The 57,671-nt window shown below is 44.3% G+C and carries 54 protein-coding genes and 2 pseudogenes; 2 read left to right on the top strand and 54 right to left on the bottom strand.

Annotated elements, in window-relative coordinates:
- Positions 1 to 184: 184 nt before the first annotated feature.
- The 44 genes from BMZ58_RS14110 to rpoE form a co-directional block, all read right to left on the bottom strand.
- Positions 185 to 523 carry a DNA-directed RNA polymerase subunit beta gene (locus BMZ58_RS14110; RefSeq protein ID WP_075037205.1) on the bottom strand — a complete coding sequence of 113 codons (339 nt, stop codon included), beginning with the start codon at positions 521 to 523 and terminating at the stop codon, positions 185 to 187.
- A 20-nt stretch (positions 524 to 543) separates the two neighbouring features.
- Positions 544 to 1,365 (bottom strand): flagellar hook-basal body protein, encoded by an 822-nt coding sequence (locus BMZ58_RS14105; RefSeq protein WP_075037318.1) that lies wholly within the window; start codon positions 1,363 to 1,365, stop codon positions 544 to 546.
- Positions 1,366 to 1,382: 17 nt separating this feature from the next.
- A complete protein-coding gene (locus tag BMZ58_RS14100; protein ID WP_075037204.1) occupies positions 1,383 to 2,210 on the bottom strand; it encodes a flagellar hook-basal body protein in 828 nt (275 codons plus the stop codon).
- 33 nt (positions 2,211 to 2,243) lie between these two features.
- On the bottom strand, positions 2,244 to 3,242 hold the full coding sequence (mreB, locus tag BMZ58_RS14095) for a rod shape-determining protein (protein ID WP_075037203.1): 999 nt from the start codon (positions 3,240 to 3,242) through the stop codon (positions 2,244 to 2,246).
- 253 nt (positions 3,243 to 3,495) lie between these two features.
- Entirely contained in the window at positions 3,496 to 3,777 is a 282-nt protein-coding gene (gene spoIIID / locus BMZ58_RS14090; RefSeq protein WP_075037202.1) for a sporulation transcriptional regulator SpoIIID, read from the bottom strand.
- A gap of 526 nt (positions 3,778 to 4,303) precedes the next feature.
- The gene (gene spoIIQ / locus BMZ58_RS14085) at positions 4,304 to 5,206 is read right to left on the bottom strand and encodes a stage II sporulation protein SpoIIQ (protein ID WP_244151586.1); all 903 of its coding nucleotides are present in this window, start codon (positions 5,204 to 5,206) and stop codon (positions 4,304 to 4,306) included.
- Between the two features lie 365 nt (positions 5,207 to 5,571).
- Entirely contained in the window at positions 5,572 to 6,558 is a 987-nt protein-coding gene (spoIID, locus tag BMZ58_RS14080) for a stage II sporulation protein D (protein ID WP_244151584.1), read from the bottom strand.
- A 149-nt stretch (positions 6,559 to 6,707) separates the two neighbouring features.
- On the bottom strand, positions 6,708 to 8,018 hold the full coding sequence (gene murA, locus BMZ58_RS14075; RefSeq protein WP_075037200.1) for a UDP-N-acetylglucosamine 1-carboxyvinyltransferase: 1,311 nt from the start codon (positions 8,016 to 8,018) through the stop codon (positions 6,708 to 6,710).
- A 34-nt stretch (positions 8,019 to 8,052) separates the two neighbouring features.
- On the bottom strand, positions 8,053 to 8,760 hold the full coding sequence (locus tag BMZ58_RS14070; RefSeq protein ID WP_075037199.1) for a YwmB family TATA-box binding protein: 708 nt from the start codon (positions 8,758 to 8,760) through the stop codon (positions 8,053 to 8,055).
- A gap of 101 nt (positions 8,761 to 8,861) precedes the next feature.
- The gene (locus BMZ58_RS14065; protein ID WP_075037198.1) at positions 8,862 to 9,095 is read right to left on the bottom strand and encodes a DUF1146 family protein; all 234 of its coding nucleotides are present in this window, start codon (positions 9,093 to 9,095) and stop codon (positions 8,862 to 8,864) included.
- Positions 9,096 to 9,404: 309 nt separating this feature from the next.
- A complete protein-coding gene (locus tag BMZ58_RS14060; RefSeq protein ID WP_075037197.1) occupies positions 9,405 to 9,809 on the bottom strand; it encodes a F0F1 ATP synthase subunit epsilon in 405 nt (134 codons plus the stop codon).
- A gap of 79 nt (positions 9,810 to 9,888) precedes the next feature.
- Positions 9,889 to 11,301: a F0F1 ATP synthase subunit beta gene (atpD, locus tag BMZ58_RS14055; RefSeq protein WP_075037196.1), complete on the bottom strand. Its 1,413-nt coding sequence runs from the start codon at positions 11,299 to 11,301 to the stop codon at positions 9,889 to 9,891.
- Between the two features lie 42 nt (positions 11,302 to 11,343).
- Complete coding sequence (locus tag BMZ58_RS14050; protein WP_075037195.1) at positions 11,344 to 12,207, bottom strand: F0F1 ATP synthase subunit gamma; 864 nt, start codon at positions 12,205 to 12,207, stop codon at positions 11,344 to 11,346.
- Between the two features lie 33 nt (positions 12,208 to 12,240).
- Entirely contained in the window at positions 12,241 to 13,749 is a 1,509-nt protein-coding gene (gene atpA, locus BMZ58_RS14045) for a F0F1 ATP synthase subunit alpha (RefSeq protein ID WP_075037194.1), read from the bottom strand.
- Between the two features lie 15 nt (positions 13,750 to 13,764).
- Positions 13,765 to 14,313, bottom strand: coding sequence for a F0F1 ATP synthase subunit delta (locus BMZ58_RS14040; protein WP_075037193.1), 549 nt, complete (start codon positions 14,311 to 14,313; stop codon positions 13,765 to 13,767).
- Complete coding sequence (gene atpF, locus BMZ58_RS14035; protein ID WP_075037192.1) at positions 14,310 to 14,831, bottom strand: F0F1 ATP synthase subunit B; 522 nt, start codon at positions 14,829 to 14,831, stop codon at positions 14,310 to 14,312. The genes BMZ58_RS14040 and atpF overlap by 4 nt, the downstream gene beginning before the upstream one ends.
- Positions 14,832 to 15,062: 231 nt before the next feature.
- Positions 15,063 to 15,275, bottom strand: coding sequence for a F0F1 ATP synthase subunit C (gene atpE, locus BMZ58_RS14030; RefSeq protein WP_014644824.1), 213 nt, complete (start codon positions 15,273 to 15,275; stop codon positions 15,063 to 15,065).
- A gap of 50 nt (positions 15,276 to 15,325) precedes the next feature.
- Positions 15,326 to 16,048: a F0F1 ATP synthase subunit A gene (gene atpB / locus BMZ58_RS14025; protein WP_075037191.1), complete on the bottom strand. Its 723-nt coding sequence runs from the start codon at positions 16,046 to 16,048 to the stop codon at positions 15,326 to 15,328.
- Positions 16,049 to 16,072: 24 nt separating this feature from the next.
- Positions 16,073 to 16,441 carry an ATP synthase subunit I gene (locus BMZ58_RS14020; RefSeq protein WP_075037190.1) on the bottom strand — a complete coding sequence of 123 codons (369 nt, stop codon included), beginning with the start codon at positions 16,439 to 16,441 and terminating at the stop codon, positions 16,073 to 16,075.
- 1 nt (position 16,442) lies between these two features.
- On the bottom strand, positions 16,443 to 16,661 hold the full coding sequence (locus tag BMZ58_RS14015; RefSeq protein WP_075037189.1) for an AtpZ/AtpI family protein: 219 nt from the start codon (positions 16,659 to 16,661) through the stop codon (positions 16,443 to 16,445).
- A 267-nt stretch (positions 16,662 to 16,928) separates the two neighbouring features.
- Positions 16,929 to 19,091, bottom strand: a complete 2,163-nt coding sequence (locus tag BMZ58_RS14010) for a S8 family serine peptidase (RefSeq protein WP_075037188.1) — start codon at positions 19,089 to 19,091, stop codon at positions 16,929 to 16,931.
- Positions 19,092 to 19,769: 678 nt separating this feature from the next.
- Positions 19,770 to 20,918 carry a non-hydrolyzing UDP-N-acetylglucosamine 2-epimerase gene (gene wecB, locus BMZ58_RS14005; RefSeq protein WP_075037187.1) on the bottom strand — a complete coding sequence of 383 codons (1,149 nt, stop codon included), beginning with the start codon at positions 20,916 to 20,918 and terminating at the stop codon, positions 19,770 to 19,772.
- Positions 20,919 to 20,947: 29 nt separating this feature from the next.
- Positions 20,948 to 21,580 (bottom strand): uracil phosphoribosyltransferase, encoded by a 633-nt coding sequence (gene upp, locus BMZ58_RS14000; RefSeq protein WP_075037186.1) that lies wholly within the window; start codon positions 21,578 to 21,580, stop codon positions 20,948 to 20,950.
- 659 nt (positions 21,581 to 22,239) lie between these two features.
- Positions 22,240 to 23,496 (bottom strand): serine hydroxymethyltransferase, encoded by a 1,257-nt coding sequence (locus BMZ58_RS13995; RefSeq protein WP_075037185.1) that lies wholly within the window; start codon positions 23,494 to 23,496, stop codon positions 22,240 to 22,242.
- Positions 23,497 to 23,519: 23 nt separating this feature from the next.
- Positions 23,520 to 24,083 (bottom strand): TIGR01440 family protein, encoded by a 564-nt coding sequence (locus tag BMZ58_RS13990; RefSeq protein ID WP_075037316.1) that lies wholly within the window; start codon positions 24,081 to 24,083, stop codon positions 23,520 to 23,522.
- Between the two features lie 329 nt (positions 24,084 to 24,412).
- The gene (rpiB, locus tag BMZ58_RS13985; RefSeq protein WP_075037184.1) at positions 24,413 to 24,853 is read right to left on the bottom strand and encodes a ribose 5-phosphate isomerase B; all 441 of its coding nucleotides are present in this window, start codon (positions 24,851 to 24,853) and stop codon (positions 24,413 to 24,415) included.
- Between the two features lie 302 nt (positions 24,854 to 25,155).
- On the bottom strand, positions 25,156 to 25,764 hold the full coding sequence (locus tag BMZ58_RS13980) for a low molecular weight protein arginine phosphatase (RefSeq protein WP_075037183.1): 609 nt from the start codon (positions 25,762 to 25,764) through the stop codon (positions 25,156 to 25,158).
- Between the two features lie 71 nt (positions 25,765 to 25,835).
- Positions 25,836 to 26,363: a manganese efflux pump MntP gene (locus tag BMZ58_RS13975; RefSeq protein ID WP_244151600.1), complete on the bottom strand. Its 528-nt coding sequence runs from the start codon at positions 26,361 to 26,363 to the stop codon at positions 25,836 to 25,838.
- Between the two features lie 69 nt (positions 26,364 to 26,432).
- Entirely contained in the window at positions 26,433 to 27,473 is a 1,041-nt protein-coding gene (locus tag BMZ58_RS13970; protein WP_139207347.1) for an L-threonylcarbamoyladenylate synthase, read from the bottom strand.
- A 222-nt stretch (positions 27,474 to 27,695) separates the two neighbouring features.
- Positions 27,696 to 28,007, bottom strand: a complete 312-nt coding sequence (locus BMZ58_RS13965) for a hypothetical protein (protein WP_075037181.1) — start codon at positions 28,005 to 28,007, stop codon at positions 27,696 to 27,698.
- A gap of 55 nt (positions 28,008 to 28,062) precedes the next feature.
- Positions 28,063 to 28,668, bottom strand: coding sequence for a stage II sporulation protein R (gene spoIIR / locus BMZ58_RS13960; RefSeq protein ID WP_075037180.1), 606 nt, complete (start codon positions 28,666 to 28,668; stop codon positions 28,063 to 28,065).
- Between the two features lie 83 nt (positions 28,669 to 28,751).
- The gene (gene prmC, locus BMZ58_RS13955; RefSeq protein WP_075037179.1) at positions 28,752 to 29,615 is read right to left on the bottom strand and encodes a peptide chain release factor N(5)-glutamine methyltransferase; all 864 of its coding nucleotides are present in this window, start codon (positions 29,613 to 29,615) and stop codon (positions 28,752 to 28,754) included.
- A gap of 1 nt (position 29,616) precedes the next feature.
- The gene (prfA, locus tag BMZ58_RS13950) at positions 29,617 to 30,687 is read right to left on the bottom strand and encodes a peptide chain release factor 1 (protein ID WP_075037178.1); all 1,071 of its coding nucleotides are present in this window, start codon (positions 30,685 to 30,687) and stop codon (positions 29,617 to 29,619) included.
- Between the two features lie 168 nt (positions 30,688 to 30,855).
- The gene (locus tag BMZ58_RS13945; protein WP_075037177.1) at positions 30,856 to 31,257 is read right to left on the bottom strand and encodes a hypothetical protein; all 402 of its coding nucleotides are present in this window, start codon (positions 31,255 to 31,257) and stop codon (positions 30,856 to 30,858) included.
- 447 nt (positions 31,258 to 31,704) lie between these two features.
- On the bottom strand, positions 31,705 to 31,872 hold the full coding sequence (locus BMZ58_RS21185; protein ID WP_167360087.1) for a hypothetical protein: 168 nt from the start codon (positions 31,870 to 31,872) through the stop codon (positions 31,705 to 31,707).
- A gap of 313 nt (positions 31,873 to 32,185) precedes the next feature.
- Complete coding sequence (locus BMZ58_RS13940) at positions 32,186 to 32,809, bottom strand: thymidine kinase (protein ID WP_075037314.1); 624 nt, start codon at positions 32,807 to 32,809, stop codon at positions 32,186 to 32,188.
- 300 nt (positions 32,810 to 33,109) lie between these two features.
- Positions 33,110 to 33,355: a type B 50S ribosomal protein L31 gene (locus BMZ58_RS13935; RefSeq protein WP_008632303.1), complete on the bottom strand. Its 246-nt coding sequence runs from the start codon at positions 33,353 to 33,355 to the stop codon at positions 33,110 to 33,112.
- Between the two features lie 182 nt (positions 33,356 to 33,537).
- Positions 33,538 to 34,824 carry a transcription termination factor Rho gene (rho, locus tag BMZ58_RS13930; RefSeq protein WP_075037176.1) on the bottom strand — a complete coding sequence of 429 codons (1,287 nt, stop codon included), beginning with the start codon at positions 34,822 to 34,824 and terminating at the stop codon, positions 33,538 to 33,540.
- A gap of 536 nt (positions 34,825 to 35,360) precedes the next feature.
- Positions 35,361 to 36,647 (bottom strand): UDP-N-acetylglucosamine 1-carboxyvinyltransferase, encoded by a 1,287-nt coding sequence (locus tag BMZ58_RS13925; protein ID WP_075037175.1) that lies wholly within the window; start codon positions 36,645 to 36,647, stop codon positions 35,361 to 35,363.
- Positions 36,648 to 36,715: 68 nt separating this feature from the next.
- Entirely contained in the window at positions 36,716 to 37,357 is a 642-nt protein-coding gene (gene fsa / locus BMZ58_RS13920) for a fructose-6-phosphate aldolase (protein ID WP_075037174.1), read from the bottom strand.
- 123 nt (positions 37,358 to 37,480) lie between these two features.
- A complete protein-coding gene (fba, locus tag BMZ58_RS13915) occupies positions 37,481 to 38,344 on the bottom strand; it encodes a class II fructose-1,6-bisphosphate aldolase (protein ID WP_075037173.1) in 864 nt (287 codons plus the stop codon).
- 158 nt (positions 38,345 to 38,502) lie between these two features.
- Complete coding sequence (locus BMZ58_RS13910) at positions 38,503 to 38,874, bottom strand: response regulator (protein WP_075037172.1); 372 nt, start codon at positions 38,872 to 38,874, stop codon at positions 38,503 to 38,505.
- A gap of 1,013 nt (positions 38,875 to 39,887) precedes the next feature.
- Positions 39,888 to 41,492: a CTP synthase gene (locus tag BMZ58_RS13905; RefSeq protein WP_075037171.1), complete on the bottom strand. Its 1,605-nt coding sequence runs from the start codon at positions 41,490 to 41,492 to the stop codon at positions 39,888 to 39,890.
- 292 nt (positions 41,493 to 41,784) lie between these two features.
- A complete protein-coding gene (gene rpoE, locus BMZ58_RS13900; RefSeq protein WP_075037170.1) occupies positions 41,785 to 42,324 on the bottom strand; it encodes a DNA-directed RNA polymerase subunit delta in 540 nt (179 codons plus the stop codon).
- Positions 42,325 to 42,578: 254 nt separating this feature from the next.
- Here rpoE and BMZ58_RS13895 point away from each other — a divergent pair, with 254 nt between their 5' ends.
- Complete coding sequence (locus BMZ58_RS13895; protein ID WP_075037169.1) at positions 42,579 to 42,893, top strand: hypothetical protein; 315 nt, start codon at positions 42,579 to 42,581, stop codon at positions 42,891 to 42,893.
- Between the two features lie 219 nt (positions 42,894 to 43,112).
- Here the strand turns inward: BMZ58_RS13895 and icmF are convergent, their stop codons facing one another.
- From icmF to BMZ58_RS13850, 8 genes and pseudogenes are all read right to left on the bottom strand, one after another.
- Complete coding sequence (icmF, locus tag BMZ58_RS13890; protein WP_075037168.1) at positions 43,113 to 46,358, bottom strand: fused isobutyryl-CoA mutase/GTPase IcmF; 3,246 nt, start codon at positions 46,356 to 46,358, stop codon at positions 43,113 to 43,115.
- 15 nt (positions 46,359 to 46,373) lie between these two features.
- On the bottom strand, positions 46,374 to 47,006 hold the full coding sequence (locus BMZ58_RS13885; RefSeq protein WP_075037313.1) for a TetR/AcrR family transcriptional regulator: 633 nt from the start codon (positions 47,004 to 47,006) through the stop codon (positions 46,374 to 46,376).
- A gap of 2 nt (positions 47,007 to 47,008) precedes the next feature.
- A complete protein-coding gene (gene meaB, locus BMZ58_RS13880; RefSeq protein ID WP_075037167.1) occupies positions 47,009 to 47,947 on the bottom strand; it encodes a methylmalonyl Co-A mutase-associated GTPase MeaB in 939 nt (312 codons plus the stop codon).
- 12 nt (positions 47,948 to 47,959) lie between these two features.
- A complete protein-coding gene (locus BMZ58_RS13875; RefSeq protein ID WP_075037166.1) occupies positions 47,960 to 49,099 on the bottom strand; it encodes an acyl-CoA dehydrogenase in 1,140 nt (379 codons plus the stop codon).
- A 13-nt stretch (positions 49,100 to 49,112) separates the two neighbouring features.
- Positions 49,113 to 50,259: pseudogene (locus BMZ58_RS13870) on the bottom strand (acyl-CoA dehydrogenase).
- Positions 50,260 to 50,280: 21 nt separating this feature from the next.
- Positions 50,281 to 51,132, bottom strand: coding sequence for a 3-hydroxybutyryl-CoA dehydrogenase (locus tag BMZ58_RS13865; RefSeq protein WP_075037165.1), 852 nt, complete (start codon positions 51,130 to 51,132; stop codon positions 50,281 to 50,283).
- Between the two features lie 13 nt (positions 51,133 to 51,145).
- Positions 51,146 to 52,333, bottom strand: coding sequence for an acetyl-CoA C-acetyltransferase (locus tag BMZ58_RS13860; RefSeq protein WP_075037164.1), 1,188 nt, complete (start codon positions 52,331 to 52,333; stop codon positions 51,146 to 51,148).
- A 605-nt stretch (positions 52,334 to 52,938) separates the two neighbouring features.
- A complete protein-coding gene (locus BMZ58_RS13850) occupies positions 52,939 to 55,071 on the bottom strand; it encodes a 4Fe-4S dicluster domain-containing protein (protein ID WP_075037162.1) in 2,133 nt (710 codons plus the stop codon).
- Between the two features lie 214 nt (positions 55,072 to 55,285).
- Here BMZ58_RS13850 and cls point away from each other — a divergent pair, with 214 nt between their 5' ends.
- A complete protein-coding gene (gene cls, locus BMZ58_RS13845; RefSeq protein ID WP_075037161.1) occupies positions 55,286 to 56,473 on the top strand; it encodes a cardiolipin synthase in 1,188 nt (395 codons plus the stop codon).
- A 135-nt stretch (positions 56,474 to 56,608) separates the two neighbouring features.
- On the opposite strand, the gene BMZ58_RS13840 is transcribed toward cls, so the two are convergent.
- Together BMZ58_RS13840 and BMZ58_RS13835 are read right to left on the bottom strand one after the other, a co-directional pair.
- Positions 56,609 to 56,788 (bottom strand): XapX domain-containing protein, encoded by a 180-nt coding sequence (locus BMZ58_RS13840; RefSeq protein WP_075037160.1) that lies wholly within the window; start codon positions 56,786 to 56,788, stop codon positions 56,609 to 56,611.
- 672 nt (positions 56,789 to 57,460) lie between these two features.
- Positions 57,461 to 57,671, bottom strand: a pseudogene (locus BMZ58_RS13835) (transposase); the annotation flags it as partial.

Genomic DNA, 57,671 nt, shown 5'->3' with positions numbered 1-57,671 from the left:
CGGGAGGGGACCAGGTACACTTTCTTACGGATTTAATTCCATTCATGGCAGGAAGTTTTAGCACCAGACTGTTTGGTCCTTCATAAAGAGAAAAAAGCGCACAAAAAAACACGGACCAACCTGGCTCGTGTTTTGCATATAGAAGATGTTTGCACATAGAATGAAGTACAAGCATCCATCCGTTTTATTCGTTTTTCATAACGATATCCCAAATATGGCGCCATGTTTCCATCTCAAGCGCATCTGTCGGATTACCATCACCAATGACGCCGTAACCGATCATCAATCCTATCACCAAGGCAGCCACACTGAAAAGAAGGACAAGAATAATCCGTAACCATATCGGCAGAATTCGGCGACGCCCTTTTTTCGGAGCTTTTTCTTTCTTCTCGCTGCTCTGTTCTTTAGATGAGGATTTTTTGGCAGGTTTCTGCTTTGTGGCTTCATCTAGAGCTTGCCGTTTTTTCTCTCTTTCTTTATCTTTATTTGGCTTTTTGCCTTTAGAATTAGGATCTGTTGCCATGGTCGTCAAACTCCTTACGTTTATGATCTAAGTTGACTCACAAGCCCCATCATCTGATCTCCTGTGGAAATAGATTTGGCATTAAATTGATAGGCACGCTGAGCCATCAGCATTTCTGTCATTTGTTTTGAAATGTCCACATTGGAACTTTCCAGTGTCTTCGCTTGTAAGTGAACGTCACCCTGTTGTACACCTTCCAGCACCCCTTGAGGATCCATCCCATCAGGCATACGGAATCGATTGTCCCCCACGGATTCCAACATACGTGGACGGACGGCTTCCGTAACATTCAACCGGCCTTCGACGAATTGTTCCTCCCCACGAGTCACAAGGATCGCTCCTTGACTGTCGATGGAAATATGCTGCATATTATCTTCAAGTAAGATATTTTCCCCATCTTCCCCCAATACAGGGTGGCCGTTGGCATCTGTCAGCATCAATCGTCCATCATTCACTGGGTTCAAATAAAAGTTTCCGGCTCTTGTATAATGGGTCTCTTCCCCTGCTTCTGTTGTAACACGCAGTTCAAACAGGTGGTTATCCTCCAGAAGAGCTACATCAAGGTCTCTTCCCGTATTCTGCAGACTTCCTTGTGTCAAGTCAATGTTTGTATGTCCAAGTCTTGCTCCTGAACCGATGCGAATCCCTTCCGGAGTGCTGCGACCAGTTTCCGCCGCTTGGTGCGACTGGTTGTCTATTTGTTGATAGAGTAATGAGGAGAAATCAGCGTTTCGACTCTTGTAACCTGTCGTTTCACTGTTGGACAAGTTATTTCCGATCACGTCCAATTTCTTTTGTAATTGTCCCATCGTTACCGCTGACTGGATCATTGATCGATTCATCACGATTAGCTCTCCTCCTAAGTTACTCTTCCGATTTCTGTTACTGCTTTTTGCATACTTTGATCATAGGCCTTCAATACACGTTGATTCATTTCAAAAGAACGATATGTATTCATCATTTCTGTCATCGTACGGTTTGCATCAACGTTCGATCGCTCCAGGTGTTCTTGTTGGATGGAAAAAGAGATAGCATCGTTTCCCCTTGCATTTTCTAACGGAGCTCCTTCTTCAGAAAGGCGGAAAAGATCGTTCCCTTCCTTCACCATATCCCCAGCATCAGGGCTGTAGGATAAACCGAGCGTAAAGGTTTGTCCATTCTCTACAGACAGGATACCGTCTGCAGTTACAGCAAACTCCAGCCCTCCTGTGTTTACGGGGTCACCATTTTCATCCAACACATAGTTCCCCTGGTTGGTCGTCAAAAACCCTTCCCCGTCCACCGTGAAATTCCCGTTCCTTGTATATCGATCTTCTCCTCCATCATCTTGTACGTGGAAAAAGAGAAAACCTGTCTCATCAGGTACAGCATTTTGTACAAGCGCCAAATCTGTCCCGATACCTGTTTCCTTCAAGTCTCCTTGTTTGAATGAAGGAATGGACTCTTGCATATATACACCCGTGTTAAGGGACCCTACATGACCACCATCAGGTATTTTGAACCCACTTGTGGTAGGGATATTTTTGCTTCCCATCTGCTGTATCAACAGCTCCGGAAAAGCCCGCATTGTCCCCTGGTCGGCCTTGTATCCTGGTGTGTTCGCGTTCGACATATTATTTGACAATGTTTCCTGCATTCGCTGGTTAGCCATCATACCGGCTGCGGCTGTGTAAAATCCTCTTAACAAGGTGTATTCACTCCTCCCATTCGAACCTCTCTATTAAAGCTTCGTAGAAATCCGCTTGTCGATATTTTCAAGCATAATACCTGTCCCTGTCGCTACACAATCCATCGGTGATTCAGCTACTAGGACAGGAACTTTCAACTCATCTGCCAGCAATTGGTCGATACCGTGAAGCAGAGCTCCTCCGCCTGTCATGATAACACCACGATCGATGATATCTGCAGAAAGTTCAGGTGGGGTACGTTCCAGCACTTGCTTAGCTGCTTGAATAATGACTTGAACAGATTCACGCAGTGATTTTTCAATTTCCGTAGAGTTGACTGAAATCGTACGTGGAAGACCGGACACCATGTCTCGTCCGCGGATTTCAATTTCCTCATTCCTTGAACCTGGGAAAACAGTCGCTACACTTATTTTTATATCTTCAGCCGTTCGTTCTCCAATCAGGAGTTTATATTCTTTCTTAATGTACTGGAGAATCTCATGATCGAATTTGTCCCCCGCCATTTTTATTGAGGAAGCAGTAACGATATCCCCCATCGATAAAACAGCGACATCTGTTGTACCTCCACCGATATCGACAACCATGTTTCCACTCGGTTGGAAAATATCCATGCCAGCACCAATCGCTGCTACTTTAGGCTCTTCTTCCAGGTACACTTTTTTACCACCGGATTTCTCCGCCGCTTCTTTGATCGCTTTTTGTTCCACTTTCGTGATATTCGTAGGACAGCAAATCAGCATGCGCGGTTTAGATAAGAAACCTCTTACATTTGTTTTTTGAATAAAATGTTTGAGCATCGCTTCCGTTACATCAAAGTCTGCAATAACCCCATCTTTGAGCGGGCGGATAGCTTCAATGTTTCCCGGCGTACGTCCAACCATTCGGCGGGCTTCTTCACCCACCTCAAGAACCTTACCAGTATTCCGGTCCATGGCAACCACAGACGGCTCGTTCAAAACTATACCTTTACCTTTTACGCGGATCAGCACATTGGCTGTACCAAGATCAATCCCTATATCTCTCGCAAACATGTTCTGTAGATCCTCCCTATTGTAAAAAGCATAATTACCCTAAAACGCAAAAAGACCCTCGTAATCCGTTACGTTGCAAGGCAATGGAGTAAACTCCTTTTACTTATGTTTCCCTATTGTTTCACGTAATATTTTAAATAAATCAAACACATCTAGTACTATATTCTATCACAAAATTACGACATCCGTCTCTTGAGAGATGAAAAAAGTTACCAAATATCGAGGAAATGTGACAAAGGGAGGAAAACAGAGTTCATGCCAGGGGCTGGACAGGTTGATCATCCACCAATTGCGACTTGTATTTTTTACGTGTCGCTTCCCCACCTCTTAAATGGCGGATTTCTTTGTGGTGTTCAAGGATTTTCTTCACTTCCTTAGCAAGTTCCGGGTTCACCTCTGGAAGTCTCTCCGTTAAATCCTTGTGTACAGTACTTTTCGAAACACCAAATTCTTTAGCGATGACTCTTACCGTTTTTTTCGTTTCAATAATGTGCTCTCCAATCTTGATAGTCCTCTCTTTGATGTAATCATGCACTCCACTCGCCTCCTGTGATTGACTATCCAAGGGGGTGGGATCATTAGGAAAGCGCTTATTATGTTATGGATGGGTGTTTGCTCTGGAAGTTCATTCATGATGGATCACCCTGGATGTTACCGAGTGCTCGGTTATCCTCATTGTATTAATAAAAGTTCTAAGATATGTCATACGATGCATGACCTGCCTAAGATTTCTGTAATTTTATGCACAAAATTCAAAGGATATTAAGAAACATCCATTGTTATGAAGATATTCAAGTTCACATAGTACTACTTCCCCTATAGGAATGGATCAAGTTCTAAATGGATGGAAGAACCTCTAAGAGATATGTTTTATGTAACCTTCCCATGTGTTGAATTAAGTTCTGATGTCATCAGGGCAAAGGGCATGTCATTGCTCCTTACTAGCATGCACTGTTTGATCAACATACGGTTGTCGTCCTATTTCAAGGGAAAGGCTGCTTGCAAATTTGGAGTTTTAGAATTTTTAGACAACAAAAAAATGAGGGCAGAACCCTCATTTTTTATGCTTGTGTATTAGAGATGGAAGAGGCACTATCTTCATCTGGTGTTTGCTCTCCATCCTCTGAACCAGCTGGATCTTCATCCGTATTTAATTCTTCTTCCTCTGATGGCTGCTCCGCATCTTCCTGAGGCTCCTCTGATGGTACTTCTTCACTTTCCCCTGCATCATCTAGTGGAGCTTCTTCTTCCTGCGCTTTATCTACTGAAGCTTTATCTTCAGCTTTTTCGAGGATTTTACTCATCGGCTGACCGAAGAAATCTTCTGGGTTAACAGGTTGGCCATCACTACGAACTTCGAAGTGTACGTGGACCCCACTTGCTTGCCCGAAAGAATTTTTTCCAGCAGCACCAAGAACATCGCCTTGAGAAACATCAGATCCTGCTAGAACTTCGACATCTTCTAGACTAGCATACACAGTTGTGACATCTTCGTCATGTGTGATTTCAATTACATTGCCGTATAGCGGATCTTCTTTCACTTCTGTGACTGTTCCTGACAGAGCTGCTGTGACTTCGAAAGCTTCTCCATCTTCTCTAGTAATATCTACGCCTTCACTTTGGTAGTATTTATTGTTGTATAGGACCAGTGCACTTTCTTGGTCTTGCTCGGAAGCGTCGTAATCATAGAATTTAGTGACAATGGATGCGGCTTTTTCGTCAGCCACAGGCATTTGCAAGTTTTCCTGATGTTCCATTACTGGGGCAGTTTCCTTCTCGTTATCTGCTGTCAAAAATTCATCTTGAACTTCAGACTCGGGCTGTTCAGCGATTTGATCTTCTAAATCACTTGACCCCTGCTGATACCAGAACACTCCGACTAGAACCAATGCAGCTACTGACAAATACAATGCTGGATACAACCATTTCTTGCGCATCAAGCGTTTGAACTTTAATTTAGTCACGCTTTTCTTACCTTCCTCTTTCATGTTCATCACCTCAAAAACCATTCTGAACACTTCTGTGGGATTATATACATCCAGAGGAAAAAATTATAATATTTAAAGACTATATGAACAGTTTCGGTGCCATGTGAAGCTTAATGGGAGTTTGGAAACGATGAGGCTCCTGTGGAATCTGCGGGACAGATGAGACCCCAGGAGACGGAGCCTGAGGAGGCTCAGCGCAAGCCCCACGGAAAGCGAATCGTTTCCCGAAGCTCCTAACACATATTAACATTACGGAAGCGTATCATCTGTTTACCTGCTCTAGAGTTGATGATGATAAAAAAACTAAAGAGCTGCTTTGGGCAGCTCTTTAGTTTATGGATTCATCCTTCAGTATTTAGAGAGGCTGTTTGTGTGCTGACTGGTGCGATTTCTGTGTTTTGATAGTAGTGATGGATAATATCTTTATAACCCTTCCCTGCTTTCGCCATGCCGTTCGCTCCATATTGGCTCATTCCGACCCCATGCCCGTAACCTTTCGTTGTAAAGATGACATGATCTCCTTTTTGTTGAATGGAAAAGTCACTGGAAGGTAAAGCGAATTTTTCCCGGATTTCTCTACCTGAGAAAGACTGTTCACCAAAATGAACTTCATCCACACGGTTTCCTTCTGTTTTCGTCATCGTCATTCTTTGAATATTATCACCAATGGACACACCTAACGTTTGTTCAAGCTCCGTGAGCGTAATGATTTTCTGATCAGAGAATTTAGGGGAGTCTTGATCCCATGGGCTTTCTACACTTTTAAGGTATGGGATATCCTGTTCCCAATAATCACCTGCATTTTCTGTGTAGCCATTACTTGTGGAAAAGAAAGCAGCTGTAATCGGCTCATGATCGTAAGTAATAATTTCACCCTGCGTTGCCTTCACAGCTTCCGTTATTTTGCTCATATTTTCTTCATAAGCATCTTTCCAGAGGTTTCGGAGTTCTTTCTCACTCTTATACACTTGATGGTTCACCGTATCCGTCACATCAGCCTCAGCAGAGACTTTTTGATCTCCCATCATGTGTTGAGCAATATAGGTCCTCGCTGCTAAAGCTTGAGCTTTCAATGCTTCCACCTCAAAGTTAACAGGCATTTCCGATGCCACAACACGTGCTACATAAGTTTCTAGTGGAACTTCTTCCACCTGCTCTGTCGCACTTCTTAACACCTTCACTGAAAATGGTGACTCTGTTACTGACGCGACTTGCTCTGTTCGGGGAGTCTCCTCCACTTTCTCAGCATCATCGGAATTTGTAAACGGGACGACAATCACAGTAGGTAGTATGAGTATAGTTACAAATAATCCACATGCAGCAATCAAGCCAATTCCATTGTTTTTTTCATCCGCATCCTCCTGGTCACAAAGTAGATCCCTCTACTAAAATGTATCCATAAATGAAAGATGATAGAACAAAAAAAGCTTGCCTATTTCAAAAATATTGAAACAGGCAAGCCATGATGATGTATATATTATAATGTCGATACAGATTCGCTTGGTTCGTGATCTTCAGAATAAATTTCTTCTTCTTTGACACGTTCAATATCTGCGCCAATGCCGGCTAATTTTTCCGTAAAATTCACATAGCCGCGATCCAAATGCTTAAGCTCCGTTACTCTTGTGTAGCCTTCCGCAACTAAACCAGCAAGAATCAAAGCTGCACCTGCTCGCAAATCCGTTGCAGCAACTTCAGCACCTTGTAAGGAGGAAGGCCCTTCCACAATCACACTACGACCTTCAATCTTCAAGTTTGCATTCATGCGACGGAATTCTTCGACATGCATAAAACGATTTTCAAATACTGTTTCTGTAATGACACTTGTACCTGTAGCACTAAGCATAAGAGCCATCATTTGCGATTGCATGTCTGTCGGGAATCCCGGGTGTGGCATCGTTTTAAGATCTGTTGCTTTCAAGATATCAGGACCAATGACTCGTAGACCCGTTTCTTCCTCTTGAATAATTACACCCATTTCCTCCATCTTAGACACTAGAGAGCGCAAATGTTCATGCATAGCACCTTGCACGAGTACGTTACCTCCGGTTATAGCAGCGGCTACCATGAAGGTACCTGCTTCAATTCGGTCTGGAATGATAGTATGAGTTGCTCCGATAAGTTTCTCTACTCCTTCAATCCGAATTGTCTCTGTTCCGGCACCGACAATTTTCGCACCCATCTTATTCAGGTAATTGGCAAGGTCTACAATTTCCGGTTCCTTCGCACAATTTTCAAGCACGGTTTTCCCATCTGCAAGGGCTGCTGCCATCATTACATTTTCTGTGGCTCCTACGCTCGGAACATCAAAATAGATTTTTGCTCCGTGCAGACGCCCGTTAACTTCAGCCTCCACATAGCCATTGCCAACAGTTACTTGTGCTCCCATTGCTTCGAAGCCTTTCAAATGTTGATCAATCGGACGTGATCCGATTGCACATCCCCCTGGCATAGCCACCTTAGCATGGCCATACCGGGCCAAAAGTGGTCCCAATACGAGGACAGAGGCACGCATTTTTCTGACATATTCGATTGGAGCTTCCGTTTCCAAATCGCTGGAAGCGTCCACTGTGACAGTATTACCCACCATATTGACATCTGCATTCATATGTCGAATTACTTCATTTATTGTATATACATCAGCTAAAGCGGGTACTTCGTGTAATACACTTTTTCCTTCACTTGCGATAATACTTGCTGCGATGACAGGCAGTACGGCATTCTTGGCACCTTCAGCTTTCACTGTACCATTCAGCTGCCTCCCACCACGGACGATGATTTTTTCCAAGGTTCATTCTCCTCCGCGTCCATATTCACTATTATTAATATTCAGCAGTTATAATGGGTGTGCCAATAGTGATGTTTGTCTTACCGCCCAAAGTTCGGGTAGCAAACTGACTATTCATCAATCGATCCTTCGTAGGTATAGATTGGTCCCATTCTTTTGTGTATCCGGTTCTGCTAGTCCAACCGTTCTCGTCGATTACATCTATTGTTACTACGTCGAAAGCTTTTTCGAATTTTTCATACACTAAAACATCATCAATGATACCATTATACGTTGTTTTAATACAAGTGAAAATAGTGACATTTTTTGAGAAAAATCGACGAGTTTCTTCGTTTAATTCTTTTTGATTCAACTTGTTTAAAGAAGGTTTTCCCTGTCCTTCAACGGTATAAACCATTTCTACATCGCTGAGCTTATTTTCGGGAAAAATCATGCTATAGGTTTCGGCAATATCTTTGTTTTTCTGACTGTCTGAGATGGTATATTTTTCAGCATTCATTGTCGTTTCGTTGATAATGACAGGATCATTAAAGTATTTCTGCAGTTTTTGTTTCATGCGATCGGCTTCGTTTCTTGTTATTTTTTCTTTCATCGTAATCGTCCAGCCATTCACTTCCAGCTGCTTATCCGCAGCAAATGACGCGAACTGCATCAATGTAGCTTGAGCGCCTGTCATTTCCTGTGGATAAGCACCCGTCCCTATAATAAGTAAAGCAATGATTCCAGCAAAAACACTCTTCATATTTAAATGCCTCCCCAAGCATTGTATTACTATAAGTTTGACCTAGGAAGACACCATTCATACGAAACAATTCCTTACAACATTAGACATTTAACAAATCATTAAAATAAATAGACAAGACTGTTCGACCAAGTGATGAAATCAAGGAAAAAGTTACTCACTGTTGTCCCTAAAGCAATGGTGATCATAATCAACAATGCTCTAGCTTCAAACACACGATTCTTCTTAAAAAACGCATCAAAGTTGACAGCCTGTAAAACTCTCCATGTAATCACGATGAAAATCAGATGCGAAGTCATGCTGAGAATCGCTTCTTCAGCAAAATATTGTTCCATTTGTGTAACCCCTTCCTTCTTCTACTGTCGAATAGTGCTTTTAAAAACAGGCAAACTGACATAAAACAGGAATATTTCGTTCTATTTCCCGGGTAATAACAAACATTCCCCTTGGATAGCCTATTTTACGTAGCATTCGTCACTCGAAACAAGTCGCTGATGTTCATTATTCTTTCCTGCCTTACACAGGAAATGTTAGCGGCAGATGATCAGTGACTTCACGCAAGACGAATTTCTTTGACGTTTGGAACTGGACGCTGTCGGGTTCACCTTACCAACAAAAAAACTGCTCTCGTGAAAGAAAGCAGTTTAAAAGTTGTTCTCATAAACGTCCAAACGATTGATGGCTCGCTTGAGTGCCATTTCAGCCCGTTGGAAATCAATATCGGCTTGTTTATCTTGTAGGCGACGTTCCGCACGTTCTTTGGCCATCCGGGCACGATCAATATCGATATCAGCAGGCTTTTCTGCTGATTGGGCGAGAATCGTCACTTTTTCAGGACGAACTTCTAAAAACCCTCCGCTTACGGCGATTCGATCGGATTTCCCTTCGCCTTTAAGACGAACAGCGCTGATCGTTAGTGGGGCTACCATCGGAATGTGTCCCGGAAGAATTCCCAGTTCTCCACTTTCCGCCTTACAACTAACCATTTCAAATGCATCTTCCAACACCGGGCCATCAGGAGTGACTACACTCACCGTCAGTGTGCTCATACGTATTCCTCCTTGGCTGATCATGAAGGAGGAAGAGGTGCTGCCCTAGTGGATGAACACCTCATTCCTTCAGACCTGTTTATTGCATTTGTTTTGATTTTTCAACAACTTCTTCGATTCGTCCGACGAGACGGAACGCATCTTCAGGAAGGTCGTCATATTTGCCGTCAAGGATTTCCTTGAAGCCTTTAACCGTTTCTGATACAGGCACATAAGAACCAGGCTGGCCAGTGAACTGTTCAGCAACGTGGAAGTTCTGAGATAGGAAGAATTGAACACGACGTGCACGGGATACAGTCAATTTGTCCTCATCAGAAAGTTCATCCATACCTAAGATAGCAATGATATCTTGAAGTTCTTTGTAGCGTTGAAGCGTACGTTGAACTTCACGTGCCACTTCATAGTGCTCGTCCCCAACAATTTCAGGGTCCAAAGCTCGGGAAGTGGAAGCAAGTGGATCTACGGCTGGATAGATTCCCTGCTCTGAAAGTTTACGTTCAAGGTTCGTTGTTGCATCCAAGTGCGCGAAAGTCGTCGCAGGAGCCGGGTCTGTGTAGTCATCGGCAGGGACATAAATAGCCTGGATGGAAGTTACAGAACCTTTGTCCGTTGACGTAATTCGCTCTTGCAGTTGTCCCATCTCTGTAGCCAATGTAGGCTGGTAACCTACGGCTGATGGCATACGACCAAGAAGGGCCGATACTTCAAGACCACCTTGGGTGAAACGGAAAATGTTATCGATAAAGAATAGTACGTCTTGTCCTTCTTCATCACGGAAGTATTCTGCCATCGTCAGTCCAGAAAGTGCCACACGCATACGTGCTCCAGGTGGCTCGTTCATTTGGCCAAATACCATGGCTGTCTTCTTGATAACTCCAGAATCAGTCATTTCATAGTACAAGTCGTTACCTTCACGTGTACGTTCTCCTACCCCTGCGAACACGGAAATACCACCGTGCTCCTGGGCGATGTTATTGATCAATTCCTGGATCAATACCGTTTTACCTACACCAGCACCACCGAACAAACCGATCTTACCACCTTTAACATAAGGGGCAAGAAGGTCTACGACTTTGATTCCTGTTTCCAGGATCTCTGTCTCTGTTGCCAGGTTCTCAAATTTAGGAGCCTCACGGTGAATCGGGTCACGACGTACATCATCACCTAGCGGCTCATCAAGATCGATGTTCTTACCTTCTACGTTAAATACTCGCCCTAAAGTCACATCACCAACGGGTACAGAGATCGGCTTACCTGTATCTGTAACCTGAGTACCACGCATAACACCTTCTGTGGATGACATGGCAACAGTACGAACGGTATTATCACCCAGATGTAAGGCAACTTCTAATGTAAGATCGACGCTATTTTCGTTTTCATTTTTCGCTTCGTAGCTTACGTGCAATGCGTTATTAAGATCAGGGAGCTGTCCATCATCGAACGTTACGTCAACAACGGGCCCCATGATTTGGGTCACGCGTCCATTACTCATCGATTTCCCTCCTAACTTACTGTTCAAAAAATCCGAGGATTCCTATTCTAGGGCAGCTGCACCGCCGACAATTTCGGTAATCTCCTGGGTAATAGCAGCTTGACGTGCACGGTTATAAGATAGAGTAAGATCACCGATGAGATCATCAGCGTTATCTGTCGCACTCTTCATGGCCGTCATACGTGCTGCGTGCTCACTAGCTTTACTGTCCAGTAAAGCTCCGTAAATCAAGCTCTCTGCGTATTGAGGAAGCAAGACTTCTAAAATCTCTTCTTGGTTCGGCTCATACTCATATGAACTTTGGCTCGCTTTACCTTCTGTATTAAAATCAGTCAGTGGAAGAATCTTCTTCTCTGTCACTTCTTGAGTGATCGCACTAACGTAATGGTTGTAATAGATGTAAAGCTGGTCGATTCTTTCATCCGTATATAACTGGATCGTATCGGCAGCGATATCTTTGATGTCCGCAAAATCCGGCTGATCTGATATACCAGTAATGTCCATATCGACAGGCATGTTACGTTTACGGAAGAAATCACGTCCGATCCGACCGATCGTGATCAATGTGTATTCTTCTGCTGACGTATGATGCTTAAGGATTTCCTGATAAACCTTACGGAGAACGCTACTGTTAAAGGCTCCTGCTAGACCACGATCAGAAGTGATGACAAGATAGCCTGTCTTTTTGACCTCACGGGCTTCAAGCATCGGATGACTCGCATCACCGCCACCTTGGGCGATGCTGGCCACCACTTCCTGGATCTTCTCGCTGTAAGGAACAAATTGCTTTGCATTCTGTTCAGCACGGTTCAGCTTAGATGCTGACACCATCTCCATCGCTTTCGTGATTTGTTTCGTCTTTTTCGTTGACGTAATCCGACCTTTAATATCTCTAAGGGATGCCACGCTGTTTCACCACCCTTTCTAGCTATGATCTAATTATTCAGAAACGACAAAAGTCTTCTTGAATTCTTTCACAGCACCACTCATGTCTTCATCTTCACCGAGCTTACCTGTCTCACGGATTTGAGATAGAAGCTCTTTGCGGTTGTTATCCAACCAGTTGTGGAATTCAGACTCGAAACGAGTAACATCTTCAACTGGAATATCATCTAAGAAACCTTTAGTCAGGGCATAAATGATCATAACTTGTTTCTCTACGGCTAGTGGTTGGTGAAGACCTTGTTTCAGTACTTCAACCGTACGAGCACCACGATTCAGCTTCGCCTGTGTAGATTTATCCAAATCAGAACCGAACTGAGCGAATGCTTCTAGTTCACGGTAGGAGGCAAGGTCTAGTCTTAGAGTACCGGCTACTTTCTTCATTGCCTTGATTTGTGCTGATCCTCCAACACGGGATACGGATAAACCAGCGTTAATCGCCGGTCGTACACCAGAGAAGAACAAATCAGATTGCAAGAAGATCTGACCATCTGTAATGGAAATAACGTTTGTCGGGATGTATGCAGAGATATCACCTGCTTGTGTTTCAACGAAAGGTAGTGCAGTCAATGAGCCGCCACCTTTGGCATCACTAAGCTTCGCTGCACGCTCAAGCAAACGAGAGTGTAGGTAGAAAACGTCTCCTGGGAAGGCTTCACGGCCTGGTGGACGACGAAGTAGTAAAGAAAGTTCACGGTAGGCTGCTGCCTGTTTAGACAAGTCATCATAAACTACAAGCACGTGCTTGCCGTTATACATGAAGTCTTCACCCAGTGATACACCTGCGTATGGAGCAAGGTATAGAAGTGGGGCAGGTTGAGAAGCACTCGCCGTTACAACGATCGTGTAATCCAGTGCACCATGGCGACGTAGAGTTTCTACTGTTCCACGTACGGTAGATTCTTTTTGTCCGATCGCTACATAAATACAAATCATATCCTGATCGTGCTGGTTCAAAATCGCATCGATTGCAACAGACGTCTTACCTGTCTGACGGTCACCGATGATCAATTCACGTTGTCCACGTCCGATTGGTACAAGGGCATCGATCGCCTTGATTCCTGTTTGAAGTGGTTCATCTACGGATTTACGGTCCATAACACCTGGGGCAGGAGATTCGATCGGGCGTGTTCTCGTCGTTTCAATCGGTCCACGTCCATCGACTGGTTGTCCGAGCGGGTTCACGACACGTCCCAACATTTCTTCTCCGACAGGCACTTGCATAATCCGTCCTGTACGGCGAACTTCATCGCCTTCTTTAATATCTGTATATGGTCCTAGAATGACAAGACCCACGTTGCTTTCTTCCAAGTTCTGTGCCAATCCCATGACACCGTTAGCGAATTCAACGAGCTCTCCAGCCATGACATTATCAAGACCATGAGCACGGGCAATACCGTCACCAACTTCGATTACGGTTCCCACATCATTGACTTCTATATCTGACTCATAGTTTTCAATTTGCTGTTTAATCAGCGCACTGATTTCTTCAGCTTTGATGCTCATGCCATTTCACCCCTATCATCTATTGTTCGCAGAAACTAACTGCCGCTCTATGCGTCGAAGTTTTCCACTGACAGAACCATCGAATATGCGATTACCTACCCTCAAACGGAGTCCGCCGAGAATCGAAGGGTCTACGATATTCGTGAGGTTCAAGGATTGTTTACCGACCTTAGGTGCGAAGGTTTCTGAAATGCGCTGTTTTTCAGCTTCAGAAAGTTCACGTACGGAGTAAACATCCGCATTTGCAATTCCTTTAGCATCATTGAGCATTTCGATATAATCATCGATCATATCAACAATGATATCTTCCCGGTGTCTTTCCACGATCAGCTTCAAAGTGTTGACGATTTCTACAGAAAAAGACTGGAAAGAATCGCCGACCAACTTTTTTTTCTGTTCGATGGAAAAGCGTGGGTGCTTAAGGAATGTATTTATTTCCTTATTGCTGCGATATACATCACGTAATATTTGCAATTCGGATTCAAACTGTTCTAATTTTGATTTTTCTTTTCCAAGTTGAAAAAGAGCGTCCGCATAGCGTTTTGCAATGATGGATTGGCTCATCGCTCTTCGCCTGCCTCATCAATATATTGGTTGATCAATGCTTCTTGATCTTTTTGAGAAAGTTCTTTTTCGATTACTTTGGATGCAATCATGACTGACATTGTAGCCACTTGATCTTTAAGAGCTTGGACAGCCTTTTCTTTCTCCTGTTCAATTTCTTGACGAGCAGATTCTTTCATACGTTCTGCCTCTGCACGCGCCGATTCCAGAATATCTCTTTCTTGCTGGCCTGCCGTTTTACGAGCATCCTCGATGATATTCTGTGCATCTTGACGAGTTGCTTTCAATTCTTCAGAAGCTTCCCGCTGCATGCGTTGTGCTTCTTCACGGCTTTTTTCTGCCGTGTTAATTTCATTTGCTACGTAATCTTCACGTTCTTTCATCATGTTCATCAATGGTCCCCATGCGAACTTACCTAAAAGAGCAAGTAGACCAAGGAAGAAAACAAGCTGAATGATCATATCACCTATGTTAAGTCCTCCGGCTCCGAGGACTAGACTCTCTGTGAATCCTTGCACAGTTTTCACTCCTCTCCACACCATCTCGTAACAGGTTATTACTTCAAAGATTCCGCATTTTCACTATATAGCGTTACGGCTAGACAAGCGAAAAACCCGGCTTCAGCTGAAAACAGCATCCGTCGAAGTTTTCTTACCATGACTTGCGGGTATAAACTTTTCGTAAGGTATAAAGGAAAGGCGAAGATCGATGGAGTTGAACTTCGCCAAAAGCGTATATGCTCGTCCTAATTATTGACCCATTACGATAAATGCGATAACAACGCCGATGATAGGAATCGCCTCTACTAGGGCAACACCGATGAACATTGTTGTTTGAAGTGCACTGCGCAATTCTGGTTGACGCGCAATCCCTTCTACTGTACGACTTACAATCAGACCGTTACCAATACCAGCACCTAGTGCCGCTAAACCTACTGCAATTGCAGCTGCTAAAAGACCCATAATGAAAATCCTCCTCAATATTTTTAAAAAATTATTTATAATGCTTTATATTAATGGTCTTCGCTCACCTTGTGAGACAAGTAAACCATCGTTAACATAACAAAAATAAATGCCTGGATGAAACCAATGAAAGTACTAAAGCCCATCCATGCTATCATCGGAACTGTTGCTCCAATGAAACCTCCAACGCCTGTCGCTGCAAGACCAACGAGCAGACTCAGCAAAATTTCACCTGCGTAGATGTTCCCGTAAAGACGTAGACCAAGAGTCAACGTATTCGAGAATTCTTCAATGATCTTAAATGGTAATAAGAATGGCAATGGACGTACAAATCCTTTTGCATACTCCTTACCGCCTCTCAACTTCACTCCATAATAGTGGGACAGAACAACAACTAGTGTTGCTAGTGTCAAAGTGATCCCTGGATCGGCTGTCGGTGATTTCCACCAAAGGGTATGTCCAACAACGCCATTGGTAATAACCCCAAGCATGTTCGCTACGAAAATGTAGGCGAATAATGTTAGTCCCAAAGGCAAGAATAACCTACCTGTTCTCCAATCCATATTGGATCCTATGATCCCTTTGATAAAGTCGATCAGCCACTCCATGAAGTTCTGAAAACCTGTCGGATATCGCTGCATGTTCCTTGTCGCCGCTACGCCGAGGATGAATACGATCAATGACGCGACAAACATCATCAATACGTTCGATAAGTTGAAATCCAACCAAGAAATTCCAAACGCATCCTCCCACATCGGTGCTTCGTGATTCAAACTGTTCACCTACCTTCCATCATGCTAAACTGTTGATTTATTGAACAGATAATCTATTAAAATGACAAAATAGGCTGCCATTAAGCCCAAAACTACTGAAATTAAATGGAAATATTCTTCAAACTGAAGGGCAATGACTACGGCTAGTGCGCCAGAAGCCAATCGCGTAAAAGTACCTATCCCTCTTACAGAGCGGTTCTCTGCAGAAGCTTCGCCAAGCTTGCGGATTTTTCTTTGCATGAGCCAGAGGTTGTAAAAGCTCAGTGCACTTCCTAGCAGAAGTCCGAGGAAAATCGGTTCCCAAGGGGTGATGCCCCAACCAAGTACCAATAAAGCCAGAAGGTAGAACATCCATTTGCGTTGACGGGCCATCATTTGTTGATATACTTGCATGTCAATCGTCTCCCGTGTACGTCCGTACTAAATGAATAGTTCCATATGTACCTGCACCTAATCCAAGGAATAATCCTATGATTAAGAATATGGGTTCAGTGGAAAAACGCTCGTCGACCCATTTCCCGAGGAACACGCCTGCGAGTGGACCGCCTGCGAGTTGGGAAACGATACTACTGGTTAAAGCCATAGCTTTGAAAGGGGATTCGTTATGTTTCATAAACCTTTCCTCCATATCAAATCAGCTGGCTGAAAACCTATGTCAACTCCTATGAAAACCTTATCATTCCACACTATGTAAGAATACAATAGGGGTAGTTTGATGTCAATGAGTTTGTGACCAAAAATACAAATGAGCGACATGTTTCGATCACATTTTCGTCACAATTGTGCCACATTTATACAGCCCGCAAATAAAAGGGCGAAGATCCTGTTTATTGATAATAAAATAAGCGTCGCAATTGATGATTTGCGACGCTGTCAACCTCTACTCTATTCCTTCTATATAAACAGGAAATGGATAGCTTGCTTCCCCTGCTTCTGTTTCAACACTTACTATTGCTATATAATTTCCCTCTAACGCTTTCCCTGTCAGGTCTATTTCTCCTTCTATCAACCCTGCTTCTACCTCTTCTCCCTTCCACTCTAGTATGGTTCCGGCACTCAACATTGTTCCAGCGCGGTATAGGTCGACCCTCCCCTTTTCTACTTTTTCGGCTAAATGAAATCTGTATGCCGCATTACGGGCCCCTTGCCAGGATTGTGTTAATTCAAAGCCCGAAACCTTCTGATAATCCGATTGTTCTTTCACATATACGTATGGGATGGAATATTGCTCCTCCCCCGCTTGTAAGGATAGATAACCCTCATGAACTCCATCGTCTAGAAACGCTGTAGAAACACGTAACTCTACAAACATCTCTTTTTCACTTTGGGCCGGTATTTCAAAAGGCATCGGAATCGTCCATGATTCTCCTGTTATCCGCTCAGGTTTCTCCACCGTGATTTTCAAGGGTTCCTTTGAAAGATTTTTGATAGTTAATGGTAGTTCTTTTCTAAACGATCGATCCTCTGTCTTACCAAAACTAAGCGAGCTTTTGTCAATCATTAAAGAGGGAGTGAGGGCCCCGTTCATGTCGACAAAACCCGCTCCTTGTTCTGTAGGCGGAAAAGGCTTTTCTCCATTTTTAACAGGGTCCGCTGTACTCGTGATCGCCTGTTTAATATCAGAAGGTCCCCAATCCGGATGAGCTTCTTTCATTAACGCAGCTATGCCAGCAACGTGAGGAGCAGCCATGCTCGTTCCTTGAAGTGACTCATAACCACCAGGTACTGTGCTGTATATGTCTACACCTGGTGCAAGGACATCAGGTTTTATTTGCCAGTTTGTTGTCACTGGTCCTCTGGAACTGAACGGGGCTACTTGATCACCTAATGAGAGATTTACTGTTTCTACCCATTGGTTTTCTTGAATGGCTTCAGTTTTCAGCCACTCCCCTGCTTTTTTAGATATAGAAGCTACAGGGATCGGCATATTAACCCCGTCCATGCCTCCTTGAAAAGCTCCTTCTTCGTTATTATAGATGAGCACAGCTACTGCGCCCTGCTGGTAGGCTTTTAGTGCCTTATGGCTGAAAGGAATGCCCCCTCTTTCAAAAAGCGCTATTTTCCCCTTTAGATCACCAATCTCCTTTTCCCCGGTTCCGACATATTGGACAGGATATTTTTTATTTAAATCCCACTCCTTTGATCCCGCCATGAGCAGAATCCCTATTCTTTCTTTCACTCCTGCCACTTGTAAAAAAGGAGTATTCATATCCAACGCTGAAGCTCCGACAGTGATTGCATCTGTAGATGTTGCTGGAGAACCGATCGTCCAGGCATCAGGACCAGAGTTACCTGCCGCTACCACAACAGTCGATCCTAGTTCAATGGCTTTGTTTACTGCATGGGTCGTAGGCCAGTCTGGACCGTTCACATCGTTTCCTAAAGATAGGTTGATCACATCCATTCCATCTTTAACCGCTTCTTCGAGCGCAGCAATTACTTGAACAGATGACCCAACTCCCCCCGGCCCTAAAGCACGGTAAGCATAAATATCTGCATCAGGGGCAATTCCTTCCATCTCCCCGTCCGCTGCAATCACCCCTGCAACGTGTGTGCCGTGAGAGGTTGCCCCTTCTTCTTTTGTCTCCATCGGATCGTCGTCAAAATCGACGGTATCATAGCCCCCCTTATAATTTTTCTGTAAATCTGGGTGGTTATAGTCAATCCCTGTATCAATCACTCCCACTTTCACCCCTTCGCCTGTTTGGGGGTGGTGGAAACTTTCTCTTATTTTTTCTGTCGAGAAGGTAGGACCCTCTTCTTTCAAAGCTTCATATTGATGGACAGGGTACTGATTTTTCACTACATCCATCCGTGCGACTTTTTCCAGTTCAGCTGCTGTTCCGCGAATCGCTACGCCATTAAAAATAGTATCGTAACTTGCTACTATTTCAAGGCGAGGTAGTCTTCGTTCCACTTCTGCAATGAAAGTTTCTGATGGTTCTTCTAATTCAACGATGATAGTCACTTCTTCGTCTGGTCCAGGAGCACTGAATCCGGTCATTATTAATGTGGTTATGATGGTGAGAAAAAGATAGCGCATTTGCCTGTGCTCCTTTTTTCCTTATCCTTTGCCACAACCACATATTTATGCGAACGATAACCCAAGATTATATTCAACAAACTGGCAGTATTACGGAAGACTCAGTTTCGAGATAATCGGGATCCGTTGCCGTATGAAGAGTCAGGGGTGGTGGGGAATCTACTCGCTTTCCTGTGGGGGAACCGGCGAAGCTTCCTCGGGCTAGTGCCCTGTGGGATCTCGCCTACTTCCTTCTCCCACGGGAGTCTCGCAGCTTCTCCACCACCCCATTCGAAGTTAATGAGAGACGAATCCCTTTACCAGGAAGGAGCGTCTTCCAGTATCCCTGTCCTATGGGAATATAACGCTCTATAGCAAGGTTTCCATCATAGGGGTACCTTATGCTCATCAGCCCCCTCCCATTAATTCCTGCTTTTTCTTGGAGTGGTTTCGAGAATCGACCTTCGCAAGGTGCAGAGGGGAATGGCGAGACTCCTGCGGGAAAAAAGTGCTTGGTGAGACCCCGCAAGGCTTTAGCCTAAGAAGGCTCACCGCGCTCCCGCGGAAAGCGAGTCATTCCCCGCCGCACCTATCCATCCATAAAAAGTCTCAAAACTAGGGCTTCAAGAATAGGGAGCTTTTGTGGATGGGGAAATATAAAAAAGGACGGGGTCATGTTGACCTCGTCCTGTGAACGTATCATTCAATTTCAAATGGTGCTGGTTTATCCTGGCGGTGATTGAAGAAATAACGAAGAGCTTCTGCTATTCTTGCAGACGCTTGTCCATCTCCATAGGGATTGGATGCTTTCGCCATCGCTTCATGTTTTGTGTCATCAGATAATAACTCGTGAGCTAAATGGAATATATGATCTTCTTCCGTGCCCGCAAGTTTTAATGTACCAGCTTCAATACCCTCTGGGCGTTCCGTTGTATCACGCAGTACGAGAACCAGAACTCCTAGAGATGGTGCCTCTTCCTGTACCCCACCCGAGTCAGTCAAAATGAGATGTGCTCTAGAGGCGAAATTGTGGAAATCTATGACATCAAGTGGTTCGATTAACTTGATTCGGTCATCATTGCCCAGTATCTCATCCGCCGTCTCTTTAACCACTGGGTTCAAATGAACAGGGTAAACCACTTGGATATCTTCGTGCTCCTGAACGAGACGTTTGATGGCACGGAACATTTGTTGCATGTTGTTACCCAAGTTTTCACGACGGTGGGCTGTCATCAACACAAGACGCTTGCCCCCTACTTCCTCGAGTACTTGGGATGTATAGTCATCCGACACTGTTGTTTGCAGCGCATCAATAGCTGTATTACCTGTGACGAAAATATGATCTTCTGATTTATTTTCTGCAAGCAAGTTGTCTCTAGACTTGTTCGTCGGTGCGAAATGAAGGTCCGCCATGACCCCTGTCAATTGACGGTTCATTTCTTCAGGGAACGGAGAATATTTATTCCACGTGCGCAGCCCTGCTTCTACATGCCCGACAGGTATTTGATTATAATAAGCCGCCAATGATGCTGCGAACGTTGTTGTTGTATCCCCATGGACGAGAACGACATCAGGCTTCGTTTCTTTCATCACTTCATCTAAACCTTCTAATGCGCGCGTCGTCACTTGGGCAAGCGATTGACGAGATTTCATGATATCAAGGTCAAAATCGGGTTCGATATCAAAAATGTTCAACACTTGATCAAGCATTTCCCTATGTTGAGCGGTGACAGTGACAATCGGCTCAAACTGTTCCGTCCGTTTCTTCAATTCCAGTACAAGCGGTGCCATTTTAATAGCCTCTGGTCTTGTTCCGAAAATCGTCATTACTTTGATTGGTTCTGGCATATGTGCTCCTCCTTTTCGAGGAAAATCTATTATTTCGTTCCGTACAGGCGGTCTCCTGCATCTCCAAGACCTGGTACAATGTATCCTTTTTCGTTCAGCTTCTCATCAAGAGCAGCCAGATAAATATCTACATCCGGATGTTCTTGTTGTACTGCTTCAACGCCTTCCGGTGCTGCAACAAGGCACATTAATCGAATTTGACGGGCGCCACGTTTCTTCAAGGAGTGGATCGCTTCATTGGCGGAACCGCCTGTCGCGAGCATCGGGTCGATGACAATCAGTTCACGTTCTTCGATATCACTCGGCAGCTTCACATAGTATTCGACAGGTTGCAATGTTTCTGGATCACGATAGAGACCTACGTGTCCAATTTTCGCTGCAGGAATCAACTGGATAATTCCGTCCACCATTCCGAGGCCTGCTCGTAAAATAGGAACAAGTCCGATTTTCTTTCCTGTCAGAACTTTCGCCTTTGCGTCTTGTACGACAGGTGTTTCAATGGATACTTCTTCAAGCGGCAGATCACGCGTAATTTCAAATGCCATAAGTGCTGCTACTTCATCTACCAGTTCACGGAAGTCTTTTGTTCCTGTCTCTTTTTTACGTATATACGTCAACTTATGTTGAATCAAAGGGTGATCCAGTACATAAACGTTTGCCATTGCCATTCACTCCTTCTGAAAATTTACATCCTTTAAATTGTACAGAAAAAGAAACCTCACCGCAACCTTACTTCCCATCCAATCGTTCCACCAAAACTCCCTATTCTTTAAGAATCAGTTTCGAGACTTTAGTGGGAGTTTAGGGCTACAGGAAAAGGTTCTATTTCCGTGGGGCGGGCGCTGAGCCCACAGGAGTCTCACCTTTTCCCTCCGCCCCTTTACTATATAAGTGTCTCGAAACCGCTGCTAGAATAACCATCTTTCTAGCTCAAGAGAAGTGGGAAAATATTAACTTCTAAAGCAGATATTTAGATGCTGAAAGCTTGCTATAGAGGTTTTACACTTATAGGGCAGGGATAAAGGAAGATGCCCCTGCTGGATAAAGGGGTTCGTTTTTCCCCTATACCGAATGGGTTGGTGGGGAAGCTGCGAGACTCCCGTGGGAGAAGGAGATAGGCGAGATCCCACAGGGCGTTAGCCCGAGGAAGCTCGCCAGGTCCCCCACAGGAAAGCGAGTAGCTTCCCCACCAACCCTGACGCTCATCACAGCAACGAACCCTGGTTTATCTCGGAATCGAGTCTTACAGGATTCTGCCACATAATTTAAAAAGTATTATAAAGAGCCACTAGTGGAGTCTAGTGGCTCTTGGGTCCATTCGTTACAGGGCAGAATAATTGAGTGTCTGATACATCGGGAAACGGGAAGTGAGTTCGCGAACGCGCGTTTCTGCTTCTTTCATCTTCGCTTCATCTTCATGATGCTCAAGCGTGAATGCGATCAGATCTGCAATTTCTTCCATTTCTGCTTCCTTGAAACCACGGCTTGTCACTGCTGCAGTTCCGATACGGATACCACTAGTGACGAATGGACTTTCAGGGTCGAATGGAATAGCATTTTTATTTGTTGTAAGTCCGATTTCATCTAAAGCCTTTTCTATTACTTTTCCGGTCAGGCCTTTACTGCGCAAGTCAAGAAGCAACAGGTGATTATCTGTTCCTCCAGAAACGAGGTCCACCCCTTTTTCGGAAAGGGACTTACCAAGATGCTGGGCGTTCGTTATGATCTGACGGGAATATTCTTTGAACTCAGGCTGGAGAGCTTCTTTGAAAGATACAGCTTTTGCTGCAATGATGTGCATCAATGGACCACCCTGCATGCCTGGGAACACATTCTTATCAATTTTCTTAGCGAAAGCTTCTTCACAAAGAATCATGCCACCACGCGGACCGCGCAAAGTCTTATGTGTTGTAGTCGTTACAAAATGGGCATGGGGAACCGGATTCGGATGAAGGCCTGTCGCAACGAGACCAGCAATGTGAGCCATATCTACCATGAGGTATGCTCCGACTTCATCGGCTATTTCACGGAATTTAGCAAAGTCTATTTCACGAGGGTAAGCACTAGCACCAGCAACGATCAGCTTCGGCTGAACTTCTTTCGCTTTTTCCAATACAGCTTCATAGTCAATCGTTTCGTCACTTTCTGTAACTCCGTACTCTTCAAAATTGTAGAGCTTACCACTGAAGTTGACAGGACTTCCATGTGTAAGGTGTCCGCCATGATTCAAGTTCATACCGAGCACTGTATCTCCGTGTTCGAGGACAGTGAAATAGACAGCCATGTTTGCTTGTGCCCCGGAATGTGGTTGAACATTCGCATGGTCCGCGCCGAAAAGTTCTTTCGCACGATCACGAGCTAAGTTTTCGACGACGTCGACGTGTTCGCATCCCCCATAGTAGCGGCGGCCAGGATAACCTTCCGCATATTTATTGGTCAGTACGGAACCCATCGCTTCCATGACGGCCTCTGATACGAAATTCTCTGAAGCTATCAATTCGATATTGTCCTGCTGGCGTTTTTGCTCATCTTGAACGGCTGCAAAAATTTCTGGATCTGCTGATTTAACATGATTCATGGTTTAGTTTCCCCTTTCCATTCCTAATGATCACAAGAACCTTCTTCCGGTTGTGTTACATACATCGCACGTGCGCCACCAATGAGCGGAGGTCGAGTTTTTGCTGCTGTAATATGAGCATGACCTATCGATTTTTGTGGAATTCGAAGCGGCACTGCTACCCTTTTCAAATGCATTCCTATCATAGTATCCCCGATGTCAAGACCACCATGTGCTTCAATACTCTCTACTAAGACAGGATCATGCATATGCTTGTAGGCAAATGAAGCCATGGAGCCACCTGCTTTTGCCACAGGAACAGCAGCAACTTCTACCAAGCGTTGCTGATCGAGGACAGATCGTTCTACCACTAACGACCGGTTCAAGTGTTCACAACATTGGAAGACGAGTTTGACTCCTGCTTGATCCTCCAGCCTCTTCAATTCACTAAAAACGACTTCAGCAATCGCTTCACTACCTGAAGTTCCAATGCGTTCTCCGGCGATTTCACTAGTAGAACAGCCAATAACGAATAGTCCGCCTGTAATAGCCTTTTCCTCTATCAACTGATCAACCACGGAGCGGACATCCTTTTGGATCATCTTCACATCCGTCACTCGTTATCCCCTCCTCCTCGTAGTTGCACAAACGGATGGCAGGCCAAACCTGCCCCCGCCAACTGCTTTTATGAAAACAAAAGTTGAATGCCCTTGCCTCGCCCCCGAAAAGCGTAAGAGACTAGACTAATCGTGACGTTTTTTGCCACCATAAAGTATAGACTTTGAACTTCGAGGACTGGCGTCTGCAGATATCCAACATTTCGCGGAAGACAATGATAAAATTTCATATTTTCAAAAAAAGGAGAAGCTATTCGGCTCCTCCTTCAGTTGTCAGCTTCAGCTTTATTTCAGCCTCTGCTCGTCTATCATTCATTGTATTACTTATTTTCATATTCGGCAATCTTACTTACACGTCTTTCATGTCGACCTGCTTCAAAATCCGTAGATACCCATGTCTTTGCGATTTCTTTTGCCAATCCTGGTCCAATCACACGTTCCCCCATACAAAGGACATTCGAGTCATTGTGCTCTCGTGTCACTTTTGCTGTAAATAGATCGTGGACTAATGCAGCACGGACACCTTTGACTTTGTTGGCAGCTATCGACATACCGATTCCTGTCCCGCAGATGAGGATCGCTTTGTCGAATTCCCCACTCGCAACACGTTCAGCTGCAGGGAACGCATAGTCGGAATAATCGACTGAACCTTCACAATTACAACCGATATCTTCAAACTCTACCTCTAAGTCGTTCAATACTTCGGCCACTTCTTTACGTAAATTCACACCACCATGATCGGAGGCAAGGATCACTTTCATCTACTGACACTCCCGTCTTCGATTCAATTTCTATTTTATCGTGACAGGTTCCCTTTCAGCTGTCAACGCTTTAGATCCTTCATTTTACAATATAAACTACAAACAAAAATGACTCCATTTCGTAGCTTCCTCTCTCCTTATAAAAGATCATGTCCTTCACCTATTATCGATGCGTAAAAACAAGCACAAGCCCCGCGAGTTTTCAAGGGCTTGTGCTTGTTGTTCACGTTATTTCTTTACTGCTATTTATGTAATAAAAGCGATCAAGCGACGAGAAATGGATTTATTGCCGCTATGGTATGTCATTCCTCGCCGCGAAGTTTTTCTGCAAGTCTTTCTATATGTTCCTCAAGCTCATCACGAGTATCTCGATAAATGGAGATATTGCCACCGAATGGGTCGGATATGTTTAAATCAGGCAGCCCCTTTTCCAACTGTTCAATTTCCCTGATATCGGATTCTAATTCTTGAAAAAGCTTTTGCTCAAGTTCCTCATCATTCATTTGACCCTGATACTCATTTAGCAAAGAAGAACGCTTTTCTTCAAAATGGCTATACAAGCTTTTCAGTCTTGTCCATTGAGTTTCATCCAATAGGACATATTCCTTAAGCGTAAAGTACTTATCCTGATAACCTGGGTATTGTAAGGCCAATGTTTGCTTGTGCCGATCGGTCATGGTAAGTACCAGGTCCGCCCAAGCAAGCGTCTCTTCATCAACCGGATTCGTCTTATGATCTAATTGTAAATCAATCTCTTGTAAAACGAGTTCTGAATTTTTAGCCAGAGGTTCTCCTTTTCCTGCAAAAATCCCTGCAGAGCGCACATCCCCCTGATGCAGCTTCGACTTTAATATCGCCTCCGCCATCGGACTTCGGCAAGTATTTCCAGTACATACAAATAATATATTCATAACCAACCTCCTCCTAAACCATAGTCCATTATCTCTATAATATCATAGGATTATGGCAGACAGGAAATATGTCAAAAAATAGCGTTTAATCCTAGTGCACATAAAATACTTCCGCCAAGCAGTTCGCTATAGGTCCCAAGAAGCCCACCAGCTCTACGACCGATGATAAAACCTGTCCAAGTCAGTGCCATACTGAACAATCCGAAAGAGAACACAGAAATAAGGACTTCCGCTTCCCTTAACCCTAAGCTGAAGCCTACAGGGAAGCTATCGATACTTACACTCAAAGCAAACAGCCATATACCGATCCCTGTCATCCTATAGGAGACGGAATGTTTGTCTGTAAAAGAAGCGAACACAGCATACGCCCCCAGTCCGAACAGCATCACACCACCTGCTAAAGTGGCCCACTCGCTCGCACTGTCAGACAGCCAATTCCCAAGGAGAATCCCGAGTCCCGGCATTAAAATATGGAAGGCACCGATTATTATTCCAGCAAAAAAAGCATGCCTCAATCTTATCGCTTGCAAACCCATTCCTAATGAAACAGAGAAAGCGTCTAAACCTAAAGCTATCGATAACAATATTAACGAAGTCACTTGCTCCAACGGAAAATCCCCCTCCTCGGACATGCTGTATCATCGTATGCATGGGAAGGGGAAACTATGTTAGTATGTCTGGATCTTTTTTACAGCTGCTTTGTTCAAACGGTTCATGATTGCCGCACCTACCCCTGTCTCAGGGAATGATTCACACAATATGACGTCGATATCCGCTTTTTTGTATTCACGGAGAGCTCCATAAAGACGCTCTGCCACTTGACTAAGATGATTCCGTGAGCCACAGCGAATCAAAAATTCATAATCGAGTTTTTCAGCTAATTGATCACTTGCAATAACGCCGACCCTCTTCCCGTCTTCTATCAGGTGATTCAGTTGACGTTGAAAAAACTCATCTTCCCCATCGATCAGCCATAAAGGAGCTTCCGGTGCATAGTGAGTATATTTCATCCCGGGCGATTTTGGTTGATGCTGTTCATCTGCAAGTGCTGGGTCAACCATTACTTGAGGAAGAATCTCTTCTAAGTCCTCTTTCGTTATCCCACCAGGCCGTAATATAACTGGTATTTCTGTCGTACAATCAAGGACGGTCGACTCCAAACCTACCCCCGTCGGTCCTCCATCAAGAATGCCGGCGATTCTTCCATTCAAATCCTGATAGACATGTTGAGCGGTAGTCGGACTCGGCTTTCCTGAACGATTTGCACTAGGCGCAGCTAGCGGTTTACCTGTGGCACGAAGCAAGGCTAGTGCCAGCGGGTGGTCAGGCATTCGGATTCCGATTGTGGATAACCCGGCAGTCACATTACTTGCGGCTACACCGTTACTTTTGAGGACTAGTGTGAGGGCGCCTGGCCAAAACTCGTCCATTAACTTTTTCGCAACAGGCGGAATCTCTGAAACTAGCTCTTTCACTTGATCTTCGTTTGCTACATGAACAATAAGCGGATTATCAGAAGGACGTCCCTTTGCTTCAAAAATATGCTGGACAGCTGACTCATCCGTCGCATCCGCCCCTAAACCATAAACGGTCTCTGTAGGAAAAGCGACGACTTTTTGATGACTCAACAAACGAGCTGCCTCGATAATAGAAGAATGTGATTCGGTAGGGTTATTCAGTTTTTTCCACATCAACGTTTCCTTGCTCATCGTAGTTGCTCCTTTTTTCCAGATAAATGTCGATTACTATTATGAGTAATTCTACAAAATATCGCAAATTTAGACACTATTCACAGGATGTCCTCAAGTTATCCACATTTTTACCCACATATCCAAAGTTTCCGTTAGTTTTTTATCCACTTAAAAAATTTAATTCACAGGTTATTCACATTAAATTCTTTTATTGTGAATAACCAGCATACTTATGCACAGTTATTTGTGGTTAACTTCATATATCCACAATCTTTTTTCGACATCTTTTTTCTTGAACTGTTGATATTGTAAAAGAAAGTCGAGCGCATCTGAATGGCTCTCCACCAAAAGCTCTTTGTGCCCGGCGGCTTCTACATGAGATAGGATGACTTCAAAAACCTCTAAAATCCTCCCTGGTGAAATGTGGTCTTTGACTTGCAATTGTTCTAATTTAACGACTCCGTTGGATAAGCCAATGAGTTTGAAGGTACCGACTGGTCCGTTCTCTTTTTTTAATTGAAACAACTCGTCCTCTACTTGTTCGATATACATAATAGAATCCACACCCCTTTGATGTTACTCTATGAAAAAGGGTGTGGATGATATGCTAGGAAAAGATACTTTCCCATATTTTCACGACAAAGAATTCAACCTCTTTATCTTCTTCTTTTTCTTCTTCTACTGTTTCATCTTCCGGAAGTTCTTCCGCTTCCGCCACACTTGTACCGTTGGAGAAATCAAGGAAGCATAGGGGCGGGAACAATACACACCACCAATTATCCCCTTTCCCCTCTCCTAAAGTGATCAAAATCGCTTCATACTCACCAGCCGGATAAATAAATGAACCATACAATTTTGTCGGAAATTGTACATTCGAATCATAATCCACTCGATACTTTTGTGTTAATCCTTCATTTTCAAGGGTCTGACCGACGATTGCTTCCAATTCAGGCAATCGGCTTTGAATCAACTCCCTTGCCGCTTCAACGGAAGTTAATTCTTCCACCCATTCTGTAATTTCAGCATTCACTTCATCCCTTACTTTGCGCTTCACTTTCTGGTCAGCTTCATCATTACTGTCTGCTAATATCCGAAGACGAATAGCTTCATCTGGGATTACTTGAAATTCCGGTTGTGCTTTCGATTGTTGCCCCCACGGGAGAACCGCAATAATAATGGATAAAGATAATAATAAAAGCCAACTGTTTTTCATTTATGATTCCTCCCTGTCCCTCTACTAGTCGCTAGTATGGACAGGGAATCTCAACTTTAAACAATCAATCTAGTAATCTTCTTTCAGGAATTCAAGTAAGCAAAAACCATGCGGTCTTTTTGGTTGATGTCTTTCCGAATCTCACATTCGTAACCAGACAGATACTCTTGAATGATCCTGGTCACTGCCAATCCCTGCTGATACCCTATTTCAAAAGCGATACATTTCGGCTGCTGCTTCATTTTTGATAGTTGTTGAACAATCACCTTATAAGCAGCCAAACCCTCTTCTTCAGCGAATAGAGCCATGTTCGGGTCAAAGTTCAGAACCGTATCATTCATCATTTCCTTTTCCGAGTATGCGATGTAGGGGGGATTGGACACGACAATATCTATTGACTCATCAAGGAGTGGTTCTAAGAAGTCCCCTTGAACGAACTCAACATCTGTGTTGTGCTCTTTTGCATTTTTCCCAGCTACATGTAAGGCTGCTTCGGAAAGATCCACTGCAGTGACATTACTTTCAGGGAGTTCAGCCTTCAGGGTTATGGCGATTACACCACTGCCTGTTCCAAGGTCTACTATATTCGGCTTTTTCAACTTTGTTGTGCGCACATATTCCAGGACTCCCAGCACCAGCTCTTCGGTTTCCGGCCTCGGGATTAAGACATGTTTGTCTACTTGAAATTCCCGACCATAAAAGTGACCATACCCCAGGAGGTGCTGGACAGGGATCCCTGTCTCCGCATGATTCTTTATAGCTTTGATGAAAGGTTCTCTTATCTCATCAGGAAGAGACTCTTCATCAAAAGCAAGAATTCGGGACGGAGTCCAGTCGAGAAAATGTTCGAGCAGCAAATCTGCCACACGCACTTCCCTGTTGTGCTCTTGTAAAAAAAGAGAAGCCCAGCGGCGGGCTTCCCGAATCGACGTAAAAGTAGGTTGCATACTATTCACCAATCTGCTCTAATTTCTTCGTTTGCTCTTCGATCAATAAAGCGTCGATAATTTCACCCAGGTTCCCTTGCAAAATCTGATCAAGTTTTTGCAGCGTTAAACCGATGCGGTGATCGGTGACACGCGTTTGCGGGAAGTTATACGTACGGATACGTTCCGAACGATCTCCCGTACCGACGGCAGATTTACGGCTTTCATCGATCTCCGCCCGCGCTTCCTGCTGGAACTTGTCATAAATGCGAGCCCGAAGTACTTTCATCGCTTTCTCTTTGTTTTTAATCTGTGACTTTTCATCCTGACATGAAACGACTATTCCCGTCGGTTCGTGAGTCAAACGGACGGCAGACATCGTCGTGTTGACACTCTGACCACCTGGTCCACTGGAGGCAAAAGTATCTACTCGAATATCTTTGTCATGAACTTCTACTTCCACTTCTTCCGCTTCCGGCATGACAACAACAGTAGCTGTCGACGTGTGGATACGACCGCCAGATTCTGTCTCTGGCACACGTTGGACGCGATGCGCACCATTTTCAAATTTCATTTTGGAATAGGCCATATCCCCAGTCACCATGAAAATAATTTCTTTGTAGCCACCGACATCATTGGCATTCGCTTCAATAACCTCGGTCTTCCACCCTTGAGCCTCCGCGTATCGGGCGTACATACGGTAAAGATCACCAGCAAATAATGCCGCTTCGTCTCCTCCAGCAGCACCGCGGACTTCCATGATGACGTTTTTATCATCGTTCGGGTCTTTAGGAAGCATAAGGACTTTCAGACGCTCTTCCAGGTCTTGTTTACGTGTGGACAACTCACTGATTTCTTCTTTAACCATTTCGGTCATTTCCGCGTCAAGCTTATCATCAAGCATCGCTTTAGCATCATCCAGCTGCTCAGTGACTTCTTTATACTCACGATAAGCCGTCACTGTTTCCTGCAACCCGGATTGCTCTTTCGAATACTCACGCAGTTTATTAGTGTCAGAAATAACTTCCGGATCACTTAGTAATTCATTCAGTTTTTCATAACGATCTTCAAGTGTTTGTAAACGTTCGATCAATGGTATGCACCTCTTTCTCCATAACATTCTAATTATATTATAGAGCGGTCACCGTTACAACCGCGCACCATCTTGTCATAGGAGAAAAACCACAAAACCTGGTGGAAGGGAGCAATTTTCATGTTAAAAAGCTGACACCACCCGAATCGGGAGATGTCAGTAAAAGAATTATTTTATTTTCACATGAATATCATAACGGGGGACAGCCTGATAGATCGCTTCTTGAATTTGAGATTCCCAATCAGCTTTCTCTTCTTTAGACATATCCTTTTCCCCTTCAAGATCCACGGTCACCCACACCTGGTTCGCTTCTAAAATGACACGCTTCACTTGGACGCCTGGAAGTTCCTGTGCTGCATCTTTGATCATTTGCCGGTCTTGCTTCAAACCCCACGTATCTCCGACTTTGTTCACCGAACGCGGGTTTTCTTGCCCTCTTGTCACCTCATTGTTATAACCCATGTTCTCCACGTCATCCCGGCTCGTCATCCCTTGATACTTCTCCCCCTGCATCCCACAAGCGGTTAAAAGCATTATAGTCAGCACCATAAATATAGTCCATCTATTCATCGTTCTCACACCTCATCTCTTTTTACCGTTATTGTCTCCGCAGATAAAAAGTTTATGTAAGAACCTCTCCTTCCCCAAAAGACTCCACATCGGCACTAGGTGAATCGGTTCTGGAGCCACTCGCTTTCCGCGAGGTGTCACCGTTTTCAAATCAGGAGTGTGTCTTGCAACTTCCCATCACCCATTTCTTTAAGAAGGAATTCGAAACGCCCATACATATAGAGGTCATTGGTTGGATACCTTTACAAAGTGAATAGCATGTTGATTGATTTTCAAGTGTAAAATAAGGTGAATGGACGGTTGGAAACGATGAGACTCCAGTGGGAATAGCATGCATAGCGAGACCCCACAGGACAGGTTGCCAACCTTCCCCTTCTCTTGCCACGGAGAATTCATAAAAAAAGTCTAAGGCTGCCTTCAGGAGGCAGCCTTAGACTTTTAGAAGTGTTACGCGACGATTTCTAGTTTATATTTACCGGGAATAACTTTTTCTTTTCTGATCTTTTCTAAATAATCTTCCGCTTCACGATAAGTTCGGAACGTCAATTCCACGTTCTTCTTCATGAATTGAATAACGATTCGGGGTCCCTCTTTGCCGACAATACGATATAACATACATTCCCCTTTCTAGCTAAAAGCTGACAAAAGGTTAAGATCGGAGTTAGAGTTTTTTCCACTTCTCTAATCTTCTTGACTCGATTGTCCGGACAAATTGCATCCTTCCATTTTGCGAAGTATATAACCCCCTACATCTTCATTGTAGTAGAAAACAGGAAAAGATAAAACCCCCTAACCATCATCTTCCAGTCGTTTTCTGATATTTCTTGAATTTCCATAAAAGTAGCAAAGGTTCTCTCGGGAGAATAAAGAAGACAACTAAAGACATAAATCAAAAAAGACAGCCGTTCTCACAGCTGCCTTCCCTCATCTATTTAGTGTTTTCTGCGTATACAGCTTTCACTTCTTCTTGCCTGGGTTTATTGGGCACCTCATGATGATGGCGACACCGTGGTTCGTATGATTCGGATGCACCAACAAGGATTATAGGATCATCATAGGAAGCAGGAGCGCCATCGATCAAGCGTTGAGTACGGCTTGCCGGTGATCCACAAACCGGACAGATAGCATTCAATTTTGTTACACTTTCGCTCAATGCCATCATATCAGGCATTTTCCCGAATGGCTCTCCTCTAAAGTCTGTATCAAGTCCAGCGACTATGACGCGTATGCCTCGATCCGCCAAACACTCCACTACTTCTACTATATGTTCATCAAAAAATTGAATTTCATCAATTCCTACGACATCGACTTCATCGGAAACATGTTGAAGGATGTCCAAAGAGCTTTTGACCGGTCTGGCCATCACCGAAGTGCCATTATGAGAAACGACGGCATCCTCTTTGTAGCGGTCATCTATCGCAGGTTTATATACACGGACAGTCAAGTTTCCGAAAGTCGCCCTTCTCACACGACGAATCAATTCTTCTGATTTGCCACTGAACATACTTCCGCAAATGAGCTCCACCCATCCACTTTGTTTCATTACATACACGTCCACTGTCGCTCCCTTCTCACTCGGTCAAACTCCAAACGTGCAGGACAATCCTGCAACCTCTTGTCTGTATTTAACAAAAAAAAGCTACCTTGATCAGCTCCCGATGCACCGGTAGCCAGACTCACCAAGGACAGCTCCCCTTATTTATCATTAAATTCTTATGGTGTATAAGAGCTGTATGCATCGCACTACTAATACACCCCTATTTTTTGACAAAAAAACAGGCAAACCTCTGAGACAATTTGCCTGTTTTTGTTCAAAATGATGAAATCTCCTTCACATGAAGAAGGATCATTATTATGAAAGGTTATATTTCTTCTTGAATCGATCCACACGGCCGCCAGCTTTATCAGCTTTTTGCTTACCTGTGTAGAACGGGTGAGACGCAGAACTAATCTCTACGCGGATCAATGGATAAGTGTTTCCATCTTCCCACTCGATTGTCTCTTCAGAAGTCTTAGTAGACCCTGTTAGAAACTTGAAATTAGAACTTGTGTCTAGGAATACAACTTTACGGTATTCTGGATGAATTCCTGCTTTCATGTTCTTCCACTCCTTTTTGCCCTGAATCCTTTAGAAACAGAGTTATTGTAAGAGCCGTCGAAGGTTCGTGATAACACCTTGTACTGAAACTCACATAGAATGATTATAACAGGGGCAAACCCTTGATGCAACATCCAGTTTATAGTTACTGCTTTTTCCGATGCATCTACGAACTGACCTTTTTAACGGCGGGCCGGGGTTGCTTTCCCCTTCATATCTTTATCCATTAAATCAAAAAATTCTTCATTGTTTTTCGATGCTCTCAAGCGACGCAAGAATCGATCCGTAAAATCTTGTGAGTCGGACATGGATTTGCGTATCGCCCAAATTTTATCAAGATGTGCTTGAGGCAACAATAATTCTTCCTTACGCGTTCCGGAACGAAGAATATCAATTGCCGGGAAGATTCGACGTTCTGCAAGGCTCCGATCCAAGTGAAGTTCCATGTTCCCGGTTCCTTTGAACTCTTCATAAATGACATCGTCCATACGAGAGCCTGTATCCACTAATGCTGTAGCAAGAATGGTCAGGCTGCCACCTTCTTCTATATTACGAGCTGCACCGAAGAATCGCTTCGGACGGTGGAAGGCTGCAGGGTCGATACCACCAGATAATGTTCTTCCACTTGGTGGAATGACAAGGTTATAAGCACGCGCAAGACGAGTGATACTATCCATTAATACGATGACATCACGCTTATGCTCGACAAGACGCATCGCTCTTTCGAGGACAAGTTCAGAAACTTTAATATGGTTTTCAGGCACTTCATCGAAAGTTGAACTTACTACATCGACATCCGCAGCTACGGATCGCTCTATATCAGTAACTTCTTCCGGACGCTCGTCCACTAAGAGAATAATAAGCTTCGCATCTGGATGGTTTGCCGATATACTGTTCGCCATCTGTTTAAGTAACATGGTTTTACCAGCTTTCGGTGGAGCTACAAGCAATCCACGCTGACCATAACCGACAGGTGCCATTAAATCCATGATTCTTGTAGATAATTTCTTCGTTTCTGTTTCCAATTTCATTTGGCGATCAGGATAGAGAGGAGTCAGCGCCGGAAAGTGAACCCTTTCTTTTGCAGAGTCTGGATCTTCTCCGTTCACCGCATCCACATGTAAAAGGCCATAATAACGTTCATTCTCTTTAGGAGGGCGTACTTTACCAGATACTTTGTCCCCGTTTCTCAAATCGAAGCGGCGAATTTGAGAAGCAGAAATATAAATATCCTCTGCGCTTGGAGAGTAATTAATCGGTCTTAAAAAACCGAAACCTTCAGACGGGATGATCTCAAGAATTCCATCCATGAATAAAAATCCGTCTTTTTCTGCCTGTGCTTTCAGTATAGCGAAAATCAATTCCCGCTTTGTCAATTTTGCATAATAGGAAACTTTATACTGTCTGGCTTTCGCATAAAGCCCTTTCAATGTCATTGTTTCTAAATTGGAGATAGTTAAATCTGCCACAAAATCACCACTTTTTAAGTTTTCTTTATTTTGGCTTCGCCCCGTTCACTCTTACCTCAAACTTGTTATGTTAAACCGTTATTTAAGCAAACGAATCCTATTAAGGCTTGAGGATCCCATTACGAGAAAATCATACATAACCAAATCATTAATTAATTGAAATAAAAAGACTTCTCTTAAATGAATTTATTAATAGAAGAAGTAGGAGAAGTTACGTGAAGTACTTACATAGAAGCATAGGAGACATGGCGTCGTTATGTTCTACCTTTATCAAACAACCTTTATTGTACTCCTGTCCATGAACAGTTTCAATGCTAATTTGAGAAATCGTTTGAGAGGGTGGTTTTTGTAGAATAGGAGGAAGTTACGAGTCTGCAACTTCCTCCTTCGTGTTGAAGAAATTTTCTGTCTTCTTTTTACATCCTTTACGATTAAGCTTTAATCACTAATCCGGCTTTATCTTATGATTGTGGTCTTCATCAATAAAACAGGAACGGTCCAAAATCCCACTCGCATAACTAAAGGTGATTATCTGACTATGAATTTTGGAATTGCTCGATTTCTTCTTCTGACATTTCTTCGTACCAGACTTTTGCACCTAATTCAATCAGCTTATTCGTAATATTTTCATATCCTCGTTCAATATGATCGACACCTGTGATTTCAGTGACTCCTTCTGCCATAAGACCTGCAATGACAAGCGCTGCTCCAGCACGTAAATCCGTTGCTTTCACTTTCGCTCCTTGCAGTTTCGATGGTCCTGTTACAATAGCAGAGCCACCTTCCACTTTGATGGACGCATTCATCCGTCTCAGCTCATCCACATGTTTAAAGCGAGCTTGATAAATCGTATCTGTGACAACCCCTGTCCCTTGGGTTTGAGTGAGCAGTGATGTGAACGGCTGTTGTAAATCCGTCGGAAAGCCGGGATAGACGAGTGTTTTAATATCGACACTGCGCATTTCTTTTCCAGGTCGAATATAAAGTTGCTCGTCATTTTCTTCGATCGTGACCCCCATCTCTCTCAGCTTAGCTAAAAGAGATTCCAAATGTTGAGGAATAACGTTATCTATAATCATTTCCTCTCCTTGAGCGGCGGCCATAATGGTGTAGGTACCTGCCTCAATACGATCTGGAATGATGGTATGAAGGCACCCTTTCAATGTTTCCACACCTTCAATCCGAATGACGTCTGTGCCTGCCCCTTTGATCTTGGCGCCCATACTCGTTAAGAGTGTAGCAACATCGATGATTTCAGGTTCTTTGGCTGCATTTTCAATGACAGTCTTCCCTTTGGCACGTACAGCAGCGAGCATGATGTTGATTGTAGCTCCTACACTCACAACGTCAAGATAAATCCTCGCACCGCGTAACTCCCGGGCACGCAAATAGATGGCCCCCTGCTCATTAGTCACTTTAGCGCCAAGTGCTTCAAACCCTTTGATATGTTGATCAATAGGCCTTGGACCTAAGTGGCAACCTCCAGGTAAACCGATGACGGCTTTATTGAAGCGTCCGAGCATAGCACCCATGAAATAATAAGAGGCTCGCAATTTTTTGACTTTTCCATTCGGCAAAGGCATGTCGACCATTTCAGAAGGATCGATATGTACAGTTCTTCCATCTTTACGTACCGATCCACCGATTTCTTCTAATAAATCTGATAGAATCCCTACATCCGAAATATCCGGAAGTCCCTCAATTGTAACTGGCGATTCTGCCAGTATGGCGGCAGGCAATAAAGCAACGGCACTGTTTTTAGCACCGCTGACCCGAACCTGACCTCTTAAAGGTCTTCCACCTTCTACTAATAGTTTATTCATGTAGAACTCCTCGCTTTAAGGTGAAGATTATGTCTATAGTATGTGCAATTTTTTCCATAACACACCTATTATTTTTGTTGATTCCAGTCATTCAGGAACTTTTCAATTCCCTGATCTGTTAAAGGATGCTGAACGATTTGATTCAATACTTTAAACGGCACCGTAGCAATGTGCGCACCATGAGAGGCCGCTTCCGTTACATGGACAGGATGGCGGACAGAGGCGGCGATGATTTCGGTATCAATCGCATGAAGATCAAAAATCTCGGAAATCTGTGAAATGAGTTCTACTCCGTTATGGCCAATGTCATCAAGTCTTCCTAAAAATGGCGAGACATAGGAAGCCCCTGCACGCGCAGCCATCAACGCTTGATTTGCCGAGAAAACCAGGGTCACGTTCGTTCTGATGCTCAAATCACTGAATGCCTTGACCGCTTTCAACCCTTCCATTGTCATTGGAACTTTGACTGTGATATTCGGGGCGATAGCGGCGAGCTCTTTCCCCTCTTGAATCATGCCCTCTGCATCTTCTGATATAACCTCTGCACTGACGGATCCGTCCACCTCATCAGTTATTTCCTTGAGTCGCTCATGGAAAGAGACCCCTTCTTTTGCTACAAGACTAGGATTAGTCGTCACACCTGCCAGAATCCCTAATGCATTCGCTTCTCTTATATCCTCAATATTCGCTGTATCGATGAAAAATTTCATATCCCCACTCCTCTTCGCTTCATTTTGATGCTCCAAGTTGATGAAAAATGTCGAATGATGGCGTTTTCATGAATAAATTAAAAGCAAACCGCTACGGTGTAGCGGTTTACTGTTTCCCTGTTATTATGCTTTTTGAGAAGAACCAAACTCACGCATTTTACCAATAACTGTTTCCTTGATCGCGTCACGACCAGGTCCAAGATATTTACGTGGGTCATATTGTTCCGGCTGTTCAGCAAGAACTTGGCGAACGGCTTTACCCTGAGCCATTTGGTTCTCTGTATTTACATTGATCTTAGCTGTACCGAAAGAAATAGCTTTCTTGATATCAGCTGTCGGGATGCCTGTACCACCGTGAAGGACAAGTGGCTTATCAACAAGACCCATAATTTCTTCCATGCGATCAAAGCCAAGGTTCGGCTCACCTTTGTAAGGGCCATGTACAGAACCTAGAGCAGGTGCAAATACGTCAACATTTGTTTCGTCGACCAATTGCTTACATTCGGATGGGATAGCATACGCTGCTTCTGCATCGTCAACGATGATGTCGTCTTCTTGTCCACCTACACGGCCAAGCTCTGCTTCAACAGATACTCCGTGGATGTGTGCAAGTTCAACCACTTTACGAGTAACAGCAATGTTCTCTTCCAGTGGATCGTGGGAAGCATCGATCATGACAGAAGTGAAACCAGCGTGGATCGCTTCTGCACATTTTTCAAAGCTTGAACCGTGGTCCAAGTGAATCGCAACAGGTACCGTTGTACCATAAGACTTCATTAGTGCTTTCACCATGTCGACGACAACGTTGAAACCACCCATGTAGCGGCCTGCTCCTTCAGATACACCCAAGATTACTGGGGACTGCTCTTCTTCAGCAGCCTGAAGAATGGCTTGAGCATATTCTAAGTTATTAAGGTTGAACTGACCTACGCCGTAGCGTTCTTCCTTAGCTTTTTCTAGCATTTCTTTCATTGATACTAGTGGCATGAAAGAATCCTCCTTTAGTTAACGTACTGTTCCTTATTTACAAGTCTGTTCCCATACGAAAACACACCATGTAAGTTTGGTTACAGTATTAGAATACCAATACCCTTTCTATGGTGCAACATCAGGAGAATTATATAACGCTTACATTAAGAAAAAAGTCATGAACGACTATGAACAAGGGTTCCGTTTACCAATTCTTTCAAATTATGGATGTCAAATGGCTTGGTTATGATATCAGTTACAAAAGGAAAATCGACTTCTTTTTCAATGGATTCTTTGGAAGCTCCCGTTATAACCACTACAGGTGAGCTGAAATCCATTTCTTCTAAATAAAGCAGAACATCTTTGCCATGCATGACCGGTAGATTGTAATCCATAATGATGAGGTCTAGGTCTCCTTCTTCAACCAGATCACACGCTTCTCTTCCTGTTTTGGCAGTAATTATCTCGTAACCCTCTGTTTTTAAAATTTCTTCCAATAGAAGACGTATCCCTGGTTGGTCGTCCACGATAAGGATTTTATTAGCCATGCTTTCTCCCGCCTTTCTTTAAATAAGTTTCCAACACCTAAACCTTATACCTCTTTTTCTCTAAATATGTATTTTCTAGGGATACCCCTCGCATTCCTGCAGCACATACGTTCTATTTGTCAAAATTTCTGTAAACCCCCTCCACCCTCCCCAACTTCCACAAAATGCTCCCTATTCTTGAAGACTCCGTTTCGAGACTTTTTATGGGTGGATAGGTGCGGCGGGGAATAACTCGCTTTCCGCGGGAGCGCGGTGAGCCTCCTCAGGCCAAAGCCTTCCGGGGTCTCACCAAGCACTTTTTTCCGTTCTTACACCTGAATGGACCTACATTCAAAGGATTGCATAAGCCATATGTGTGCTATCCAGCTCCAGTGCCTAGCGGCTAGTGAGACTTCCCTCGCTTCTGTACGATAAGTCAACATCGAATCGCTACGCTCTTCGTGTTTCCTTTATCTCCTCCAGCTCAGTCCAGTCCATACGCCGCTGACCAAGGGACTTCCGCTTTCACATTAGGAGTCTCGCAATTCCCCTCTGCACCTTGCGAAAATCGATTCTCGAAACCACTCCAATATTGGGACCGGGCTGATGAGCATAAGGTATTCCCATGGTGGAAACCTTGCTATAGAGCGTTATATTCCCATAAGACAGGGATGCTGGAAGACGCACCTTCCTGGTAAAGGGATTCGTTTCTCATTAACTTCGAATGGGGTGGTGGAGAAGCTGCGAGACTCCTGTGGGAGAAGGAGGTAGGTGAGATCCCGTAGTGCGGCAGACCGCCCGAGGAAGCTCGCCAGGTCCCCCACAGGAAAGTGTTCAAATGCGGAATCGTCCTGGTAGACACGAGTGTCTGGACGATAGAGCTAGACGAGTAGCTTCCCCACCACCCCTTACCTTCATACGGCAACGGATCCCGTTTATCTCGAAATCGAGTCTTACGGAATACTGCCATTTTGTTGAAGATATAGAAAAAGAGGCGTTGTCTTTTTGGACATCGCCTCTTTGGGTTGGAAAAATTATTGATGAGTTTTCATTGCTGCGCCGACAAAGCCGTAGAATAATTCTTGCGGACGTGTCGGGCGGGACTTGAATTCCGGGTGGAACTGGCTGGCAACGAACCAAGGGTGATCTTCCACCTCGATGATTTCCACCAAACGTCCATCAGGACTTGTTCCAGAGAATGTAAATCCTGCCGCTTCCATCTGCTCACGATAATGGTTGTTAAATTCAAAACGGTGGCGGTGGCGTTCATATACAACTTCCTCCCCGTACGCTTCCATCGCTTTCGTACCTGCTTGCAGACGAGAAGGATAGATTCCTAAGCGAAGAGTCCCTCCCAAATCCGATACTTCTTTTTGCTCTGGAAGAAGATCGATGATTGGATGTTCGGTTGCTGGATCAATCTCAGCGGAGTGTGCACCTTTCAAGCCGAGAACATTACGAGCAAATTCGACGGTCGCCAGCTGCATACCTAAGCAAATTCCTAAGAATGGGATATGGTTTTCACGTGCATAACGGATCGCGTCGATTTTACCTTCGATTCCACGGTCTCCGAACCCGCCTGGAACAAGAATACCATCGACTCCTTGAAGCTCCTCTTGAACATTGTCAGGAGTCAAACCTTCCGAATTCACCCATTTGACTTCCACATCAGAATCATAACTATACCCAGCATGCTTCAGTGATTCGACAACAGAAATATAGGCGTCCGGGAGCTCTACATACTTACCTACAAGAGCAATCGTCGTTTTATGCTGCAAATTTTTCACACGATCAATCAACTTGTTCCACTCTGTCATATCTGCAGGCGGACAATTGAGACCGAAATGGTTACATGTAAGTTCATCCAACTTCTGTTCTTGTAACGTAATCGGGATTTGATATAGTGTGTCAGCATCTCGTGCTTCGATGACCGCATTCTTGTCGATATCACAGAACAAGGCAATCTTCTCTTTCATATCTTCAGAAATCGCCATTTCTGTACGCAGGACAATCACATCCGGTTGAATTCCTAGAGAACGCAGCTCTTTGACACTGTGTTGGGTAGGCTTTGTTTTCATTTCACCCGCCGCATTCAAGTAAGGGACGAGTGTGCAATGCAAGTACATGACATGCTCACGTCCAATGTCACTCTTAATTTGACGAATCGCTTCAAGGAATGGAAGGGATTCGATATCACCGACAGTACCGCCGATTTCCGTGATGACGACATCTGCATTAGTCTCGTGACCCGCACGGAATACACGCTCTTTGATTTCATTGGTAATATGCGGAATGACTTGTACCGTCCCCCCCAAGTAATCGCCACGACGTTCCTTCTTAATTACATTGGAGTAGACTTTACCTGTCGTTACATTACTGAACTTGTTCAAATTGATGTCAATGAATCGCTCATAGTGACCCAAATCAAGATCTGTTTCTGCACCATCCTCGGTAACGAAAACTTCTCCGTGTTGGTATGGACTCATTGTCCCTGGGTCTACGTTGATGTAAGGGTCGAACTTTTGAATGGTTACTTTTAATCCTCTATTTTTCAGAAGTCGACCTAATGATGCAGCCGTAATCCCTTTACCTAAAGATGATACGACACCGCCAGTTACGAAAATGTATTTTGTTGCCACGTTGAATCCCTCTTTCTCTATTTGTCTTATTTAGTTATTCACTAATCCATCTCATTTGATAAGAGGCTTTTACAGAAAAGCATGAGTTTCCACAACATTTCTCTATCGAAGAAAAACTGGAAGCTTGATCATGCAACAGCACAGGCGCCTTAGCCAAAACTAAGGCGCCGACCATTTTCATATAAAAAACAAAAAACGCTCCCCTCTCTCGGGGAGCGTTTGGAAATTTCGTTTCAGGAAATTAAAGAGCCCAAATAAGATTCTACTTTTATGACTTTTAAAAGTCAACATCTTATTTATCTTCTTCGTCGTCATCTCCAATGAAGCTGATGTCATCCTCGACCATTTCTTCCTCTTCTTCGTCGAGATCATCCTCTTCGTAATCACCTTCAATATCGTCATCATCGTCATCCAGATCCAAATCTTCATCCGTCAATTCGAGATCATCTTCCAGCTCATCTTCATCTGCATCATCGTATTCAGAAACACCCAACTCGTCTTCAAGCAATTTGGAAGGCTTCTTCTTCTTTTTCTTTTTACGCTTTTGTGGAAGGTTGGCGATCTCCTCTTCCATCTGTTCCACAGGGTACCATTTCTTCAGTCCCCAACGGTTCGTTCCAATAGTCATGAATTGACCGTCGATATTCATGTCCGTATAGAACTGTGCGATGTACTGTTCTTTTTGCGCCTCTGTGAAACCTTTCATCTCTGCAATGCGATGGAAAATTTCGTTGAAGTCAATCGCTTCACGTTCTTCCTCCAGGATTGTAGTCGCAAGGTCAATCATGGAAATTTCTTGAATTTGGTCACGGCTCATTTCTTTTAAGCTCACGGTCCAGCACTCCTTTATATAGACAAAATAGAATAAATAATCTCATAGGCATACGAATCACATTTAATCATACCATCCATTATATGATTTGGTATAACAAAAATCAAATAGAGCCATGCCCTCTTCCATTTTCTAACCAAACTTACATGAAAATAAACTTTCCATATAGAATAAAGATTAGACATAAATCTTGGTGTTCCTGCCATTTTAATTTAAACTATAGGTAGAAAATGTTGAATAAGGAGAGACGAAGGATGCAAAATCACCCTTTCAATTGGATTGCCACAACGATTGCAGCTCTGGCTATTGGCATATGGCTTTTCACAAGCTACGGCATGATCCACGAAGAGCATATGGAAGAAGCAGAAGTTTCCACGAAATCTCATAATGATGAAGGTTACTTTATTGAGGTCGAGGATAAAAAAGTACATGTGAAAGATACGAGTACATGGATGCTTCTGGAAGAAGGACAAACATACAATATTACGTATGAATGGTACGGGATGAAGAAACCTTATGTAACAGCAGTGAATCAGGCCCATGATGACGACCAGGTCGGCGGTCACTAATAGAAAAGCCCTCGCTTTCCAATAGGCGAGGGCTTTATTTATTCAACCTGATTCCGTTTTGTTCACCAGTGTTTGAAGGTCAGGGAAATCACTAACTTTCTATGACCTTCTTAATCATTTTGAGGGGTACAGAAGCTCGCCAGGCCCCCCGCAGGAAAGCGAGTGGTTTCCCAACCCGCCCCTTACTCTGTTACGGCAAAGAAATCCCTTAACTTAAGATTACATATTTCTTCTATATTGTCCGCCGACTTGGTAGAGGGCGTTTGTGATTTGGCCGAGGCTTGCTACTTTGACGGTTTCCATAAGCTCTTCGAAAATGTTGCCACCAGTGGCTGCAACTTGCTGCAGGCGGTTCAATGCTTGAGCTGCTTCCTCTTCATGAGAGTTCTGGAAGTTGCGCAATTCTGTGATCTGGTGTTCTTTTTCTTCTTTGGATGCACGGGCAAGTTCCATAGAGTCAATCTGTTCCTCAGAAGGTGGATTCGGATTCAGGTAAGTGTTCACCCCGATGATCGGCAGTTCTCCTGAATGCTTTTTCCCTTCATAATAAAGGGACTCTTCCTGAATTTTCCCTCTTTGATATTGACGCTCCATCGCGCCAAGGACGCCTCCGCGGTCGTTGATGCGTTCGAACTCTTGTAAAACCGCTTCTTCTACAAGGTCTGTAAGCTCGCGGATGATATAGGATCCCTGTAAGGAGTTTTCATTCTTTGTAAGCCCGAATTCTTTACTGATGATCATTTGGATCGCCATCGCCCGACGAACCGATTCTTCCGTTGGTGTAGTGATCGCTTCATCATAGGAGTTCGTGTGTAGAGAGTTACAATTGTCCTGAATCGCAATCAAAGCCTGCAATGTCGTTCGAATATCGTTAAAATCGATTTCTTGGGCATGGAGAGAGCGTCCGGATGTCTGAATATGGTACTTCAATTTCTGACTCCGTTCGTTTGCTCCATATTTGTCACGCATGACTACGGACCAAATACGGCGGGCGACACGCCCGAGGACGGTATACTCGGGATCCAGTCCGTTAGAAAAGAAGAACGATAAGTTTGGTGCGAATTTGTTAATGTCCATGCCTCTGCTCAAGTAATACTCGACATACGTAAAACCGTTGGCAAGTGTGAACGCAAGCTGGGTAATCGGATTTGCGCCTGCTTCAGCAATATGATATCCAGAGATGGAAACAGAGTAATAGTTACGCACTTCATTGTCGATGAAATACTGCTGGATATCGCCCATCATTCGGAGCGCAAATTCTGTGGAGAAGATACAGGTATTCTGCCCCTGGTCTTCTTTCAGGATATCCGCCTGAACAGTCCCGCGGACCGTATGAATGGTCTCTGCTTTGATCGATGCTGCTTCCTCAACATTCGGTTCCCGACCATTATCTTCTTTGAATTTTTCCAATTGCTGATCGATCGCTGTATTGAAAAACATTGCAAGGATGATAGGTGCAGGTCCATTGATCGTCATCGACACGGATGTGGACGGGGCCACGAGATCAAAACCATCATAAAGTTTTTTCATATCTTCCAGTGTACAAATATTGACGCCACTTTCTCCTACCTTCCCGTAAATGTCCGGGCGTTCATCAGGGTCTTCCCCGTACAGTGTGACAGAGTCAAAGGCCGTACTCAGACGCTTCGCATCGTCCCCTTCTGATAAATAGTGAAATCTCCGGTTCGTCCGCTCCGGTGTTCCTTCTCCTGCAAACTGCCGCTTCGGATCCTCTCCCTTCCGTTTAAACGGAAAGACTCCTGCAGTGAATGGAAAAGACCCAGGGACATTTTCACTGAGTAACCATGTTAACCGATCACCCCAGTCCATATATTTCGGCAAAGCGACTTTCGGGATCTTCGTACCGCTTAAACTCTCTGTCGTAATATCCATCGTAATCTCTTTGTCTCGCACTTTGAACTTGTAAGTATCTCCACTATAGCGCTCGTGAAGATCATCCCAGTCGTCCAGTTTATCTTTCGCCTCTTGTGACAACTTACGTTCATAGTCTTCTATCAAACGATGAAGGCTTTCTTTTGTACCTTCCTCCTCAAGCATTTCTACAGTGCCTTTCAGTTGGTACAATTTACGCGCTTTTTCCGCCTGGTCCTCTGTATCTTCATGATAATTTCGTACCGCAAGGGCAATGTCACGCAAATATTGTTTTCTTTCGTTCGGAATGATGACATTTTGTTTCTCTACTTTATCTACAACAGAAAAAGATGTCTCATCCTGCCAGGCGAATTTCTCATTCAACTTATCGATCAAAGCGGCGAATAATGTGTTTGTACCCGGGTCATTGAATTGACTAGCGATCGTGCCGTAAACAGGGAACTTGCTGTCATCTTCATGGAAAAGCATATGACTGCGCTGGTACTGTTTTTTCACTTGATTAAAAGCATCCTCTGAACCTTTTTGTTCAAACTTATTGATAACGATAAAATCAGCAAAATCAATCATGTCGATCTTCTCCAGCTGTGAAGGGGCACCGAATTCCGCAGTCATGACGTACATGGATAAATCCGTAATGTCCGTAATGGCAGCATCCCCTTGCCCTATTCCACTTGTTTCGACGATGATAAAATCGACACCGGCCGCTTTGACAACTTGAATCGCTTCTTCTACAGCTGTAGAAAGCTCCGAACGAGCATCCCTTGTAGCTAAGGAACGCATATAAACTCTCGGATTGAAAATTGCATTCATACGAATACGATCACCTAATAAAGCACCACCCGTTTTCTTTTTCGTAGGGTCGACAGACAGGATGGCGATCTTTTTGTCTGGCACTTCGTTGATGAAGCGGCGGATCAATTCGTCGGTCAATGAACTCTTACCTGCACCTCCTGTTCCGGTAATACCCAGGACAGGAATTGTCTTTTCCTGCATTTTTTCGACAGCTGTTTCAAAAGCAGCAACCGCTTCCCGTTCTTCTTTCGGAGTATTTTCCACATAGGTGATGAAACGGGCCATTGCTTGATGATTTCCTGCAGATAAATCTTTGACCCCTTGCTCGACATCCAGTGGGGGGAGAAAGTCACACTCTTCAATCATCAGGTTGATCATGCCTTGCAAACCGAGAGATCGACCATCTTCCGGTGAAAACACACGAGCGACTCCATAATCATGCAGCTCCTTGATCTCTCGCGGAATAATGACGCCACCCCCGCCGCCATACACACGGATGTGGCCCGCCCCTTTTTGATTCAAGAGATCGACCATATATTTGAAATATTCCACATGCCCGCCTTGATAAGAAGAAATCGCGATTCCTTGAGCATCCTCCTGGATAGCTGCATTGACTACTTCTTCCACCGAGCGATTATGTCCTAAGTGAATGACTTCTCCCCCAGTCGATTGTAAAATACGTCTCATAATGTTAATCGATGCATCATGGCCATCGAAAAGACTGGACGCCGTCACAAAACGGACGGGGTTTTTCGGCTTATAGATTGTCGGTTGTTCCATATCCGATCTTCCTTTCTATTGAAGTGTGCTTTCTACCTCACGATCGAGGCCTTTCAGCAACAAATGAATCTGCGTATCGGTATAAGTATCAATCGTAAATGTCCGTTGGAGGATCCATCTGCGGAATCCCCACATTTGGCCTTGCACGAAAATGTTATTGGCCATAAGTTTCACTTCTTCTTCGGTCAGCTGTCCGGGGAGGCTGTTCACAATCACCTGCTCCAGCATTGCCACCATGTCGCGTTCTTTTTGTAAAACATAATCTTGAGCATCACGGGAGAGCGACTTTACCTCCTGATACATGACGAGAACTTCATCCTGCATCTCATCCATCAATTGAAAATAAGAACGGATGGCATGGACAAGGCTGTTTGCACTCGTTTGGTTCGGATTTATGGACTCTTCCATACGCTCTTTTACCCGCTGATAGATTGAATCACAGACAAGGAACAGCACATCTTCTTTTTTGCGGATATATTCGTAAAGGGTGCCGATACTGAATCCTGAGGCCTTAGCAATCTCACGGGTTGTTGTTTTATGAAATCCCTTTTCCATAAAAAGTGTGACGGCGCCTTTGATCATTTGGTTTCTCCGTTTGGAGACGAGCGCTTCATCTTTGATAGTTGAAGGTACCTGTCTTTTCGCCAACATCACTCATCCTTCCTCGCCCATTCCTGAAACCAGGATCGCGCTAACTGATAAGGATCTGCATCTGGGTTTTGGAAAATCTCCATTTTTTTATGGTCCTTTTCCATTTCCGTTTTGACTTCGCGCCAAATTTCTTCGCGAATTAAATCATAGACTTCCAATTGAAGTTGTTGCTTTCTACGTTCCGCTCCTTTATCCGTCTGGTACAAATAAGATTGATGATCCTTTATCCTTTTCCATAAATCAGGCATTCCTTCAGCCTTTGTGGATACCGTTTGGACGATTGGAGGTTCCCAGCCTTCGGGTTGAACAATCATCATGTATTCCTTAAGTGTCGAGATCAGCTTCCGGACTCCTGGTAAATCCGCTTTATTAATAATGAATAGATCTGCAATCTCCATGATCCCGGCTTTGAAGATTTGCAGTACATCGCCACTATTCGGCGTCATGACAAGTCCCGTCGTATCTACCACTTTCATAATGTCCAGTTCTGATTGCCCGACGCCTACCGTTTCAACTAATACCACATCAAAGCCATACGCATCGCAAACACGGATGCTATCCTTCGTCGCTCGCGCCAGACCTCCAAGACTCCCTCTTGTTGCCATACTACGAATGAATATCCCCGGATCCATAAAATGCTGGTTCATTCTCGTACGATCTCCTAAGAGAGCCCCTCCGCTGAATGGGCTCGTCGGGTCGACAGCAATGACAGCAACCGTGAGATCCTGCTTCCTTAAATAGGTGAGCAACTGATTTATCAGTGAACTTTTACCAGCACCTGGTGATCCTGTAATGCCGACATAATGGGCTTGCTTCTGGATAGAAAAAATATCGCTCATCAATGCCAGCTTTTCTTCATCATCATTTTCAATCAACGTAATCGCACGGGCCAAAGCCCTCATATCCTGCTTCTGTATACGTTCGGCAAGTGAATGCATAGCCCTTACTCTCTATTTCGTAACCATGCGCCCGATTACGAGCCTCTGGATCTCCTGTGTTCCTTCGTATATTTGAGTGATTTTCGCATCACGCATGTATCGCTCTACTGGATAATCCTTCGTATAACCGTACCCACCATGGACTTGCACCGCTTCGGTAGTGACCTTCATTGCTGTATCGCCTGCGAACAATTTCGCCATGGCTGATGCCTCTGCATATGGCTTGCCTTCGGACTCTAAATAAGCAGCCTGGTATGTTAACAGCCGAGATGCCTCTATTTCTGTTGCCATGTCCGCTAACTTGAAAGAAATACCTTGAAGACTGGCGATCGGCTTCCCGAATTGTTCCCGTTCTTTGGCATAACCGACAGCTTCATCGAGAGCCCCTTGAGCAATTCCTACCGCTTGAGCAGCAATTCCATTTCGACCTCCGTCCAGAGTCATCATCGCTACTTTGAAGCCTTTTCCTTCTTCCCCTAGTATGTTTTCTTTCGGAATCTTGCAATCTTCGAAAATCAATTCCGTTGTTGGGGATGAACGAATGCCGAGTTTCTTTTCTTTCTTCCCTGTTGAAAATCCTGGCGTATCTTTTTCGACGATGAACGCACTGATTCCCCGGTTTCCTTCGTCTGGATTTGTTTTAGCAAATACGACGTAAATGTCAGCTACTCCGCCGTTTGTAATCCAAACTTTACTTCCATTCAACACATAATGGTCGCCCTCAAGCTTCGCCTGTGTCCTCATGGAAGAAACGTCACTGCCTGCTCCGGGTTCAGAAAGCGCATAGGCCCCGAGCTTTTCTCCTGAAGCCAACTGTGTCAGATACTTTTTCTTTTGCTCCTCCGTACCGAATTTGAAGATCGGCCAGCTTGCTAAGGAAATGTGCGCAGATAGAGTAACACCTGTTGATGCACAAACACGGGAAAGCTCTTCTACAGCGATGACGTAACTGACAAAATCAGAACCGATTCCCCCGTATTCTTCGGGCCACGGTATTCCTGTTAAACCTAATTCCGCCATTTTATCGAATATTCCACGATCGAAACGCTCTTCTTCATCACGTTCTGCAGCTGTTGGTTCCACTTCATTCTTAGCGAAGTCACGGACCATTTTTCTCAACATTTCCTGCTCTTCTGTTAAAGTAAAATTCATTTTTGACAGCCTCCTAGTCTCTAAGCAGATGATTTCCGATTACAACACGTTGAATCTCACTCGTACCTTCATAAATTTCACACACTTTAGCGTCTCTGAAGAATCGCTCGACAGCGTAATCTTGTGTAAAGCCATAGCCTCCGTGAACCTGCACCGCTTCAATCGCTGACTTCACCGCCGTTTTCGAAGCCATTAATTTAGCCATCGACACTTCTTTCCCGCACTTTTTACCTGCAGCCTGGAGAGAGGCAGCATTATATACTAGCAGCCTGGATGCCTCCACTTCTGTCGCCATATCAGCCAGTTTGAAAGAAACACCTTGCAGATGTGCAATCGAACGTCCAAACTGTTCCCGTTCTTTCGCATAAGCGACTGCGTGTTCAAGGGCCGCTTCCGCAATCCCGAGAGACTGGGCAGCAATGCCGATTCTTCCGATATTTAAATTGGCAAGAGCAATTTTGTAGCCTTCTCCTTCTGCTCCTAACCGCTGAGTTATAGGAATTTCGCACTGATCGAAATTGAGGGAAACCGTACTCGATCCGTGGAGCCCCATCTTCTTCTCCGCTTTTCCTATTGAAAAGCCAGGTGTGTTCCGTTCCACGATGAACGCGCTCAACCTTTTTTTTTGTATCCACACCAGGATTCGTACGAGCGAAAACGATGAATGTATCTGCGTTCCCTCCATTTGTGATGAACACCTTCGAGCCATTAAGGACGTAATGGTCTCCTTTTCTTTCGGCGCGAGTCTTCAAGCTGCTCGCATCTGACCCTGCGCTTGGTTCCGTCAAGGCGAAAGCACCCAAATACTCTCCCGTTGCGAGTTTAGGGATATATTTTCCCTTCTGCTCCTCGGTTCCGAAGTATAAAATCGGATTTGTACCGACAGAAGTGTGGACAGATAAAATCACTCCAAGGGTAGCGCTAACCTTGGATATTTCATGGATGGCAATGATATACGAGATATAGTCCATTTCTGCCCCGCCATATTTCTCTGGAATCGGCACACCCATCAATCCGATCTCTCCCATTTTCGGAATCAACTCAGAAGGGAAACGATCTTCACTTTCCATACGCTCTACGGCTGGTGCTATTTCTTTTTCCGCGAAGTCACGGACCATTCTCCTCATCATTTCCTGTTCATCAGTGAACTGCAAATTCATTATCGTTCTCCCCTTTACACGTTAATCGTAGGTGTAAAAACCGCGCCCTGCCTTTTTACCGAGCCACCCTGCTTTCACATATTTCCTTAAAAGCGGACATGGACGGTACTTGCTATCGCCGAATCCATCATGAAGCACTTCCATGATGGATAAACACGTATCTAAACCAATGAAGTCGGCAAGTGTGAGTGGTCCCATTGGATGGTTCATCCCTAACTTCATCACTGCATCGACATCCTCCGGAGATGCAACTCCTTCGTGAACCGTATAGATAGCTTCATTGATCATCGGCATCAAAATACGATTGGAGACGAAACCAGGGAAATCCTCCACTTCAACAGGAGTTTTTTCTAATTTCTTGGTCATATCTTCAATGGATTGATAGGTTTCATCGCTCGTTTGGATGGCTCGGATGATTTCGACAAGCTTCATGACAGGAACAGGGTTCATAAAGTGCATGCCGATGACTTGTGACGGGCGCTCTGTTGCTGCTGCAATCTCTGTAATCGGTAAAGAAGATGTGTTTGTAGCTAGAATTGCATGAGGTGGGGTAATTTCGTCCAACTGTTGAAAGACGCTCACTTTTACATCCATCTTCTCCACAACCGCTTCAATGACAAGGTCACAATCCGATGCCTCTTTCAAATCCGTCGTCCCTGTCAATCGCGCGTAGGCAGCGTCTTTATCTTCTGTAGTCATCCGACCTTTTTCTACTGCCCGTGCAAGGCGTTTTTCGATTCCTGACAAACCTTGATCCAAAGCATCCTGGCTCATATCGTTCAACTTTACATTCAATCCGGCCTGGGCGAAGACTTGAGCGATTCCCGCTCCCATTTGTCCCGCACCTATGACCATCACTCGGTTGATTGTCATGACACGTTCCTCCTTATTGTTTCGGTACTTCGATCAATACAGCATCTCCTTGGCCGCCACCAGAGCAAATGGCTGCAATGCCAAGGCCCCCGCCGCGACGCTTCAATTCATGAGCAAGTGTAAGAATGATTCTGGCACCACTTGCACCAATCGGATGACCCAAAGCCACAGCACCACCGTTAACGTTCACTTTTTCATGATCAAGTCCAGCGATTTTCCCACTTGCAAGGGAAACAGCAGCGAATGCTTCGTTCACTTCGAAAAGATCGATCTCGTCCAGGGACTTTCCTGATTTTTCCAGCAATTTATTGATGACAAGGCCAGGCGTTTGAGGAAAGTCTTGTGCTTCGACCGCTATCTCATCGTGCGCCAAAATCGTAGCAAGTGTCTCTGCTCCTAGTTCTTCCGCTTTTTCATCCGACATCAGTAACATGGCACAAGCTCCGTCATTGACTCCAGGTGCATTGCCAGCTGTGATGGTTCCTGTCTGATCAAAAACCGGGCGAAGTTTGGCTAGCGATTCGACGGTCGTATCTTTACGCGGGGCTTCATCTGTATCAATGACTTTTGGTTCCCCTTTACGTTGAGGAACTTCCACAGCAGTAATCTCCTCTGCCATCACCCCATCACCAATCGCCTTCACGGCTCTTTGATGACTTTGGTAAGCCCACTCGTCCTGAGCTTCTCTTGTCAATTCAAATTCTTTTGCTGTGCGGTTGCCGTAATTCCCCATATGAACGTTCTCAAAAGAGCAGGTCAACCCGTCATGGACCATCATATCTTTGACTGCACCATCTCCCATCCGCAAACCCCAACGAGCTTTTGGCATAAAATATGGTGCGTTACTCATGCTTTCCATCCCTCCAGCAACGATGATTTCTTCTTCCCCTAAACGGATGAATTGATCCCCCATCGTCACACTACGCATGCCTGAGGCACAAACTTTATTGACAGTTTCTGTTTTCACATCCCACGGAATTCCCGCCTCCCTTGACGCTTGGCGAGATGGCAGCTGTCCTTGACCGCCCTGCAAGACTGTCCCCATGATTACTTCGTCAACGTCTTCCGCTTTAACATTCGCACGCTCTAGTGCTGCTTTGATGGCGATTCCCCCAAGTTGTGCAGCAGTCAATGGTGCAAGAGACCCTCCGAATTTCCCAAAAGGTGTACGAGCTCCGGCTACAATTACAGTTTTACGCATATATTTTCCTCCTCTTTTATGTTAACGCTTACATAATTGACGATTGAACGCTCGCTCGAAACCGTCCCATAAGGAAAGTGTACATAAAACACTGTACACTTTCCACAATTTTCACACTATTTTTCATCACTTTCTTAGTTTTCGACGTTTCCTTTATTGAAAAGTAAGAAAGTATAAAATTGATCGCACTAAAATGAATGAACTTCATGCCGCCATATCCAGCTCCCGGACACTCGCGGCATAAGCAATCCGTCTTGCGAACCTCACAGGAAGCGGGGTCGTTCGGTGTTGCAACAGGACGTTGCGAACTTAACTGAACTTCTTTTTTTGACAAGGTCATCTTCCTCCAGCCGTTTTGCTTATGCGTTTCGTGTCTTTCGGGGCGCTTACGCTTTTCTATTGTCCAGCTCCAGCGCCCAGACACTCGCGACATAAGCAATCCGTCTTGCGGGCCTCACAGGAAGTGGGGTCGTTCGGTGTTGCAACAGGACGTTGCGAACTTAACCGAACTTCTTTTTTGTGACAAGGTCACCTTCCTCCAGCCGTTTTGCTTATGCGTTTCGTGTCTTTCGGGGCGCTTGCGCTTTTCTTAATCAAACGTTTGATTAAGCCGTCTTTTCTTCTGTTTTCTCAAACATCGATTTGGCTAAGATTTCTGCGATATCCATTGTACTGACTTCTTCTTCCACTTCCTTCGCTTTCGTTCCATCAGAAAGCATCGTCAGACAGAACGGACAACCACTGGAGATCATCGTTGGTTCTACTTCCAGGGCCTGTTCCGTACGTGCTACGTTGACACGGTTACCCGATTTCTCTTCCATCCACATCATACCGCCGCCGGCTCCGCAGCACATCCCGTTGGAGCGGTTACGCTTCATTTCGACCACTTCCACGCCCGGAATCATTTCGAGCACTTCACGTGGTGGTTGATATACTTCATTGTACCTGCCGAGATAGCAACTATCATGGTAGGTGATCTTTTCGTTTACAACCCCTTCAGGTTTTAAGCGTCCTTCTTTCAACCACTCTGACAGCATTTCCGTATGGTGATATACTTCTGCCTCAAGCCCGAAATCAGGGTATTCATTTTTGAAAATGTTATACGCATGCGGATCGATTGTGATGATTTTCTTCACATTATGCTTCTCGAATTCTTTCATGTTCTTTTCTGCAAGTTCCTGGAATAGGAATTCGTTCCCCATACGACGGGCTGTATCGCCGGAGTTTTGTTCTTTATTTCCAAGGATAGCGAATTTAATATCCGCAGCATTCATGAGTTTTGCAAATGCCATGGCGATTTTTTGACTGCGGTTATCATAAGATCCCATGGAGCTTACCCAAAATAAGTATTCAAATTCTTCGCCTGACTTTTTCAATTCTTTTACTGTAGGGATGTGGACATCTTCATCAAGCTGTCTCCAATCCTCACGTTCTTTCTTGGAAAGCCCCCAAGGATTCCCTTGACGCTCAATGTTCATCATGGCACGCTGGCCATCTGCATCCATCTTTCCTTCCGTCAGAACTAGGTAACGGCGAAGGTCGATGATTTTATCTACATGTTCATTCATGACAGGACAAGCGTCTTCGCAATTTCGGCATGTCGTACACGCCCAAAGTTCTTCTTCTGTAATGACATCTCCGATCAGACTCTTGCTATTAACAGCGTCCAGGGTAGCTGCTGCTTCATCTGACCCCTGGGATCGTGACATTTGTGCCAATGTATTCCCTTCGGTTCCGGAAAAAGCGTAAGAAGGAACCCAAGGGGATTGTCCCGTAACTGCCGCTCCTTTTTCTGTTAGATGATCGCGCAGTTTGATGATCAGATCCATCGGCGAAAGCATCTTCCCTGAGCCGGAAGCCGGACAAACATTTGTACAACGTCCACACTCCACACAAGCATAAAAATCGATCATTTGAAGCTGATTAAAGTCTTCAATCTTCCCAACCCCAAACGAAACATCCTCTTCGTCCGCGTCTTCATCCATCTCAAAGTTAATTGGTTTAAGTTTCCCTGGAGGCTCTTCTCTGCTTAAGAAAACGTTAACTGGAGCCGCAAGCAAGTGGGCGTGTTTGGATTGTGGTACATAGACTAAGAATGTCAGCAAAATCAACAAATGAATCCACCACATAATGAAGAAGACAGTTGCTGCTGCCACCGGAGGCAGCCAACCGAAAGCGCTTGCAATTCCGGACGCAACTGGTTCCGTCCATGCACCTTCATGGCCGTGCCAGATGATACCCATTCCATTTCCGACGAGTACTGTTACCATCAATGTTCCAATGAATATTAAAACAAGGCCCGCTTTGAAACCGCGTTTTAAACGAACAAGCTTCTCGATATAGCGACGATAAAATGCCCAGATGACCGCAACTAAAATAGTCAATGTCACGATTTCCTGGAAAAATGTAAAGCCAGGATAGAAAGGCCCTAAAGGCAAGTGTGAGTCTGGAGCCAGTCCTTTCCAAATAAAATCAATGGCTCCGAACTGAACCAGAATGAAACCATAGAACATCATCACATGGATGATGCCTGATTTTTTATCTTTTAACAACTTCTTTTGTCCAAAGACATAAATCCATATTTTCTGTAAACGTCTCTTCAACCGTCTGTCATACTCGAATTTCTTTCCTAATTTGATATAGGCTACTCGAGTCTGAACGACACGGACGAATAAGTACAGGCCGTACACTAGTACACCCAGAAACAAAATCCAGTTTGCCACCAACAACGGATTCATCGGTTCTCCCCCTCTTTGTTGTTGTCGCGCACGATGGCGACTTCCCTTTTCTCCGATCAGAAAATCTGACAGGTAATCTTAAAATTTTCTGAATCTTATAGCTTTACTATAAATTATGAATGAGCATTCAGTCAACACATTTTCGTTTTTTCCCTTTTTAAACTTCAAGAAACGGGGAAACTAGGGGGAAGAAACTTATATGGAGGGGTGAAAAATGTTCGTCACCTTTATTTTATTAATTATCTTATTGATATTATTACTGTTCATCGACTTCAAGTTAGGACGGGCGAAGCACCGGAAAAATCCTCGGACCCTTCCCTCACAGCAAGCAACCGGTAATTATAAACTTTTTAAAAACGGTTCCGTTCTTTTTGAAGAATTGTTTCAGAACATAGCCGATGCCGAGAAACAAGTCGATGTCTACTTCTTCTTGATAGATCGTGATTATATTAGCGAGAACTTCCTGGAAATCTTGAAAAATAAAGCTCGCAATGGCGTGTCTGTACGGTTACTGGTAGACAGGATCGGTGGATATAAGATCAATAAAAAAGCCCGAGAAGATTTGAAAGAAGCAGGTGTTGAGTTTCATTTCGCTGAAACGCCCGGTTTTCCCTTCTTTTTTTATCGATTTAATCGAAGGAATCACAGAAAAATTACAGTTATTGATGGGAAAATAAGTTATGTAGGTGGGTTTAACATAGGAAAAAACTATATCGGAGAGTCTGCCAAGTTCGGAAATTGGAGAGATTATCATCTAAGGTTAACAGGTCCAGTCGTATCTGATATGCACAAAATCCTGTTGGATGATTGGTACCTCGCTACAGGAGAGCAAATCGATCATTGCCCTCCTCCCAAGGAAGAAGGCAACTATAAACTGAGAATTATCCCCACAGATGGGGTAGAACTGGAAGGAGAATTCGATCATATCATCCAGTCTGCCAAGCAAGAAATCCTGATTGGCACCCCCTATTTCATTCCAACGGACCGTTTGCAAAACTCTTTAAAAACAGCAATAAAAAAAGGAGTCAACCTCATCATCATGGTACCGATGAAAGCGGATCACCCTTTTGTAAAGCCTGCAGCTATTCCTTACTTGGAGGAACTGTACCGGCTGGGAGCAAAGATCTATTTGTTCGACGCCGGCTTCTATCACTCGAAAGTCATCATGGTGGATGGGCAGTTTGCAGACATAGGAACAGCCAATTTCGACCGGCGCAGCTTATTTCTGAACAAAGAAGTGAACACTTATGTGTATGATGAAGCATTTATCGGCGAGTTAAAAAAAGGCTACATGGAAGATGTTGCAGATGCTATACCATTTGATGATCATTGGCTCAATCAACGTTCTCTCACCACACGACTGAACCAAAAAATAGCCATCCTCCTGAGACCTTTCCTATAAAAGGATCTTTAAGTCTAAGGGGGGATTGTAAAAGCGTCTAAATCGTGATGTTTGTAAATTTATTGAAGATCCCATTGCCTCCAGGTATATAGAGCCATTCCATGAACCTACCCATGATAACGAAGATCCAAGCAGTCATTTGAAAAATTCAGGCAGCATAGGGCCGATCCATGCCATAACTCTAAAACCCAGATAGATCCCAATGATCCCAGCGACGCCCGCAAATGCAGGTGGAGCCGGGATTGGTAATTTGAACGCGGCGAAGATAATGCCGACAATGAACCCTGTTATCAGTGCTAAGATTACTTCTTTCATTAGGAGCCAACCCTTCTATATGTAGGATAAGATTATCTTTTGCTTGCATGCCTTTTGTCATGCAAGCATCTTTTATTATGATACGAAACTTCGTTTCGATGATTCGGATTCCCCTCCTCTTTAACTCCTAAACGTATCTGCTCTCTACTAAATGTTTAGTATTCATGAAGACTCGATTCCGACATGTTAGTGGGATTTAAGGGTCGTTGGGGAAAGGCTCGCTTTCCTGTGGGGGAACTGACAAGCCTCCTCAGGTACGCCTTCCGGGATCTCGTCTAGCTCCTTCTCCCACGGGAGTCTCCCCTTTCCCCACGACCTATACCAAATATTCAAATGGAATCAATCATTTCTCTTACTTCTATTGGAGCTGGAAAACATTGCAGTCTTATAAGTAGATACTAAACTTTCCTACGTACACTCTTGGGTTTATTCTCATATGTGTCTAAAAAGCATGCACGGTGTTAATGTGCAAGACTCCTACGGAAGTAGTGTACTGTTCAAGATCCCACAGAGCGGTGTTCGAGGGAGCTTGAACGTATCTCCGCGGAAAGCGAGTACATTCCCGAGACCACTGAAAAAGTACGGTATTTTTTGTGAGAATACGGCTCAGCCCATAAAAAAACTCCCAAGGTCCATAAAAATGGATCTTGGGAGAGGCTGGTGGCCTCAGGTAGAGGATATTATCTTCGCTATCCTCTTCAAGTTAACCGCTATTGCCGTTAACTTGGTTTGTGAAGACACACTTCTTAGACCATACCCTTCGGCACGATCTAAACCATGGAAATTCTTCATTTCCCCATTCTTTCGTTCTTGTGCTGCACGTTCTTTGTATATCTCTTTAAATTCTTTGGTTTCCTGGCGTTGTTTATGTTCATAATATACA

Source organism: Halobacillus dabanensis (assembly GCF_900114165.1).
Taxonomy (GTDB): Bacteria; Bacillota; Bacilli; order Bacillales; family Halobacillaceae; genus Halobacillus; species Halobacillus dabanensis.
This window is presented reverse-complemented; position numbering and strand designations above follow the sequence as displayed.

Excerpts from the sequence above, each read along its gene's own strand:
- meaB (WP_075037167.1), bottom strand. The coding sequence starts at position 47,947 with ATGCATTCACTTGCCGAACGTATACAGAAGCAGGATATGAGGGCTTTG.
- BMZ58_RS14020 (WP_075037190.1), bottom strand. The coding sequence starts at position 16,441 with ATGCAAGTATATCAACAAATGATGGCCCGTCAACGCAAATGGATGTTC.
- BMZ58_RS13995 (WP_075037185.1), bottom strand. The coding sequence starts at position 23,496 with ATGAATCATGTTAAATCAGCAGATCCAGAAATTTTTGCAGCCGTTCAA.
- BMZ58_RS14015 (WP_075037189.1), bottom strand. The coding sequence starts at position 16,661 with ATGAAACATAACGAATCCCCTTTCAAAGCTATGGCTTTAACCAGTAGT.
- atpA (WP_075037194.1), bottom strand. The coding sequence starts at position 13,749 with ATGAGCATCAAAGCTGAAGAAATCAGTGCGCTGATTAAACAGCAAATT.
- BMZ58_RS13865 (WP_075037165.1), bottom strand. The coding sequence starts at position 51,132 with ATGACAATCAACCGAGTGATGGTCATAGGTGCGGGACAAATGGGAGCG.
- BMZ58_RS14110 (WP_075037205.1), bottom strand. The coding sequence starts at position 523 with ATGGCAACAGATCCTAATTCTAAAGGCAAAAAGCCAAATAAAGATAAA.
- mreB (WP_075037203.1), bottom strand. The coding sequence starts at position 3,242 with ATGTTTGCGAGAGATATAGGGATTGATCTTGGTACAGCCAATGTGCTG.
- atpE (WP_014644824.1), bottom strand. The coding sequence starts at position 15,275 with ATGGGTCTTTTAGCAGCTGCAATTGCAGTAGGTTTAGCGGCACTAGGT.
- wecB (WP_075037187.1), bottom strand. The coding sequence starts at position 20,918 with ATGCCAGAACCAATCAAAGTAATGACGATTTTCGGAACAAGACCAGAG.
- BMZ58_RS14105 (WP_075037318.1), bottom strand. The coding sequence starts at position 1,365 with ATGAATCGATCAATGATCCAGTCAGCGGTAACGATGGGACAATTACAA.
- BMZ58_RS14065 (WP_075037198.1), bottom strand. The coding sequence starts at position 9,095 with ATGGAACAATATTTTGCTGAAGAAGCGATTCTCAGCATGACTTCGCAT.
- icmF (WP_075037168.1), bottom strand. The coding sequence starts at position 46,358 with ATGGAACAACCGACAATCTATAAGCCGAAAAACCCCGTCCGTTTTGTG.
- BMZ58_RS14040 (WP_075037193.1), bottom strand. The coding sequence starts at position 14,313 with ATGAGCCAATCCATCATTGCAAAACGCTATGCGGACGCTCTTTTTCAA.
- prmC (WP_075037179.1), bottom strand. The coding sequence starts at position 29,615 with ATGCAACCTACTTTTACGTCGATTCGGGAAGCCCGCCGCTGGGCTTCT.
- BMZ58_RS13895 (WP_075037169.1), top strand. The coding sequence starts at position 42,579 with ATGCAAAATCACCCTTTCAATTGGATTGCCACAACGATTGCAGCTCTG.
- BMZ58_RS13970 (WP_139207347.1), bottom strand. The coding sequence starts at position 27,473 with ATGAGCAAGGAAACGTTGATGTGGAAAAAACTGAATAACCCTACCGAA.
- BMZ58_RS13875 (WP_075037166.1), bottom strand. The coding sequence starts at position 49,099 with ATGAATTTTACTTTAACAGAAGAGCAGGAAATGTTGAGAAAAATGGTC.
- BMZ58_RS13925 (WP_075037175.1), bottom strand. The coding sequence starts at position 36,647 with ATGAATAAACTATTAGTAGAAGGTGGAAGACCTTTAAGAGGTCAGGTT.
- BMZ58_RS13840 (WP_075037160.1), bottom strand. The coding sequence starts at position 56,788 with ATGAAAGAAGTAATCTTAGCACTGATAACAGGGTTCATTGTCGGCATT.
- fba (WP_075037173.1), bottom strand. The coding sequence starts at position 38,344 with ATGCCACTAGTATCAATGAAAGAAATGCTAGAAAAAGCTAAGGAAGAA.
- upp (WP_075037186.1), bottom strand. The coding sequence starts at position 21,580 with ATGGCAAACGTTTATGTACTGGATCACCCTTTGATTCAACATAAGTTG.
- rpiB (WP_075037184.1), bottom strand. The coding sequence starts at position 24,853 with ATGAAAGTGATCCTTGCCTCCGATCATGGTGGTGTGAATTTACGTAAA.
- atpD (WP_075037196.1), bottom strand. The coding sequence starts at position 11,301 with ATGAGTAATGGACGCGTGACCCAAATCATGGGGCCCGTTGTTGACGTA.
- BMZ58_RS13980 (WP_075037183.1), bottom strand. The coding sequence starts at position 25,764 with ATGAATATATTATTTGTATGTACTGGAAATACTTGCCGAAGTCCGATG.
- BMZ58_RS13935 (WP_008632303.1), bottom strand. The coding sequence starts at position 33,355 with ATGAAAGCAGGAATTCATCCAGAATACCGTAAAGTTGTATTCCTAGAC.
- BMZ58_RS13965 (WP_075037181.1), bottom strand. The coding sequence starts at position 28,007 with ATGTATATCGAACAAGTAGAGGACGAGTTGTTTCAATTAAAAAAAGAG.
- BMZ58_RS14010 (WP_075037188.1), bottom strand. The coding sequence starts at position 19,091 with ATGCGCTATCTTTTTCTCACCATCATAACCACATTAATAATGACCGGA.
- BMZ58_RS13850 (WP_075037162.1), bottom strand. The coding sequence starts at position 55,071 with ATGAATCCGTTGTTGGTGGCAAACTGGATTTTGTTTCTGGGTGTACTA.
- BMZ58_RS21185 (WP_167360087.1), bottom strand. The coding sequence starts at position 31,872 with ATGTTATATCGTATTGTCGGCAAAGAGGGACCCCGAATCGTTATTCAA.
- BMZ58_RS13860 (WP_075037164.1), bottom strand. The coding sequence starts at position 52,333 with ATGCGTAAAACTGTAATTGTAGCCGGAGCTCGTACACCTTTTGGGAAA.
- BMZ58_RS13945 (WP_075037177.1), bottom strand. The coding sequence starts at position 31,257 with ATGAATAGATGGACTATATTTATGGTGCTGACTATAATGCTTTTAACC.
- BMZ58_RS14060 (WP_075037197.1), bottom strand. The coding sequence starts at position 9,809 with ATGAGCACACTGACGGTGAGTGTAGTCACTCCTGATGGCCCGGTGTTG.
- fsa (WP_075037174.1), bottom strand. The coding sequence starts at position 37,357 with ATGAAATTTTTCATCGATACAGCGAATATTGAGGATATAAGAGAAGCG.
- BMZ58_RS13910 (WP_075037172.1), bottom strand. The coding sequence starts at position 38,874 with ATGGCTAATAAAATCCTTATCGTGGACGACCAACCAGGGATACGTCTT.
- spoIIR (WP_075037180.1), bottom strand. The coding sequence starts at position 28,668 with ATGAAAAACAGTTGGCTTTTATTATTATCTTTATCCATTATTATTGCG.
- cls (WP_075037161.1), top strand. The coding sequence starts at position 55,286 with ATGTTCGTCACCTTTATTTTATTAATTATCTTATTGATATTATTACTG.
- BMZ58_RS14070 (WP_075037199.1), bottom strand. The coding sequence starts at position 8,760 with ATGAAGAGTGTTTTTGCTGGAATCATTGCTTTACTTATTATAGGGACG.